At 38.6% G+C, this 41,233-nt stretch carries 27 protein-coding genes (1 of these 27 only partly in view); 23 read left to right on the forward strand and 4 right to left on the reverse strand.

What is annotated here, in order from left to right; all coding sequences use genetic code 11:
• The 13 genes from glyA to XM47_RS10730 all read left to right on the forward strand — a co-directional run.
• On the forward strand, positions 1–970 hold the 3' portion of the coding sequence (gene glyA, locus XM47_RS10670) for a serine hydroxymethyltransferase (RefSeq protein ID WP_048692348.1). The gene continues 293 nt to the left of window position 1, outside the view; 970 of the gene's 1,263 nt are visible here — the last part of the coding sequence; its start codon lies off the left edge, out of view; it ends in the stop codon at positions 968–970.
• 66 nt (positions 971–1,036) lie between these two features.
• On the forward strand, positions 1,037–1,492 hold the full coding sequence (gene nrdR / locus XM47_RS10675) for a transcriptional regulator NrdR (protein WP_048692350.1): 456 nt from the start codon (positions 1,037–1,039) through the stop codon (positions 1,490–1,492).
• A 90-nt stretch (positions 1,493–1,582) separates the two neighbouring features.
• Positions 1,583–2,713 carry a bifunctional diaminohydroxyphosphoribosylaminopyrimidine deaminase/5-amino-6-(5-phosphoribosylamino)uracil reductase RibD gene (gene ribD, locus XM47_RS10680; RefSeq protein ID WP_048692352.1) on the forward strand — a complete coding sequence of 377 codons (1,131 nt, stop codon included), beginning with the start codon at positions 1,583–1,585 and terminating at the stop codon, positions 2,711–2,713.
• 74 nt (positions 2,714–2,787) lie between these two features.
• A complete protein-coding gene (locus XM47_RS10685) occupies positions 2,788–3,435 on the forward strand; it encodes a riboflavin synthase (RefSeq protein WP_048692353.1) in 648 nt (215 codons plus the stop codon).
• A gap of 63 nt (positions 3,436–3,498) precedes the next feature.
• Positions 3,499–4,611, forward strand: a complete 1,113-nt coding sequence (gene ribBA, locus XM47_RS10690; RefSeq protein WP_048692355.1) for a bifunctional 3,4-dihydroxy-2-butanone-4-phosphate synthase/GTP cyclohydrolase II — start codon at positions 3,499–3,501, stop codon at positions 4,609–4,611.
• A 98-nt stretch (positions 4,612–4,709) separates the two neighbouring features.
• Positions 4,710–5,174, forward strand: a complete 465-nt coding sequence (gene ribH / locus XM47_RS10695) for a 6,7-dimethyl-8-ribityllumazine synthase (RefSeq protein WP_048692357.1) — start codon at positions 4,710–4,712, stop codon at positions 5,172–5,174.
• Between the two features lie 9 nt (positions 5,175–5,183).
• Positions 5,184–5,603, forward strand: a complete 420-nt coding sequence (nusB, locus tag XM47_RS10700; RefSeq protein ID WP_048692359.1) for a transcription antitermination factor NusB — start codon at positions 5,184–5,186, stop codon at positions 5,601–5,603.
• Between the two features lie 32 nt (positions 5,604–5,635).
• Positions 5,636–6,604: a thiamine-phosphate kinase gene (gene thiL, locus XM47_RS10705; protein WP_048692408.1), complete on the forward strand. Its 969-nt coding sequence runs from the start codon at positions 5,636–5,638 to the stop codon at positions 6,602–6,604.
• Positions 6,588–7,100, forward strand: a complete 513-nt coding sequence (locus XM47_RS10710; RefSeq protein ID WP_048692361.1) for a phosphatidylglycerophosphatase A family protein — start codon at positions 6,588–6,590, stop codon at positions 7,098–7,100. The genes thiL and XM47_RS10710 overlap by 17 nt, the downstream gene beginning before the upstream one ends.
• A 9-nt stretch (positions 7,101–7,109) precedes the next feature.
• Positions 7,110–7,958 carry an isopenicillin N synthase family dioxygenase gene (locus XM47_RS10715; protein WP_048692363.1) on the forward strand — a complete coding sequence of 283 codons (849 nt, stop codon included), beginning with the start codon at positions 7,110–7,112 and terminating at the stop codon, positions 7,956–7,958.
• Positions 7,959–8,087: 129 nt separating this feature from the next.
• Positions 8,088–9,155: a hypothetical protein gene (locus XM47_RS10720; protein ID WP_048692365.1), complete on the forward strand. Its 1,068-nt coding sequence runs from the start codon at positions 8,088–8,090 to the stop codon at positions 9,153–9,155.
• Between the two features lie 2 nt (positions 9,156–9,157).
• A complete protein-coding gene (locus tag XM47_RS10725; RefSeq protein ID WP_048692367.1) occupies positions 9,158–9,733 on the forward strand; it encodes an LPP20 family lipoprotein in 576 nt (191 codons plus the stop codon).
• A gap of 88 nt (positions 9,734–9,821) precedes the next feature.
• Positions 9,822–11,300 carry a transglycosylase SLT domain-containing protein gene (locus tag XM47_RS10730; protein WP_048692369.1) on the forward strand — a complete coding sequence of 493 codons (1,479 nt, stop codon included), beginning with the start codon at positions 9,822–9,824 and terminating at the stop codon, positions 11,298–11,300.
• Between the two features lie 25 nt (positions 11,301–11,325).
• On the opposite strand, the gene XM47_RS10735 is transcribed toward XM47_RS10730, so the two are convergent.
• Complete coding sequence (locus XM47_RS10735; RefSeq protein ID WP_048692370.1) at positions 11,326–12,336, reverse strand: GGDEF domain-containing protein; 1,011 nt, start codon at positions 12,334–12,336, stop codon at positions 11,326–11,328.
• A 255-nt stretch (positions 12,337–12,591) separates the two neighbouring features.
• On the opposite strand from XM47_RS10735, the gene XM47_RS10740 reads away from it, so the two are divergent.
• The 3 genes from XM47_RS10740 to XM47_RS10750 are packed head-to-tail and all read left to right on the forward strand — an operon-like array spanning position 12,592 to position 15,838.
• Positions 12,592–13,515: a tetratricopeptide repeat protein gene (locus XM47_RS10740; protein ID WP_048692373.1), complete on the forward strand. Its 924-nt coding sequence runs from the start codon at positions 12,592–12,594 to the stop codon at positions 13,513–13,515.
• 30 nt (positions 13,516–13,545) lie between these two features.
• Positions 13,546–14,784, forward strand: a complete 1,239-nt coding sequence (locus tag XM47_RS10745; RefSeq protein WP_048692374.1) for a hypothetical protein — start codon at positions 13,546–13,548, stop codon at positions 14,782–14,784.
• A gap of 16 nt (positions 14,785–14,800) precedes the next feature.
• On the forward strand, positions 14,801–15,838 hold the full coding sequence (locus XM47_RS10750; RefSeq protein WP_048692376.1) for an LPP20 family lipoprotein: 1,038 nt from the start codon (positions 14,801–14,803) through the stop codon (positions 15,836–15,838).
• A gap of 67 nt (positions 15,839–15,905) precedes the next feature.
• Here XM47_RS10750 and XM47_RS10755 read toward each other — a convergent pair whose 3' ends face one another.
• Complete coding sequence (locus XM47_RS10755; RefSeq protein WP_048692378.1) at positions 15,906–17,909, reverse strand: multiheme c-type cytochrome; 2,004 nt, start codon at positions 17,907–17,909, stop codon at positions 15,906–15,908.
• A complete protein-coding gene (locus tag XM47_RS10760; RefSeq protein ID WP_172656524.1) occupies positions 17,906–21,358 on the reverse strand; it encodes an FG-GAP repeat domain-containing protein in 3,453 nt (1,150 codons plus the stop codon). The genes XM47_RS10755 and XM47_RS10760 overlap by 4 nt, the downstream gene beginning before the upstream one ends.
• Before the next feature lie 556 nt (positions 21,359–21,914).
• Here XM47_RS10760 and XM47_RS18720 point away from each other — a divergent pair.
• The 7 genes from XM47_RS18720 to XM47_RS10795 are packed head-to-tail and all read left to right on the forward strand — an operon-like array spanning position 21,915 to position 40,404.
• Positions 21,915–27,032, forward strand: coding sequence for a carboxypeptidase regulatory-like domain-containing protein (locus tag XM47_RS18720; RefSeq protein WP_053084546.1), 5,118 nt, complete (start codon positions 21,915–21,917; stop codon positions 27,030–27,032).
• 10 nt (positions 27,033–27,042) lie between these two features.
• The gene (locus XM47_RS10770; RefSeq protein WP_245623453.1) at positions 27,043–27,660 is read left to right on the forward strand and encodes a PTS sugar transporter subunit IIA; all 618 of its coding nucleotides are present in this window, start codon (positions 27,043–27,045) and stop codon (positions 27,658–27,660) included.
• The gene (locus tag XM47_RS10775) at positions 27,653–28,213 is read left to right on the forward strand and encodes a hypothetical protein (protein ID WP_048692381.1); all 561 of its coding nucleotides are present in this window, start codon (positions 27,653–27,655) and stop codon (positions 28,211–28,213) included. The genes XM47_RS10770 and XM47_RS10775 overlap by 8 nt, the downstream gene beginning before the upstream one ends.
• 2 nt (positions 28,214–28,215) lie before the next feature.
• Complete coding sequence (locus XM47_RS10780; RefSeq protein ID WP_048692383.1) at positions 28,216–28,683, forward strand: hypothetical protein; 468 nt, start codon at positions 28,216–28,218, stop codon at positions 28,681–28,683.
• Between the two features lie 17 nt (positions 28,684–28,700).
• Positions 28,701–39,032, forward strand: a complete 10,332-nt coding sequence (locus XM47_RS10785) for an Ig-like domain-containing protein (RefSeq protein ID WP_048692384.1) — start codon at positions 28,701–28,703, stop codon at positions 39,030–39,032.
• 58 nt (positions 39,033–39,090) lie between these two features.
• On the forward strand, positions 39,091–39,525 hold the full coding sequence (locus XM47_RS10790) for a hypothetical protein (protein WP_048692386.1): 435 nt from the start codon (positions 39,091–39,093) through the stop codon (positions 39,523–39,525).
• A gap of 15 nt (positions 39,526–39,540) precedes the next feature.
• Positions 39,541–40,404, forward strand: coding sequence for a thioredoxin fold domain-containing protein (locus tag XM47_RS10795; protein ID WP_216595983.1), 864 nt, complete (start codon positions 39,541–39,543; stop codon positions 40,402–40,404).
• A gap of 246 nt (positions 40,405–40,650) precedes the next feature.
• Here the strand turns inward: XM47_RS10795 and XM47_RS10800 are convergent, their stop codons facing one another.
• The gene (locus XM47_RS10800) at positions 40,651–41,016 is read right to left on the reverse strand and encodes a hypothetical protein (RefSeq protein ID WP_149865497.1); all 366 of its coding nucleotides are present in this window, start codon (positions 41,014–41,016) and stop codon (positions 40,651–40,653) included.
• Between the last annotated feature and the right edge of the window lie 217 nt (positions 41,017–41,233).

Consider the following 41,233-nt stretch of genomic DNA (forward strand, 5'->3'; position numbering starts at 1 on the left):
TTCGCAAGCGAATGCGGCTGTTTATATGGCTTTAGTTAAGCCTGGCGATACTATTTTAGGTATGAGCTTAGCGCATGGCGGTCATTTAACGCATGGTGCTTCTGTATCTTTCTCTGGTCGTATTTATAATGCGATTCAATATGGTTTAAACCCTGAAACAGGTGAAATCGATTACGCAGAAGTAGAGCGTTTAGCACAAGAACACAAACCAAAAATGATAGTAGCAGGTTTCTCTGCATACTCTCGTGTTGTTGATTGGAACAAATTCCGTGAAATCGCAGACAGCATAGGTGCATACTTATTCGTTGATATGGCTCACATTGCTGGTTTAGTTGCAGCAGGTGTTTACCCTAGCCCAGTTGGTATTGCTGATGTAGTTACTTCTACAACACACAAAACGCTTGGTGGTCCTCGTGGCGGTATCATTCTTGCGAATGACAATGAAGAATTAAATAAAAAATTAAACTTTGCAGTTTTCCCTGAAAGCCAAGGTGGTCCTTTAATGCACGTAATCGCTGCCAAAGCGGTTTGTTTTAAAGAAGCATTATCAGACGAATATAAAGCATATCAAACTCAAGTTGTTAAAAATGCTCAAGCTATGGCTAAGGTATTTATTGAGCGTGGTATTAATATCGTTTCTGGTGGTACTGATGATCACTTATTCTTAGTTGATTTAATTGGTAAAGAATATTCAGGTAAAGATGCTGATGCCGCTTTAGGTGAAGCAAATATCACTGTAAATAAAAACTCTGTACCTAACGATCCACGTTCTCCTTTCGTTACTTCTGGTTTACGCATAGGTTCACCTTCAATCACTCGTCGTGGTTTCAAAGAAGCTGAATCAGCAGAATTAGCAGCTTGGATTTGTGACGTATTAGATGGCTTAGAAGCAGGTGATGCAACTAAAGCAATCGCAGAGACGAAACAAAAAGTTTTAACTATCTGTAAATCTTTACCTGTTTACGCTTAAAGTTTAGATTTAATTATTTGTAAATAAGGCCGCTTTTGCGGCCTTATTTTTATTTTTGGTTTAATTATGTATTGCCCATTCTGTTTAGCTCAAGATACTAAAGTAATTGATAGCCGTTTAGTTGCAGAAGGTCACCAAGTTCGACGTCGTCGCCAGTGTAATGAGTGCACCGAAAGGTTCACTACGTTTGAAACTGCAGAATTAGTCATGCCGAGAGTGATAAAGTCAGACGACAGTCGAGAACCTTACAATGAGAATAAGCTAAGGTTAGGCTTGATGCGAGCCTTAGAAAAGCGGCCTGTCAGTACGGAACAAATTGAAACCATAATTAGCCAGTTGGAATCTGCTTTGCGTGCTACAGGCGAACGAGAAATCCAAAGTAAATTGATCGGAAATATACTGATGGATAAGTTAAAGGATGTTGATCAAGTTGCTTATGTTCGTTTTGCTTCTGTATATCGTTCTTTTCAAGATATCAAAGAGTTCGGTGAAGCGATTGCAGGGCTAGATGAGCGTAAATAACAAATTAATAACTTGCGGATAAATCCCTCAACTTAGGAAACTCAACTAGTATTGAATACTAACAATTCAAATTTTGGATCGGCCAAGGCTATGACAGTTCTTAATCAAGACGATTTTTTCTATATGACTTTAGCTATTCGTGAAGCTGAAAAAGGTCGTTATACAACGTCTCCAAACCCTAATGTGGGTTGTGTTATCGTTAAAGATAACCAAGTAATAGGAAAAGGCTTTCATATACAAGCGGGTGGACCACACGCTGAGGTACATGCATTGGTTGCCGCAGGTGAAAATGCGCAAGGAGCCACTGCGTATGTCACGCTTGAACCATGTAGCCATACTGGTAAAACGCCACCTTGTGCTGAAGCTTTAATTAAAGCTCAAGTTGCTAAAGTAGTGGTTGGTATGACAGACCCAAACCCGCAAGTGAGTGGCCGAGGCATTGAAAAGTTGCGTAATGCAGGTATTCAAGTTCATCAAGATTGTTTAACTCAAGAATGTGAGAAGCTAAACGCTGGATTTATTAAGCGAATGGTCAACAAGCTTCCTTATGTGCAACTAAAACTTGGTTCAAGTTTAGATGGTAGAACGGCTATGAGTAGTGGTGAAAGTCAGTGGATCACGTCTGCAAAAGCTCGCCAAGATGTGCAAGATTATCGTGCACAAGCATGTGCTGTGATTACAGGTGTCGGTACAGTCATGGCTGATAATCCAAGTTTAAACGTTCGCCAAGCTGAATTTAAACCCAATCATTATCCTTGCGAAAAATTAAGACAGCCAGTAAAAGTTGTTATAGATAATCAACATCAAATTACGCCTGAATATAAATTAATTAACCAAGCAGAAACGGTATATTTGGTTTCTAATAAACATAGAAACGATGCTGAAAATATAAATTGGCCTGTTAACGTTAAATTTTTAACCTTAAGCCAAGCTGGTGAGCATGTTTGTTTAACTGAACTATTAACTCAGTTAGCTTTACTTGAAATTAATCAAGTATGGGTGGAGGCGGGCGCTAAATTAGCGGGTGCTTTTATTGCTCAAGGTTTAGTTGATGAGTTGATTATTTACCAAGCGCCCAAATTATTAGGTGAGAATACCAAAGGGTTAATTGAGGTTACCGATTTAACTAAACTAAATCAGGCGATAGAATGGCGTTACCAAGAAGTCCGTCAGGTCGGTGATGATCTAAAATTGGTTCTGTTTCCTAAATTAAGCAGTTGATAAATACACAAATTAAGATCAATTTAAAATTGATGTATTAATCGATTCATTCTTAAATGAATAAAGAGAAAAATATGTTTACTGGAATTATTGAAGCGGTTGGCAATATACAAAAAATCAATCCAAAATCAGGCGATTTTGAGTTAGTTGTCGACGTTAATTCACTTGATATGAGTGATGTGAAATTAGGTGATAGTATCGCAGTTAATGGCGTTTGCTTAACGGTAACACAGTTTAGTAAAACAAGTTTTAATGCAGACGTATCAGCTGAAACGATTAGATGTACAAAATTAGCTGATTTAACTTCAGGTAGTAAAGTGAACCTCGAAAAAGCTTGTCGACCAGACAGCAGGCTAGGTGGGCATATTGTCAGTGGTCACGTAGATGCAGTTGGCCGAGTTGAATCCGTATTAGCTAATGCCAATGCAACAGATTACTGGATAAGTGCACCAGATGAAATTAGTCACTATATTGCGGAAAAAGGCTCTATTACAGTAGATGGTATTAGTTTGACTGTGAATCAAGTTGAACAGAATCAATTTAGACTGACGATTATTCCTCATACAACAGAACAAACTAATATTCTAGACTGGGTTGTGGGTGCAAAAGTAAATTTAGAAGTCGATGTAATAGCTCGATACTTAGAAAGATTAATGACAGCAAAACCAAAATCTGAAGGCGTAACTATGGAGTTACTTGCTAAGAGCGGATTTTTAAAATAGTAACCCTCAAGCTTGATGAGGTATTTATTATATTAACCTGTTTATTTTTACAAGGCAGATAGCATGAAATTAAATACTGCAGCAGAAATCATCGAAGATATCAAATTAGGCAAAATGGTAATTTTGATGGATGATGAAGATCGTGAAAACGAAGGCGATCTTATCATTGCAGCCGAACATTGTACGCCTGAAATGATTAACTTTATGGCAACACATGGCAGAGGATTAATCTGTTTAACCTTAACTCGTGAACGTTGTCAGCAACTTGATTTACCTTTAATGGTAGATAGAAATGAAGCCGCATTTGGTACTAATTTCACCTTATCAATCGAGGCTGCAACTGGTGTTACTACAGGTATTTCCGCAGCAGATAGATCTAGAACGGTTAGAGCAGCTGTTGCACGTGACGCTAAACCAAGTGATATTGTTCAACCAGGTCATATTTTCCCTATTATGGCGAAAGATGGTGGCGTACTTAATCGAGCAGGGCATACAGAAGCCGGGTGTGATTTAGCAAGATTAGCGGGTTTAGAGCCAGCCGGTGTTATCGTTGAAATATTAAACGAAGACGGCACGATGGCTCGTCGACCTGAACTAGAAAAGTTTGCACAAAAGCATCAAATTAAAATTGGTACTATTGCTGATTTAATCGAATATAGAAATGCTAACGAAACCACAATTGAAAAGATTGGCCAGTGCAAATTACCGACAGAGTTTGGTGAATTTGATTTGTTCACATTTCGCGATACGATCGATGGTCAAGTTCATTTAGCGCTTAAAAATGTTGAGATCAAAGCTGATGAGCCGACTTTAGTTAGAGTACATGTGACAAATGTGTTTGGCGATTTATTAAGATCGAGCCGAGAAGAGTCTCGTTCATGGTCGCTGACGAGTTCATTAAAACGAATTGGTGATGATGGTGGTGTGTTGGTTTTACTGGGCAAAACTGAAAGCCCAGAAGAATTACTTGCGAAAGTGAATTTTTACCAGCAACAAGATGAAGGTAAAAGCCCAAGAGCGACTAACAATTGGCGTGGTACATCGAGAACAGTTGGTGTCGGCTCTCAGATATTATCTGCATTAAATGTCAGCAAAATGCGACTGTTAAGCTCGCAGAAAAAGTATCATTCACTAGCCGGTTTCGGTTTAGAAGTGGTTGATTACGTAGACGAGTAAAAATATTCGCTAAATATTGGTTTTTTTTTAATTAACATTCACTGATTGCGTGAATTTTTGATAGAATTCGCGCAATTTTGAAAAAGTAGGGTTTTATAATGCAAGTTATCGAAGGCGCATTTCCAGCAAAAGGCAAAAAATTTGCTATCGTTGTTTCTCGTTTTAATAGTTTTATCGTTGAATCTTTAGTTGAAGGCGCAATTGATACGTTAAAACGCCATGGTCAAGTTGAAGATGCTGATATTACTATCGTTCGTTGTCCAGGTGCTTATGAATTACCTTTAGTTGCGAAAAAAGTAGTTGAAACAAATAAATATGATGCATTAATTGCATTAGGTGCGGTTATTCGTGGCGGCACGCCTCACTTTGATTTTGTTGCAAATGAATGTAACAAAGGCTTAGCGCAAGTTTCTTTAGATTCAGGTATTCCAGTTGCATTTGGTGTACTGACTACAGATTCAATTGAACAAACAATTGAACGTGCAGGCACAAAAATGGGCAATAAAGGTGGTGAAGCTGCTTTAAGTGCGTTAGAAATGGTTAACGTATTATCTCAGCTGTAGGAGTTTAGATTGAAACCTTCACACCGTAGACGCTCGCGTGAACTGGCTGCCCAATCAGTTTATGCTTGGCAAATGTCTAATAATCATATTAGCAACATTGTTGATAACACGTTAGAAGAAAATAGCTCTTCAACTTTTGATGTTAATTTTTATCGAGAGTTAGTATTAGGCACGGCAAAAAATGCTTCTAGTTTAGATGAAGCTTATAAAGAATTCCTTGACCGTCCAATTGACGATTTAGGCTTTGTTGAAAAAGCTGTACTAAGAGTTGCTGTTTTTGAATTAACACACTGTTTAGAAGTACCATATCGAGTCGTGATTAATGAAGCAATCGAGATAGCTAAAACGTTTGCTGCAGATGACAGTCATAAATTCGTAAATGGTGTACTAGATAAAGCTGTAAAAATTATTCGACCTCACGGTAAATAAACGGCTACATTTATTTGGGCGACTTTGTCACTATGGCTGAATTTGATTTTATCAATAAGTACTTCCATCGTGGCAAAACGCCTGATCAAGTTATGCTTGATAAAGGCGATGACTGCGCCTTAATTGCACCTTCAATTGGCTGCGCACTAGCAGTCACTACAGATACTCTAGTTTGTGGCACACATTTCCTGCCAGACATTCATCCTCATGCATTAGCCTATCGGGCTTTAGCGACTAATATTAGCGATCTCGCTGCAATGGGCGCGTTACCTAAGTGGTTTAGTCTTGCTATTTGCTTACCAAAAGATTTAACAGATACCGAATCTTGGTTAGATAAATTTAGCCAGGGATTATTTCAACTGGCAGATAAACACAATATATATTTGATTGGCGGAGATACGACTTCTGGCCCACTTAGCATAACCATAACAGCGATGGGAGAGGTTGAGCCAACTAAAGCGTTAACTCGTTCAGCTGCGCAAGTGGGAGATCGAATATTTGCATCAGGCAACTTAGGCGGTGCAGCGGGTGCTTTAGATTTTTTGTTAGCTAAATCAACACCGATAAATTCAGATATTGAAACAAGTCTGTTGCAATATTTTAATTATCCCGAGCCGCAAGTGGAACTTGGCCTGTTATTGGCTGGTAAAGCGAATGCTGCAATCGATATTTCAGATGGCTTATTAGCTGATTTGAGCCATATTCTTAAAGCTTCAAACGTAGCCGCTTCTGTTGATTTAGATCTATTGCCCATAGATGATAATTTAATTAAACAATTTGGTTTAAAAAAAGCTCAAATGCTTGCGGCTACAGGCGGTGATGATTATCAATTGTGTTTTACAGTACCAGATGAACAGGTGAGTTTAGTGAAAAAACTATCCTCTCAAGCAAGGATTCAAATTAAGGAAATTGGCATAGTTAAGCAGGGAAGGGGGTTAGAAATTTTCTCTGAAGGCGAGGCTGTCAATATAGATCAAAAAGGTTATCAACATTTTGCGTAAGTTAGAGATTAGACCAGAACTTAAAACCATATCTTGGTTAAACCCTATCCATTTTTTATCTTTAGGCTTTGGTTCAGGCTTAGCACCTATAGCTCCAGGTACATTTGGTACTATAGCTGCTATACCTGTTTATTTAGCTATGCAGCTGTTACCACCTTCGTTTTATATTAGCTTGACGCTCATTTTTATGTTCGCTGGTTTTTGGTTTTGCGGCTACACTGCAAAGGCACTTAATACACATGATCACCCCGCAATTGTTTGGGATGAAGTGGTTGGTTTATTAATTACTTTATCTATTTTTCCATTTTCTTGGATAACCCTATTGCTGGGTTTTTTGCTTTTTAGACTGTTTGACATAATAAAACCATGGCCGATAAGTTGGCTAGATAAACACGTACATGGCGGCGTAGGAATTATGCTAGATGATGTACTCGCCGGTTTAATGGCTTGGGGTTGTTTATGGCTGATTTCGAGTTATCTAGTACCTTTAAGTTAAGGAGAACTTATGACTGAGTTAGTTGCTATTGATTATAGGGCACCAAATGCAGCTCAGCTTTTTACCGAGTCTTTAAAAAATACAGGCTTCGGCGTGCTACGTAATCATCCTTTGTCACAAGAACGGGTTTTAAATCTTTACCAAAGCTGGCAAGTATTTTTTAATCAAAGCGAACAAGCTAAAAATAGCTTTAGCTATAAATCGATTAAACAAGATGGCTTTTTTTCAAGAAATAAAGCAGAAAGCGCGAAAGGCTCATCTCATAGAGATATTAAAGAATATTATCATTATTACCCATGGGGGCAATGCCCTACAGAACTCCAAGGCATCACCCAAGCTTACTATCAGGCGGCAAACTCTCTTGCGGCAGAGTTGCTGGCTTGGGTTGAAGAGTTTACACCGCTAGAAATATCCCATAGTTACACTCAATCTTTATCTAGTATGATAGAAAACTGTGAGAATACTTTACTTCGTATTTTACACTATCCTCCGTTACTTGAAGATGAAGAACCAGAAGCTATTAGAGCTGCGGCGCATGAAGATATTAATCTATTGACGATTTTACCCGCAGCGAATGAACCAGGCTTACAAGTAAAAACTCTAGAAGGTGACTGGTTAGATGTACCGAGTGATTTTGGCTATTTAATTGTAAATATAGGCGACATGTTACAAGAAGCGTCAGCTGGCTACTTTCCATCAACTACTCATAGAGTGATTAATCCGAAAAATAAATTAGAAAATAAATCTAGAATTTCTATGCCGCTATTCTTACATGCAAAGCCTGATGTCGTGTTATCCGAGCGTTATACTGCACATGAATACTTGATGCAAAGACTAAAAGAATTAGGTGTTTTGTAAAATTATCATTGAACTTGAAATCAAGTTAGTTTACTAATGTCATTAAGTTTAAATGCTATTTAGTTTACACTCGTTTATTCCACGCTTGTTTCGTTCAGATTAGCATCACTATAAATATAAGGAAGTAGTTTGCGATTAATACAGTTAGGGATAGTTTTACTCAGTTTATTCTCATCAATCATACATGCAAATGAGCAAGTTCCCTGTTGGTTAAATAAACCTATTAATGATCATTTAATCGGATTTATCGGGGTCTCGAGTCCTTATGCTGCCAAAGCAGATCTACCACTAACTTCTAGTCGTAAAAAAGCACTGTCAAAAATGGCTGCATATTTCGATTGGACGTTAATAGAATCAGATTTCGAAAATTTGAAGCAAAATACTAAGGCGCTATCTAATGGAGCTGAGATCATTTTTGCCAAAGGTTTTCAAAATCAAAATGGATTTTTTAGTTATGTTACCTTCCAAGACAATCGCCATAGAACACAACAAAAGTCACTGAACAAACTTTGTAAATTGTCAGTTTGTCAATTTGAAAAATGCCAACCTGATTGGTTATGCAAAAGTAATGCAAGTGCCGTTTTCGGCGCAAGTAACCTCACTAGTATCCCTTCAAGGCAGTATTTAAAAACGGCTGAAAATGCGCGAGAAATAATGTCTTACTTAGATCAAGCTTATGTTGACGAATATATATACAAAGTAAATACTACAGGTTTAAAGCAAAATGTTGATTTTAGACTCCGTAACTGGAATGTTGATAAGCTGGGCACTTCAAATTCCAAATTACTTAATACGAATGTGTGTCATAGTCGTCACTTTTTGTTTTCTCGGTTTACCCATGACAACTTATCTGTAGTACCATTAAAAACGTTCGATACTTGGTTCGTTAATCCACATTTACCAAGTCGCCAAGGTGCAGTTGGTAGTTTTGTTGGTTATACTGCAGATGGTAAATTTAGTAGCTCGATTAAGTTTGCAATAAAAGATGCGTTAATTGAACTTGCTAAAGTAAAAGAAATTGAGATTGAAAGTGAATATTTAATTGAGAGTGGTACAGGCATTTTCACGCTTTCAAAGACGAAAGAAATAACTTCGACTTCGGTTAGTGCAAAGTTGATGGATATTAAGATTAAAGAAAAAGACAACAAACTAGTTGTTTACACTTGGTTATTAGAAAACCCACAGCAAGGAAATTAAATATGAATATGAAAAAATTAGTATTAACAGCTGGTATCGCAACATTATTATCAGCGTGTGGCTCAACTCAACAGTCAGCTGAATCTACTGGCGTGAATATCCCGGATTGGGTATTGAACCCAGTCGTGGAAGATGGGATAGCCGCTGCGGATTGTGTTAAATTTTCAGGCAATATGTCAATCGATCAAAAAATGGCAGCTGCAAATAGCCGTTTAGCACTTGCGCAACAAATTGAAACTCGAGTTGAAGGTTTAGATAAAACTTATGCGAGTAGAGTAGATGCTAACGATGAACTAACGACAGGAACTAACTTTAGCTCTGTATCAAAGCAGATTACCAAGCAAAAACTGAATGGTAGCCGTATCATTAAATCTGGCGTTGTTGATATTGCTGGTAAAAATCACTTTTGTGTCATGATGTCTATGAGCCCAGAGACAACTAAAGATTTATTTGCTTCAATTGTTCAAGCGTCTAAAAAGACAGTTAACCCTCAAGATGAAAAATTCCTTTACCAAGAGTTTAAAGCCCACAAAGCTGAACTTGATTTAGAAAAAGAAATTGCTCGTCTAACGAACTAAAATAAAAAACGGCAAATTTATTTGCCGTTTTTTTTATTTACATTTCAATTCGCCTGTTCACTTTCATGATTTAATAGGGACTAAGACAATGAAAGGTAAAATAGTCTGTTTACCCATACTATTATCATTACTACCCTTGGCATCGGCACAAAGCCAATCTTTTGCAGAATTTAAAGCAGAAATGGATGCTTTAAAGGCTGAATCACACACCACAAATATAAAAGCTTTTGATAATTGGCAGCAACAAAGGTTAGCTGAATATCAAAATTTTAGACAAGAACACTTTCGCCAGTTAGACAATATGAGAAATGAATTATTGGATAGCTGGGGAGAAGCTGAAATTTCAGACAGTAGAAAATATGTTGAATATGATGACAATGAAACTATTCGCTCAGTGGTTGATTTTGAAAATAACGAAATACGAATTAGTGTATTGCACGAAAAAACAAGCTCAAATGAAAAAGACAAAATAGCTAAGGCTATTTTAGCTCTAAAGCAAAAATTTGAGGCTCAAACTGGCAGCAAGCTAAACTCTCTAGAACAGCTTGTAGGCAATAAAATCACTCAAAATCAAGTTTCTAGTTTAGTTGAAAATGCTGAAGTGAAGGATGATTCCACGCTTATTGAACAACCTATTATTGATATATACCGCCAAGAAATTGTAAAAATTGATCAACAATCTAAAGCGCAAAAAAACCAAGTCGACAAAATCTTAGCCAAACCTTTAGTCAGTGCGCCTGAATCAGAGGACTCTATTGAAGAAGTATCAAAATTAGCTACTGAACACGCCAAAATAGATCAGGAAAAAGCAGACAGAATAAAAGCGCTTAAGAAGAAACTAGTGCGACTTAAGTTAGAGCGAGAAGGGCGTAAACAAGCATATTTAGCAAATAAACAAGCTGAAAAAAACGCTACGAATCAAGTTGAGCAAACAGTTTCTAAACAAGATGATATTGCTGAAGTAACGCCTTCCAAAAAAATAACTACCTATAAAATAAAACTACCTAAACAATCCGAGATTAAGTTAGCTAGACCTTATATTGCCCATGTTGTTGTGCAATCTAGACGTTGGGATTTAGAACCTTCACTTTTATTAGCTATTATGCATACGGAAAGTTATTTTAACCCAAAAGCGAAGTCTCATATTCCAGCATATGGTTTAATGCAGATAGTGCCAAGCACTGCAAGCGTAGATGTAAATCGCTTTTTGTATGAGCAAGATTCAGCTATGTCTGCAGCGGCATTACTAACACCGGCTAAGAATATTGAAACAGGCGTCGCCTACATGCACATTTTAAATTCGCGATATTTAAAATTAATAAAAGATCCTAAAAGCCGAAAGTTTTGTATGATTGCCGCATATAACACTGGGGCAGGTAATGTTGCCAAGACATTTAATCCAGATGGAAGTAGGAATATCAGGAAAGCAGCAAAAATTATAAATCGCTTAACGCCTGGTCAAGTCTATGAAGCTTTGTTGTCTAATTTACCTTACGATGAAACTAAAGACTACATTAGACGAGTGACTAAAAGAGAAGATATTTATCTAGCCGTTAATCAACTTTAACAGCCAGATAAATTAGGCGATTCAATTATTGAGCGTATTGTACTTGGTTTCTACCTAAGTTTTTAGCCACGTACAATGCGTCATCAGCTCTAGACAATATATCAGTAAAGTCTTCACCCTCTAAATATTGTGCGACGCCAAATGACGCGGTTATCTTAGGTAGTTTGAGTTTGTTTTTTGCGCTAACCAGCTTCATTGCTGAAATTTGCTCTCTGATTTTCTCAGCAACTGATAATAAAGCCTCTTTATCCTGTTCAGGTAATAAGATAACAAATTCTTCGCCACCGTATCTAACGGCTTTAGCATAATCAGGTTTAACTTTATTTATTTGCTCTGCCACTTTAGTAATGACAATATCACCAATTAAATGACCGAAGCTATCATTAATTCTTTTAAAGTGATCAACATCAACAACAATGGCAGCTAAAGATGACTTATCACTAAACTGCTTGAGGTAATCTTCCAACCCTCTACGATTCAGCAAACCTGTAAGTGGATCTGTAATCGCTTGGATTTCCATATTCTCAATTTTCGTTTGTAATGCTTTAGTTTCTTGCTGTGACTGTTCTAATTTTTTCCTAAGTTCGGTTTGCTGGATCTTGACTGTATTGGAAGCATTTAATAAAGACTGAATTACATTTAGACTATGTTTAATATCATCTTGATAGACAAGGTCAGACATGCCCTTGGTTAACTGTTGCATGAATAGCTCAACTGAACCGTCACTTGTTTTTATTTGTCTTTGTAAGTCGACTACGATTTTATCTATGTCAGGTATTAGACTCGATTCAGAAGCTGATTTACTTTGTAAAAATTGAACTTGCCATTGTTCTAAGCAGTAATCGTCAATCGGCTTGTCATTTTCTTTAAAATCTAAGTAGGCTGCTCTTAACTCTATATTCACATTCTTAGCAATTTCATAAGCAACGGCATAATTAATTGGTGACATAGACAAGGCCCAACTGGCAAGTAACTCTTGGGCTTTTTCACTATATTTTTTAATTTGTTCAGCTGTATCTTTAATTTTTAATTTCATTTTTAATATAATAAATTGAAACAGAGTAGGAATTCACGATAAGTGAATATTTATAGTGCCATTACAACTAATTTACATGACAGGAAACACGCTGAATTATACCACAGCGCTTGTCCCAATTGATATTTCTATCTAAGTTAGTTTTATTCGGATGAAAAAAACTTTAGTAAATAGTTGTTTTTTGATGTATAAAAATTGATAACAAGCTAATATTTATTTTGCTGCAGGAATTATTTTTAAAAAAAAGGAGTTGAGATGAATCGAATATGTAAACTTGTACTAATCCTATCTGCTGGAGTTAGCTTTTTAACGAGTTGTGCTAATAGTACTAAAATTATTATTCCGACTTATTCAGCGCCTCGAGAAATGAATACTATTTCACAAATTGGTAATGGGGGGGAATCTGCTAAAGGTAGCTTTTTGGCACTAGCAATTAACCCAGAGGTTATTGGTGATACTAGTGCGATAAATGATCAGTTAGACAAATTATTAATCAGCCATATTAAACAGGGTTTAACCGAAACAAATTTCATTACTATATATCCTATTTTTGATGATGCATATGCTCAGTTAAATATGCAAATTTTAAGGTATGATTATAAAAAATCTGAAAATGATATTAGTGCAGATATACAAGTCTCATATACTTTAATTAAAGGAGTTACCGAGCATTTAACTAAATCTTATCATGCTCAAATATCCCGTCACTCAGCGCAGCCCCATTTATTACCATCAAAAAGTTCAGTTTTATCTAGACTTACCCAAGATGTCGCGAATAAATTTATTTCAGATATAACGCCTTTAAGATCTAACCAATTGAGAGAATTTAAATCTCTGCCTAGCGATATATCATACGTTTTAACTTATGCCAAACAAGGTAACTATCAGTCGGCTATTTCCGATTTAGAAGCTTACATGGGCGAAAAAAATTCTGAATTTTACTACAATTTAGCCGTTTTATATGAAGCTATGGGTTGTAAAACTTCGGATGTGAGTAGTTTCGCAAAAGCCAGTGTTTTGTATCGCAAAGCAATGCAAACTGGTGGACATCAAGATCCAGTTATCACAAAAACAAAAGCTAAGTTTGATAACTTTTTTAGGTTGTTTAATAGTACTGAGCAACAGAAAAATGCGAATAAAGCATTAACGCAAGAATTAGAACAAATGTTTGGAATTTAATTAACCACTTTAAACTAAGGCAGGGATGTTATGAAACTTACTATTAAATCTACTTTACTCTTATTTACTGTTTTTCTAAACGGTTGTGCTTCTATGGTTGATGTGGGATTAAGCCAAGCGGAAGTACCCACGTTAGAAAATAATATTAACCGTACAATAATTGGCTTAACTCTGGTAAAAACGGGCAATGCAATCGAGAATATGCCTATATCTGCTGATGCTGAATGGCCTAAAGCCTTGGATGCTGAAATTTCTGAGCAAAATAGAGCTTTAGTTGATGCTTATCTAGATTCTGACCCATTTGTTTCGACCAACGGCTATTCGATAACCTTACAAGAAAATACGCTAGGGGGTTATGCTTTTGCTTCTCCCGCTAAATCGCCTTTGATGTATCAAACTATCAACAAATTAGCAGTTCTTTATGGTAATGATGTAAATAATTGGCCACAAATATTCGAACTAGATAATGATTTTTCAAATTACAATAAATTTAAAATGGGGCAGGTTAAAAAGGTTCAAGCGCTTAATAGCAATATTTATTTAGATTTATCAACCGCTGTCATTAATTTAATGCCAGTTAATTTTCAAAAAGATTTGTCTACATTAAAATATGACATGACCAAGTCTAATAATGAATTGGCTTTGCTCAAAGCAAATGAAAGTGAAATAGAACAAAAATTAAAAGACAAAGTTGATGCCGAAGGCAACACACTGGCGGATTCGGTATTAGCTGACTTAAAATCTAAAATGGCTATCTTAGAAGTAGAAATTTCAGAAATTGATACCATAGCAACAGAGCGTGAAGATTTGTATCTGGCCAAGTTAGATGAAGCTGTTGAAGTATTAAAAGCTGACATCAAGTTGAGTGAAGAACAGATTGGACTCGCTAAAAATATTAAATTAGCCACCAAAGCAATCAAACACTCAGCTTATCAAGCTGGTGGAGCATTCACTTTAGCACTGACAAATATAGGTACTAAAGGTTGTTATCAAAACTTGCCAAAAGAATTAGGTACACTTGTTCAAACTAAATTAATTATCCCTGCAGAAAAGCAAGGTTTACTCGACGAGAGAATGAAACGATTATCTTTAAATGCAGTTTATGCAGTGCCAGCAATTGGAATTGGAAGCTACTATGCAGTTAAACAAGTTTTGCTGGCTAATAAATATCAAGAAGTTGCAGACGTCATTCTCGACGCAGATGAAGCGCAAAAGGCTTTAGAGGCAGAGCAAGTCGCAAATTCAGAATTAGCTAACAAAGCTAATTAAAATAAGAGAAGAAGTAATGTTATATAGAAATATAAAAATAACTAGTTTAGCTGCAATTTTTATAATCTCCGGTTGTTCTTCAACTGGAGGCTCTAGTTTATCAACATCAAATTTGACTAATCAGACGTTCAACGAAAGTAAATTTTTAACTCAAGTACCGAGTGATAATGCCAATTATTATTATGCAACGGGTGTTGGTGAAACAGTTGAAATAGCTAAAAATAAAGCCTTATCCGATATTGCTTCCAGAATATCTGTCTCAATTGCAGGTAGTTTAACGAGCGAGTCTAGCTTAACAGCGCTCAATGATCAGTTTTCATCTAGTGAGAAAACGGTTAGTACAGTTAAAGCGGTTGCTAAAGAAATAGATTTTACAGGTGTTTCTATTGTTAAAAAGCAGCAGCACAACTTTAATCAATATGTTTTAGTTGAAGTTGATAGAAATGTATTAGCTCAAGGACAAATTAATAAGTGGCAAACCACGGATAGCCAAATAAAGCATGAAATGAGCATATTTGATAAGTCTGCATTATTTTATGGCCTAAAAATGTCTAATCAAATATTAGGCATGATAGATAAGGCACGAGCTGAAATAAGCATGGTTAGCTTGATGCTACCTTCTTACTCTACGACTGAAGACATGCAGCGTTACTTAAGTTATCAAACTAAATTAAGAGAAATTAAGAATAAAGCAGTTTTTCACATTAGTGCCGATCAAAACTCTATGGCTTTGAGTAAATTAATCAAAAGCTACTTGAGTAGTGAAAATATTAAAATTTCTGATGTGAGTGGCAATGTCAATTTAGAGCTTATTACACAAGCAAAACAAAGAAGCTTTAAAACAACTAATGAAAAACTAAAAAATATGATTATGGCTGATAGAACAACCACCATTAGGGTTAAAAACGATAGCGGTGTTGTTATTTCAAACAATCTAATTAAAACAAAAGCGACATCGAACGCGAGTCTTAAAGATGCAATTGAGCAGACCAAAGCTTATCAGTATCTGATAGATAAATCGGGTGTATTAAGTTTTTTAAGCGGTAAAAATTAACCTGATTCTCGAATGCTATATAAGGCCACAAGATATTGTGGTCTTTCATTCCAGCCTTTAAATATTCTCAATCCAAATTATCAATTGTCTCTAATTTATCTCTTAACGGCACAGCTAAATGGGTTCTTGATAATTCCATAATGGGTAATGCTTGATACTGTTCTTTCAACGCCCATTTTGCATAGCGAGTATTCAGTTTGCGGTATTTGATTTGGGCACTGATTGAAATTGGGCTTTTTGCCCAATACGGAATTTTAAATTGGTAATCAATCACATCTGATTCACCTGCGCGAATCACGTTTACTGAAGCTTTACCAACCATGTTGAATAAATCGTGTCGCCAAACAAATTCCCCTTTTCTATCAATCGGTAAAGAGCGGTATTGATAAGTATCTGGCTCTAAATAATCTTGGTCGTCAACATAACCTGAATTAAAAATACTTTCGCCTTCGGCATCCAGCACTTGTACTGCAATCCAAGCTTGATTGATATCAATTGTGCCAGCTGGGAAATTGTGGCCAACTCCTATATTGGCAGCAACTATTTTGATGTTAGCTGTTTCACCTTTGTAATAATAATAGGGCTGAATTGCTGAGCTGCGTAATTGCTCATTTAATGGCATTTTATTAATGGTTGCGTCTTTTCTATGCGGCGGTTCAATACTGATTCTAACTTTGTTTGACTGCATAAATTGAGCGATTTTTTGTTGGCCGTCATGATCTTGGTTGAGTGTGGTGAGCATACTATTGGCGGCAAAAAACTCGTGGCTGCGAATGTAACCTCCAGGTGATGCCGACGGATCATTACTTTTAACTAAGGGCATATGGCAATCTTGGCAGCGTTGTTTGTTGGTGTGGCTAAATTTAGGATCGTTGTTACCAGAATAAGGGCTATCTAACCATGCTGCATATTCGTCTTGCATTTTTATCCAAGCCCAGCCGTTGAGCTCTTTATCAATAAACTGGCTATGGCAAACCGAGCAATATTCAGCGGTTGATAATAAATCAGGGGCCATATCTTGTTTATGTTGGGCTGGATTAAATTGCATCGCTAATCGGTTTAGTTTTTGTAATATTGGACTATCTGCGGTTTCAAAAATGTAAGCTTGATTCACTTGGAATTGGTAACTGGCAACTCCTTTATTATGCACGATTTTATTAATACCATGGCAAGATTGGCAGTTTACACCTTCTAAGTTAGCTGTACTGCCCTCTATACCTGCGTGTTTGCCGCCTTCTGATAATTGTCCCGTTAATAAAGCAATAGGTGCATGACAGCCTTCGCAATATCGGGTCGCGGCTATACCTTTATTATTGGCTAACAAACTGACATTGGTAACATAAGTTTTGTCCGATGCTGCTTGTCTATGGGCTGAGCGATACCACTGTTTGGCGATGTCTATATGGCAGTTGGCACACTTATCTGTTGTGGCTAACGCTTTTTCATCGATAAATATATTGTTAAGCGTTTCTGTTTGGCTCGGACGAAACGGATGCGGGCCGTAATTGTACTGGTAATTTTCTACAATCGGCTTAGTGTTATAAGCTTGCTGAGTTTGCTCTTCGGTAATCCATAAACCAAGGGTAAAAAGCGTAGCCGATAAAAAAACTAGGCTGATTGTTTTGGCTAAATACTGGCTGGTTTGAAAGGCTTTTTTAGTCGAATTTTTGTGGCTAAAAAAATGTAAAAATAAATGTAATATAATGGCTAAAATAATGCTGACAGCGCTGTAAAAATGTAGTGAATAAGTGGTTTGATTGTCTTGGCGTTGACCAAAATAAATGAGCTCTAATCCTGAGTAAACCAAGCCGAAAATCACCACTAAACTGACAACTCCAGAGATAAAAACCAATAACCGGCGAACTCCGATAATTCTTTTAATATGCATAAAGCTATAAGGCACAATCAACAGCGCCCATAAACAGCCAAAAGCCAAATGTAATAAGCTAGTCATCTGGCTTACCATACCTTGGCTGAATAAATAACTACAAAAACCAGTTATTGCTAAGGCGCAAAATAACGCGATTAGCCAAGCCAAAAGGTACGCTTCTAATCGAGTCGCTTTATTCATTGCACACCCCTTTGTAATTGATAGCTTTTTAGTTTTTCCCGGGTATCTTCAGTAATGTTTTTATCGACTAATATTTTATTAATATCCATGGCGGAGGCTAACCAAGCATAGTCGCCAACTGTGATTAAATTGGTTAATACTTCACTGTTACCTGAGCTTATTTGTTGTAACAACCAACTGGCACTAAATTTATCTGATTTATACTGCTGCAATGCCCATTGTTGTTTTATATCTGAGGTAATTTTGGGCGACGCCATGAATAGGGCTGATAACCGCTGAAAGGCGAGTGTTTGTTTTATACGCTGTGGTAAATGGGACAAGGCTAATAAATTTTGTGCTTGGCTCTCGGCGAGTAACTTAAACCCCGTACTCAATTGATTTGCTTGGTTTTTGCTTACTAAGTTAGAAACTGCAACCAGATGGCATAAAGACAACACATTATCTGGGCTTGCTGGTTTATGTTTAACAACCGCTTTTGCCTGATCAAAGCAGTGAACTAAAAAGTTGTGTAGTTGTGTCGCTGACAAGGTTAAATGATTTAATGCTTGCTCGTTTGCTAATAATTCAACTTGTTGCTGACTGCTTAATAACGCAAACCAAGAGATGAAATTTTGCAGTTGCGCTGCGATTAATTTTGACGGTGAAATGGTTAATAACTCAGCTTGCCAGTTTTGTATGACTAAAAGATATTGTTGTGACGTTAAATTGAGCTCAAGAATATGTAGCAATGTCGCTTTTTTGTGTTTTTGATTAATCAGGTGTGGTTTGGCTAAAGCCAAACCTAATGCTGCTATTTTTAATTCTGCCGAAGGCGGGTTAACGATTAATTGATATAAAGAATCAATAGATAAGTCGTGATGATGCGCTGCGGTTAAATAACGGATTTGCTGTTGCTCGTTTGACATGTCAGCAAAGGACAACTGAAATGTTGCTAGCCAATGGGTGAGCAAAAAATTAACTTGTTGTTGCTCTAACACAATATTGTCTCTGGCTTGATGAAACAAAGCTAATGATAAAAATACCCAGTTGTTTTTTTGTTGGGTTAGCTCATTTATTTGTTCTGATACGTCGACATTCAGCCGAGTCAGCGCAATGATAGCTTGTTGTATTTCGTCAATCTCATCACTGTTGGCTAATCGTTGGGTTAATAGTGGAATGGCTTCGGTTTGTCTGATTTTGCCTAATGCATTGAGTAAATGTGATCGGCTTGGTTTAGGCACTTGAGTAAACGCATCAATAATAACACTTGAAGCATTATGGTGTTCAGCTTCGGCCAATGCATTTGCGGCACAGCTTACAATTTGGTGGTCATTATTTTGAATTTGTTTAAATAACAAAGGTAAGGCTTTACTTTTACTGCGAACAACAGCTTCTTCTTGACTAAACCAATGCGCAAAAATATCAGCTGTTACACAAAAAGTATTCCTGTCACTCGATTTAAGAAAAGCTAATAAATAACCAGTACTTTGTTCTAGTTCTAACTGCTTAATCGCATTCGCCGCGGCGAGTTTTAAATCTGTACCCGCAGTTTTAAGCCAATATAAATAAAGTGGTAATAATGTTGGTTGACTGGTTGAATTGACTAGATTCACTAGTTCAGTTTGATTGGTGGTTAAACTCGCTTGTTTCAATTGTTCCAACTGGTTGTAGTGAATTGGCTTGTCAGCATTTCGGCGTAAGAAATTGGCTAAATCTAATATGGCTGGTGGTGAGTCTATTGCTGCGTTACTGACACTAGTTGACGCTTTAAAAGACTCCGCTTTGGAATTCGTGACTAGCCACTGATTGTTCTGCCATTGGTAAAATTGGTTTGCAGCTAAAGTTTCTGTGTAGCTTATTTTTGATAGTTTTTTTCTATTATTATTCTTGGCTATTTCTGTCTTAGTCACTTCGGTGGTAATGGTTATTTGGGACTGATTGGCTAAACCCAAATGTACTCTGGGATCGTGTTGACCATACAAAGCTTGACGTGATAGCTGGCTGTTATTTATGTTTTTGCCATTAACTTTGAGCGACGATATTTGGCTATTATCAGCCATGCTTAAGCTAATCCAGTGGTTTGTTGAAGGACTGGCTTGTCTGAGTTGGCTTGGCTGATCTAGTAAAACGGGGGGCTGGGGATCTAACTTGCGAGAATAGGTCGATGTAGTGTTTAGTAATAATCGCGGAAAGTTATTGTTATTGGTAATTAATAAATCTTGCAAGCCATCGTTGTTTACATCGAGCCGAATCACTGAGCGGCTGGAATCGGTATAACTGGGTAAACAATCTATTGCTTTGTATTGCCAAGCTTGCGAGCTGCTTTGGCTTAATTGCATACATAAATTATTTGCCCCTAAACCCATTTGCTTGGTAAATGGATCTGGCAATAAACTGCCCGAAGTCACAACCAGTTCGCTATAACCATTATTGGTTAAATCTGCAAAGTTATGTCCCCAGCGACTTTGATAAATATTGTTATATTGATTGAGGTTTAGCGCCCAACTTAAATCTTTTTTACTTGCTTGGTTTAACTCGAGTGCTAAATTAGCTTTACCACTGTTACGGCTAATAAACAGTATCTCATATGGATCATTTAGTTGTTGGTTGACGCTAGCGTAATGACTATCGTTTACCACTACAGGTAAAAAGTTAGTTGGGAGTGGTTTAAAATTTAATGCCTGGTTAATAAACCCACGAATGGCTTGATCAGCACTATTAAACTCTAATAAATCAGGCCAACCATCTTGATTTAAATCGAGCCAAATTGCAGCTAAAGTGCGTTCACTAATTTTATCTAAGCCAAGTTGTTGGCTAATGTCTTCAAATTGCCAGTTTCCTTGATTCAATAATACTTGATTGCTGATACCATCATAAGCTTGAGGTTGAAACTCTCTGTGGTGTTGCTCACTAAAACCTGCTGATTCTTCTAAATTTTTTTGGTTTTTTTGATATTTAAGATAATGGCTGAGGTGGATATCGGGTAAACCATCTAAATTGATATCAGCAACACTGATATGTGAAGTCCAATTCGCCGACGTCAAGTTAGAAAAGGATTCAATCAGCTTGAATTTAAAATCGCCTAAGTTTTGATACAACAGATCTTGCTGTTGGGTAGCAATGATTATGTCTGGTAAACCGTCCAAATTAAAATCGGCAACCGCACAGGCATGGCTGACTAACTGATTGTTAATGGTTTGTTCTTGGGCAACAAAATAACCTTGCTGGTTGCGATAAATTTGAATGCTGTTGTGTTTGTTCCACCAAACATTTTTACCATAATAGCGAGTTTGACCTGCGCCAGTGACAAATACTAAGTCAATCCAGTTGTCTTGATCAAAGTCAGCAGCGCAGGCGCCAGCAGCTAAAGAATCAATTAAATCGCTAATTTTTCCTGTATGTTGGATATGACTATGTGTCAGACCGCTGGTCAAAGTGATATCGACAAAACTTGGTGCTATCAGTTCCACAGTCTGAACTGATTTTTTTGGAACTTTGTAAAGGTAGCTTGCCGAATTATTATGCCACTCAGTCAGTATAAGTAAAATTAGACAAACCAAAGTAATACTCGCTAAAGTCCTTAGAATTAATCTATAACTCTGTTTCACAAGGATTAATGCCATCGCAGCCAACCATTTGCTTGATTAAAATAAGCGCCCCAATTTACCAGTAAGTTTTGTTTAAAAAATATACATTCGCAAGTTGAATTGAACTTATCACTTGGCTATAACTTTAGCTAATAAACTTTAGTTGTTTGAACTGATTTTCTTGTGAGCGTTTTCATTTTTACTTTACATTCTCAATTTTGATCAATTCGTTCTAACACTAAATTAATCTGGAATATGATTCTTCAGGTGAAGTCATTTACCTTTGTTAAAATTGTTTGCATGAAGTTGGTAATGTTGTGGCATTAAAATAAAACAATAAAACTCTTCTGCCGAGTTTTATTGTTTTATTCAGCTGAACAATACATGTTTCAACACATTGTAAGGTTGCTTGCAGCCATAACTAATGTTGGAGTGCGTGATGTTGTGCGGAAAAAACTATCAACGCTGGCTTCAAGGGTGTTTACTTGTAACCACTCTGCTGTTACCCGCCTGTAGTAAAAATGACAATGACCCTGAAAGTTCCACCAATCAATCACCTAGCGTCTCGATAACGGGTAATGCACAAGTTACCGAAGGTGACTCGTTAACCTTGCAAGCAAACGCGCTCGATACGGATGGCACAATTAGCAGTTATCAATGGTCACTGCAAAGTGGCAGCGGGGTTACTTTAGGGGCTAACACGGCTAGCTCATTAATCATAAATACGGAAGATATTACTGCTGATACGGATGTCATCGTCTCGGTAACAGTTACCGATAATAATGGCGCTACAGCAAGTGATAGTCACTCATTTACCGTTAAACGCATTACCAGTTCTTTAACGTTAATGGGCATGGTAACCGACCAACCGCTACCAAACGCGTTAGTTAAAATTACCATAGGCACTGATACGTTTGAGGTGCAAACGGGTAGCGATGGTAGCTATTCTATTTTATTAGAAGTTGATCAAGCCAATGTTAACAAGCTGGTTAAACTGGTTGCTGAAGGTAATCCAACTACGCATCCAGGTGTTGTATTCGTTTCGCAATTACCTGCATTTAATACACTAAGCACTCAAGCGGGTGAAGATGGCATTTTAACTGAAGAAGAAAATTTCTCTATTAATATCACCAATGTGACCACGGCAGAAGCAGCTTTATTACAACGTGCAAATCAAGGGGAAGACGTAACAACAGAAACTCAGTTAAACCAATTACTCAGCCAACAAAATGTAACCGATAAACTCAAATTATCAGCGTTAATCAAATTAGTGGTTGATGACGCTAATTATGATTTACCCAATGGGGTAGCAGATACATTAGTCTTGGTGGTGGATTCGGTGAATCAGCAAAACTTTGAAGCTTTTGTAAATAGCCAAGATGCGAACTTATTAACCGCGACAATCGAAGTGATAGTGCAAGACGAAAACTTGGTGAAAATTGGCGGTGAAAATCAAGATTTTGATAATGATGGTGTATTAGATGTGGTCGATGCTTTTCCGTTTGATCCAAACGAATCGGTTGATACCGATATGGACGGTAAAGGTAATAATGCTGATACCGACGATGATAACGACCAAGTCGCCGATGTAGATGATGCTTTTCCACTTGATCCAAACGAATCTATTGACACCGATATGGACGGTACAGGGAATAACGCTGATACAGACGATGATAACGACCAAGTCGCCGATGTAGACGATGCTTTTCCACTTGATCCAAACGAATCAGTTGATACCGATATGGATGGCACAGGTAATAATGCCGATACTGACGATGATAACGACCAAGTCGCTGATGTTGATGACGCCTTTCCGCTAGATGCAAATGAATCGGTTGATACCGATATGGATGGTACAGGTAATAATGCAGATACTGATGATGATAATGACCAAATTGCCGATGTAGTCGATGCTTTTCCTCTAGATCCAAACGAATCGGTTGATACCGATATGGACGGTACAGGAAATAACGCCGATACCGACGATGATAACGACCAAGTCGCCGATGTAGATGATGCTTTTCCGCTTGATCCAAACGAATCAATTGATACTGACATGGATGGTACAGGTAATAACGCCGATACCGACGATGATAACGACCAAGTTGCTGATGTAGACGATGCTTTTCCACTTGATCCAAACGAATCGGTTGATACCGATATGGATGGTACAGGTAATAATGCAGATACTGATGATGATAATGACCAAGTCGCCGATGTAGATGATGCTTTTCCACTAGATCCAAACGAATCGGTTGATACCGATATGGACGGTACAGGAAATAACGCCGATACTGACGATGATAATGACCAAGTTGCTGATGTAGACGATGCTTTTCCACTAGATCCAAACGAATCAATTGATACTGACATGGACGGTACAGGAAATAACGCCGATACTGACGATGATAATGACCAAATTGCTGATGTTAATGATGCTTATCCATTGATTTCGATTGGTGATTTAGTCGATACAGATAAAGACGGTATTCCAGACGATTGTGATCAAGCTTGTATCGATTTAGGCATGATGGCGGATGAAGACGATGACGGTAATGGTATTCCTGATGTTGATGAAGTCGACCAAGTTGCGGTGCAAATCTTAACCCCAGAGTCGTTAATTACTGTTGGTACATCACCGATTACTGTTGCTGGTAGTGTGTCATCAGATGCAACTATTAGTCTAAATGGCGTTAACATTACTAACGACAATGGTAATTTTAGTGGCGAAGTCGCCCTAAAAGAAGGTTCAAATACCATTGAAGCGCGTGCGGTTCGAGGTACTCAAATTCAAACCGATACAATTTCAGTTTCACTGGATAAAACCCCGCCTTACTTAACCATAGATTCACATCAAGATCAGCAAACCGTTTACACCAGCAGCATTACGGTGACAGGGTTAGTAAATGACATAGTGCGTGGCACAATTGAAGAAAGCCAAGCGAATGTAACAGTAAATGGTACAGCGGCCAGCATTCAAAATCGAAGTTATTCGGCTACTAATATCAGCTTACAAGAGGGTACGAACACCATTACGGTTAGTGGTGCTGATCAGGTTGGAAATACCAGCAGTGTTGAAATTGATTTGGTTTATCAAGTCTTGCTAGGTAAACGCATTGAACTGGAAAGTGGCGATGGTCAAGACGCGATTATTAACAATACCTTGAATGACCCTCTGGTTGTTCAAGTGTTAGACGACAACAACGAACCTGTGCAAGATGCCGCTGTGGTATTTAGGGTTGCTCAAGGCTCTGGTGCAGTTGCCGTTGGTACAGAAAATCAAGGCCGTGCTGTAGTGGTCGATAGTGACGAAAATGGTATGGCATCAACCCAATTTAAACTAGGTGCAAGAACAGGAGTGAACAACCATAAAGTTACCGCAGCTGTGGTGGGTTATACAGGTAATGTAACTTTTAGCGCATCGGCAAATGGTCAAATTGGTAACAAACTTAGTGTTAATTCGGGCAATAATCAACGCGGTGCCGTGGGGAATATATTACCAGAAGCGTTAGTGGTTGTAGTAACTGATTCTGGCGCCAATGTGGTTTCAAACGCGCGAGTGAAATTTGTCGTGACGAAAGGTAATGGTGTGTTTTCGACAAATAGCACCACCACAGTTGAAAAACTCACTGATTCTGATGGTCGCGCTTCTGTTGCGTATAAATTAGGTACGCTCACAGGCATTGATGCCCAGCGTATTACCGCCACTTTAATTGATGCGCCAGAAGGGCAGGTTATAACCGCAGGCTTCAGCGCAACTGCGTTTGTGCCAGCTGATCCTGGTCAGACCACAATTACAGGCGTGGTATTAGATAACCAAGAAACACCCATTCCAAACGTAACGATTCGCGTTGAAGATAGCACTCGTGAAGCGGTGACGAATGAAAATGGTCGTTTTGTCATTACCCAAGCGCCCGTTGGTCCTGTGCATTTAATTGCAGATGGATCAACCACCACTGTTGAAGGTGAATTTCCATCATTGGGTTACAATTTAGTCACTGTTGCGGGGGTCGCTAATCCATTATCTGCGCCTATTTATATGGTGAAACTCGATACTGAAAATGCGGTTTATGCAGGTAATGAGGATGTGAGTTTAACTCTAGATGAATTCCCTGGTTTTAAATTAGACATTAAAAAAGACTCGGTGACTTTCCCTGATGGTAGCCGTCAAGGGTTAATTTCGGTTACACCGGTTAACGCTGGTACTGTGCCTATGGCACCGCCAAACGGTATGCAACCTCAATTTATTGTCACCATTCAACCAACAGGCACTAAATTTGATCCGCCAGCTAAACTCACTTTACCGAACGTTGATGCCCATCAAGCGGGCGCTCAAGTCGAAATGTACTCGTTCGACCATGATTTAGAAGAATTTGTTGCAGTTGGTTTAGGTACTGTCAGTGAAGATGGCACAGTGGTGGTTTCTAATCCAGGGGTTGGGGTAATAAAAGCGGGTTGGCATTGTGGCTCGCAACCAGGTGGTCAATCTTGTGCGCATAACTGCCCAATTTGTCAGGATTGCGATGGTGAATGTAACTGCGTGCCTGCTGAAGGTGATCCTAGATTGGCGGGGATGGATCAAGAAGGCGATTGTAAAAAACCAGAATGCCAGGAAGGTTCACTAGCAAGGGTAAATGATGATGCTGATGTACCAGAGGATGAAGAGACTGGCGATTGTAAATCACCGGCATGTGAAAATGGCACTGTGACCGAAGTAGTTGATAATTCAGACGAAAGTTTATGCACTACTTGCGGCGAAAATGGCCCAGAACCTAAACCAGACGGCCATGTGCCACCTGAAGATAAATGTATTGTTTGTGAAGACGGTAAAGAAACTAAAAAACCAGATAACGAAATTAGCAGCACTTCCATTACCTTTAACGGCGTTAAAAACTTTATTGCTGATGTGAATAAGGTGCTCGACTTTTTAGGCGCTGACCGAAAAATTCCAGAAATCGCGTTATCACTGAGTAACAGCGTTAAAGAAGTATGTTGTACCCAACTTAATGGCGAAATGACCCGTGAAGAAAAAGACGAGGGTACGGTTATTTTCCCTCGTTGGAGTTATGCATGGACACCAACTATCCCACCTTGGTCTGGCGACTACACATTTGAAGTGTTAGGCCGCTCAATTGGTATTGCTTACGGTGTTCGGTTTGAAGTCGGGTTTGATGGAAAATTTAGCATTAACCGTACTAAACGTGAATGCCAAGGTGATAACTGTTGGGGTGGTGAAGTCAAAGGCGACTTAGGTGTTGGTGGTGGTCCATTTGGTAGCGTGCCAAATCCAGGTTCGTCGCCAACCGAATGTGGTCCACCTAATGATAAACGACCATGTGACATCATTAGAATTGAAGGTAAAATCAAAACTGGTATTAATATTCAAGCTGGAGTGAATTGTGAAAAAGTCACAGGTGGTATTGGCCACAACGGGGTTTCTGCTGAAGCAACCATAATCGTGGCTGAAGGCTCATGGGTTGAAACAGGCGGCAGTACAAGTATTCAATTGGTTAATTCTGGCAGCATTGCCACCATAGATATTCCGTTACCAAATTAAGGAGCAAAGAGTGACTCTAAAAAGTAAGCACGCTTGGTTGAATGTGATTTGTTTAATCTTATTCAGTTTCTCATTATCTGCTCAGCAAACTTTTTGGGCGATGCCAACCTTTGACGTTGGTGAAGCTAAAGAGGGGGTGATTAGTGTTGAGCAGGTTTTTCATTATGAATTATTTCAGCCAAAACAAGGGTATGAAAAAGTGCGTTTGGTACAACGTAAATATGCTTCGTTATCTTCTGCTGAAGAAGCCTTTGTTGCTCGAATGTCAGCAATTGCGTCCCTTGATTATCAGTGGTGGTTAGATACTTGGGAAGTCGACTCGAAACAATTAGCGCTGAATTATTATGCCAACAAAGGGTTAGACCAAACTTACTGGTTAGATACTTGGCAGAAACAATTCGTCGGTCGAAAAATCACCTATAAACAAAAAATCGTGTTACCTGAACATACCATCATTATTTATAACGTTGCTGCGCCAAACGGCAAACCTGGTCCGATTGATTTACCTGTGGTGTTTGAACAGGCAAAACAAGAATGGTTGGTTAGTTTAGATTTACGTCGCGCACCATTATTACGCTATAGCCCATGGATAAAAGGCTTGGATAAAAAGGAGATAGTGTATGAGTAAATTTATGCGTAACAGGGTTCGCCTGTTTATAACCTTATTAGTTAGCTTTCCTTTGGTGGTGTCGGCTGCTACTAGTCGTTTTGAAGAGCAAGGCGAACGCTCATTTACCCTAGTTGAACATTATAAATATCATCGTATGCAATACAAAGACGCTTTGATTAAACAATTTTATGAGCAAAGACGAGATGCAAATGAAGGTGCAGATCGTCAATTAATCCAATTTATTTCGGCGTTACGCAAAGATAATTTTGATTGGTGGTTAAGTAATTGGAACCAAAATACTCAAGTAGATTGGCAGCAGAAAACAGAGCTTAAAAAAGCCCGTCGAGTTTATAACTACTGGCGTGCAACCGTAACTAAACAATCGTCTGTGCGACTTAAAGATTACATTTTAATTGGACAATACGTGTTGGTTGGGGTGCAGATTGATAACGAATATCACTTGCTACCATTTGAATTAGAAAACGGATATTGGCGAATTGATCAGGCGTATATGAATGCGGTGTTTTTCCAAAAATTGAAACAGCGATTAGATGCTGAGTTGGCTAATTAAGTATGGCAAAAATTTTATATCAATCAGACGATAAATTGGTCATTTCCGCCTTTCCAAAATGTATCGCATTGGTGGTTGCGGCTTTTTTAGTGGCGTTTTGGCTAGCCGCCGCAACCAAAGAAGAAAGTTTAAAACTAGCCGATTATTTAATTTTTAATGGCGTTTGTTTAGTGGTGTTGGCAATACAAAGAAGCCGCAAAGTGATTTTTGACAAGCGTAGTCATTCGGTTGTGATTCATAACCGATTTTTATGGATGAAATCGGAAGATTGGTTTGCATTAAAAGATGTTAGCCAAGTGGAAATGGTTTATGGCAAGGGGGGCAGGTATGCCAAGGGTGGTGCAGTTTACTTGCATGTGAAAGATAAACAAAAGGCGATTGTCGATTCTGATATTTGTTTTGGTAATGTTCAGCGTAATATCAGAATTAAAAACGAAATTGCAGAGTGGTTGAAGTTGAATGTAACCTAAAACTATGGTGTCAGCTAATGAAAAACTTTATCCAGACTGGACGAATACTGCTAGCAACCTGCTTTTTAAGCGGTGCTTTGGCATCTTCAGCTAAAGCTGAAGAGCTGGATGAAAACTGTGTGGTCAATATTTTAAATAGAACCATACAGGTAGCAGAAAATGGTGGCTGGTCACTGCCAAATGTTCCTTCAAATCAAGGTGCGGTGAGAGCGCGTGCAACTTGTGAGGGTGAAGATGGAGCGACTTCATCTGGGCAGTCGGGGTATTTTAATTTACTTACGAATGGCATTACTCGAGTTGGTGAAATTCAGTTTGTTGAACAAGAGCCTGTGCCTGTTCGCATTAGTTTTTTAACCACAATTCAAATCAACTTAACCGCGTTAGGCCAAACTTATCAACTGGATGTAACCGCCGAATATCCCAATGGCATGATAGATAATGTAACCCCTTCTACTTCAGGTATTAATTACACCAGTTCTAACGCAGCGATTGCGAATGTTAACGCCAACGGTTTAATTTCTGCGGTGGGAAGTGGTAATGCATTAATTACCGCTAGTAAAGATGGCCAAGTTGCGACTCGTTTAGTTCGAGTGAGTTTTACTGGCGACCAAGATGGAGATGGTTTGCCTGATGATTATGAAACCGCGAATGGTTTAGATCCAAATGACCCAGCCGATGCATTTGAAGATAGAGATAACGACGGTTTAAGTGCGTTAGATGAATACCTTTCTGGTACTGACTTAAATTCAGCCGATACCGACGGCGATGGTATTCAAGATGGTGAAGAAATTCAGTCTGGTCAGGATGGTTTTATTACCAATGCATTACTTGCCGATTCCGACGGTGATGGTTTATCTGATTTTATTGAAGTTACTTTAGGTTCTTCGCCAAATGATAGTGCTGATGCCGATTATGAAAATGCGGTGAGCGCAATTAGTGTTTCACCTGCCAGCGTAGTGATGACGTTTAATGGCATCGACAGTGAAGTCAGCACTCAATTGACCGTAACCGCAACCTTAATTGATAACACCACATTAGATGTTACTGCAAAATCAAACGGTACTAATTATCAATCAAGTGATTTAGCCACTGTTAGCTTTGGTTTAACTGACGGCCAAATATTTGGTAGCGCAGAAGGTAATGCGATAGTAACTGTGAGTTTATTTGAATTATCAGCCGAAGTACCTGTAACCGTTGAGAGTTTCCAACCAGCGGGTATTTCGTCATTATCCTTTAGTGGTACCGCTTACGATAATGATGTACAGGGAAACTATGTATATATCGCTGCAGGTGGCTCTGGTTTACATATAGTGGATACCAGCGATAAGCAAAATCCAGAGGTAATTACAACGTTAGCAACCAGTGGCACAGCGCGTGATGTTAAAGTGGTTGGCGCTTATGCGTTTGTTGCTGTTGCTAATAATGGTTTAGATATTATTAATGTTAGTGATGTAAACCAACCCAGCTTAGTTAGCAATATAGTCACGAATGGCACAGCGGTAGACCTAGCTGCGCAGAATAACCATATCTTTGTTGCTAATGATAATGGCGGCTTTGAGATTATTAATGTTGAAGATGTGAGCGCGCCATTCAGCGTCGCTAAATTTGATAATTTAGGCCGTATTATTAGTGTTGATGTTTCAAACGATAGAGCGGTTGTCGCTAATAGTTCAGCTGTGATTGTATTAGATATTAGTGACTTAACCTCACCCATGCGGTTAGGCAGTATTAATATTGGTAATATTCGTGCTGTGGTGATGGACGGCGATTATGCTTATGTTGCTTGTTATACCTGTGGTTACAAAGTAATTAATATCAGTGATCCAATGCGACCAACCATTGTTGGTGGCGATACTCGCTTTTATCCATCAGATGTTGAGTTAACTAATGGTTTTGCTTTTTTTAGCGATATTTTATTTGTTAATGCCGTGCCTTTCGTTAATATCGTAGATCCTGAAAATTCAATTTTCCAAGGCATTATTGATATTCGCCAGTTTGGTGATCGCGATGCGAATTCGTTATCAATTGATGCGGGTTTTGTTTATTCAACCGCGAGCAATCGGTTATACATTTCACAATATCGAATTTTAAACGATAACCAAGGCGTACCACCAAGCGTTTCAATACTGTCACCACCTGACGGTGATGTTGTGGTAGAAGGCAGCCGCATTTTAGTTCGAGCAGAAGCCAGTGATGATATTGCTGTTGCCACTGTGCAAGTTAGAGTAAATGGCACCATAGTCGCGTCAGATACTACTCGCCCTTACGAAGTCCCCATTACTGTTCCCGCTGGTATTACTAGCATGAATATTTTGGTTGAAGGCATAGATTTTGGTAACAACATTGGTGATGATATTGCGTTATTAACGGTTGAACCGGATGAAGATAATGATGGCTTAGGCGATAACGAAGAAGTTTTCACTTTTAATACAGATCCTGAAGATCCAGATACAGATAAAGATGGTTTATTAGATGGCATTGAAGTTGAACTAGGCACTGATCCACTTGATACCGATTCAGATGATGATGGTTTGTCAGATGGTGATGAAGTCAGCGCGGGTACAGATCCACTTAACCCAGATGTTACCCCGCCAGAGGTAAGTTCGGTTTCACCTGCCGATGCCTCAACAGAAATTTGTGAAAATACCAATATTAGCGTGGTATTTAATGAAGCGATATTACGTAAATCTTTAATCAATGAAAGCATTAAATTAATTGCAGAAGACACCAGTGTTTTAGTTGGTGCGCAAAGCTTGGTGACCAATAATACTGAGCTAGTATTTAACCCAACCGAGATATTAGCGGATAACTCGAGTTACACAGTTGAAGTCAGTGGGGTACGTGATGAAGCGGGTAATCCACTCGCTGCCACTTTTACGTCAACATTCACGACAGGTAATTGTGTGGATGAAGATAGACCGAGTTTAATTGATATCAGTCCTGTTAATGGTTCGAGCAATATTCCTGTCAATGCGGTAATTACCGCTATTTTAAGCGAACCAATAGATCCTGTTTCGGTTACCGAAGAAAGCATGTATGTAGTTGACCAATCTAGCGGTCAACGCATTGGAGGCATTTTAGATATTGCTGAAAATAACTCTGCAATTTCGTTTATCCCAAATGTGCCTCTATTAGTTGGTCGTCGACATTACGTTTACCTAACCAGTGCGATTAAAGATACCTTTAACAACCCGTTTATTGGTACATCACGTTGGTTTGATACCTCATTTGATACCGATGGTGCAGGGCCGCAAGTGGTATCGACTTCTATGCTTGATGAAGCGACTAACATTCCAGTGAATGCATTGCCTGCTGTACGGTTTAGTGAAGCAATTAATGCTCTATATTTAACTGATATTCAATTATTAGATTCGGTTGGTGCAAGCGTGGCTGTGAGTCGTTCATTAAGTAACGACAGACGGCGCGTGGTGTTATCGCCAGTACAAACACTTACTGCGAATGAAAGTTATACCTTATGGATTGATGGCGTTCAGGATCTCAGTGGTAATTTATTAGCCAACCCTGTTGAAGTTAATTTCACAACAGGCGAAGAAGCTGACACCAGTACAGGTTCGTCAATTCGTTGGAGCATTCCAAATAATGCTAAAAATGTTGCACGTAATCCTTTATTAACGGTCGACTTATCTGAAGCAATTGATCCAACCACAATTAACAGCAGTAGTTTTTACTTGCACGACAGTTCGGCTAATCGTTCAATTGCGGGACAAAGCGTGTTATCGCAAGATGGCACAAGACTGACCTTTATTCCAAATGAACCACTACGCGAAGATCATTTATTCTATTTTTATGTTGGTTATAGCCCGTACTTAACTGATTTATCAGGTAATTTGGTTGCGCAAAATAATTATCATTATTTTTATACGGGTCGAGACCTTGATAACGAAACTATTAGTGTTTCCGCCAGTAATTTAGGTTTAGGTAACGACCAAGTGCCAATTAATACTCGCTTGATTATATATATGGACCAAATTATTAGTGATAGTTGTCCGCTTGCCGATGCGGTGAGCTTAATGACAGGTGAAACTGAAATTGAGATGACAGCTAGTTTAGCCAATGATCGCCGCACTATCACAATTAACCCAACTGAAAATTTAACGGGTTTAACTGAGTATAATTTAGCGATTAATGGTTTATGTGATTATGCAGGCAATGCTTCTGAAAGTTATCAACTTAGCTTTACCACATTAGATACCACAGATGTAGATAACTCAGGACCGAGCTTAGTTGAAATAACGCCAACTCATACCAGTACAGATGTGGGTGTAACCACTCAAGTGGTATTAACTTACGATGAAATTGTCGATGTGCGTTCCGCACCACCAATTAAAGGCGCAGGCATTACTGTACCTGGTAGTTATCAGGTTGTTGGTAATACCATTACCTTTACCCCTGATATTTTACTACCAGGCAGTACACGTTTTACAACTGAACTTTATTACAATGTACCTGATTTAGTCGGTAATACTCGTTATGGTGGCACTCGTTATTTTGATACTCAAAGTGTTGAAGATACAGATTCACCTAGTGTATTAGCGATTTCACCTGCGGATACTTCAACTGATATTCATCCAGCGCAAACTGTGGTAGTGAGCTTTAATGAACCAGTTGATTTAAGCACGCTCAACAGTGATAACTTAGCCTTATTCCACAACGGTAGCGTGTTAAATAGCAACATTACTCGCTCAGCTGATGGTCGTCAGGTCAGTTTATCTGCATCGTTACCGCATAACGCAATTATTTCGGTGGTGATGACTCATGGCATACAAGATTTAGCAGGCAATGCAATTACCCCATTGGTGAGTTCATTTACCACAGGAGTGGCTGATAGTGATACCACTCGTCCTCGTATTATTGCCCAAGTGCCAGTTAATGGTTCAAATGGTTGGACCGATATTAATGAAATTTATTTCTACACCAGTGAAGCGATAGATGAAAGCAGTTTGGCAGGAACATTTAACTTGGCTGAAAATGGGGTATTAGCGCAAGTTGAGATTGATCTGTTAGGTGATGGTCGCATCATTCGAGTGACCAAAGATACCCCATTTGTTGATGATGGCTTAATTCAAGTTTACTGGAGCAGTGAGGTTACTGATTTATCGGATAATCCACTCAATAACTACAATGGCTATTTTAATACTTCAAATAGTAATGATGGTTTAGGTATTCGTCCTAGAGTGGAAACTTTCTTCCCAACAGCTAATAGCAGTGGTACACCACTCAATGCAATTTTACTGACTCGCTTTAGCGAAGAAATGGATCTTGCTAGCTTCACCGAAGAAAGTGTCATTCTGTACAATGTCACTGATAATTGGAGCGTAATGGCAAGAACCATTACCTTAGATGAAACAGGCCGAATTGCGCAGGTTGTTGCAGACGAAGGTTTGGTGGTTGATAACCAATATTACCTCTGGTTCTCAACTGCACTACTGGATACAGATGGCGATAATTTACAAGGTAACTCGGCAACTTATTTTTATACCGATCCAGATTCGGTTGCTGATGATACTCAACCAACGGTTGAAATAATGAGTCCACCTGATGGTGAACTCAATGTTGGCACAAATGCTTGGTTTGCAACACGATTTAACGAGCAAATTAATCCAATTACGTTTGCGGTAGATAACGCGATTAATATCCAGTTTGCCGAAGATAATCGCACTGTACGTTACAATATGTTACAGCCGCTTGCTGCAGAAACTGAAGTGACACTGAATAGCCCAGCAATGACAGACCTTGCAGGCAATGCAACTGTTGGCAGCCAAGTTCAGTTTATGACAGCCAAGGGTCCTGATTTTAATCAACCTGATGTGCTTGATGTATCAGTGTTTAATAATCAACAAAATATTGCACTGAACAGTGTATTTGAATGGACCTTTAATGAGCCGATTGATCCAATTAGTGTGACTAGCTCAGGTGTGTATATTTACGACAATGTTGCAAGGGTTACCATTGCGAGCAGCTATGAATTAACTGCTGATGGTAAACGTCTGATTTTAATGCCAGACCAACCACTGTTAACGGGTCGCCAATATTATATTTACGCTTATTACATGCGCGATTTAGCGGGTAATAATTTAGGTAATCATTATCGTTATTTCACAACTGGGTTTGAAACGGATGTAACGGGTCCAGCTGTGCTAAATGCCAGCATTATTGATAACCAAACAGGCTTGCCAACTAATGTTCGTTTAAATGTGCGATTCAATGAAATGTTGAACCCGCTCGACTTATCAGGTATTAAATTAACTGATTCTGCTGGTGAAGTTGTGCCGAGCCAAATTAGTTTAAATCGTAGTCGTCAATTAGTGACTGTGATTCCGAAACAGTTATTAACACCAATGCAGGATTATTTACTAACGGTTGAAGGGGTATCTGATTTAAGTAATAACGAACAAGTTGAAAGTTTGATGCTTAACTTTACTACTGGCGAAACGGTTGATTTATCAAAATCTGGCGTCGTGCGTTGGAGCATTCCAAATAACACTAAAGGCGTATCTCTTAATCCAAACCTTGAAGTACACTTTGGCGAACCGATTGATAAAGCAACGATTGATGCGAGCACCTTCTATTTGCATGACAATAACGCAAATATAAGAGTGGCTGGTGATTGGAACTTATCAGACGATGGTAAAACCTTAAGATTTATTCCAGATGCAAATTTAAGAGCAAACCACTTACATTATTTATATGTTGGTTATAGTCCTTACTTAACTGATTATGCGGGTAATCTCATTGCTCAAAATAATTACCACTATTTCTATACGGGCGAAAGTGCTGATGAAACCGCGCCAGCAGTTGATCAAATTAGTGTGGTGGAAGGTGATCTAGATGTTCCTGTTAATGGTCGGGTGGTGATTAGATTATCCGAAGCTATTAGCGATACCTGCGTGATTGCACCTGCGTTTAGCTTAACTAGCTCAGGTGAAGCAGTGGCGATTAACGTGAATATGGAAAATGATAGAAGAACCTTGACAATTACAGGCCAACAAAACTTATCACCATCGACTGAATATCAATTAGTGGTAAATGGTTTATGCGATTATTCTGGTAATGAGTTGAGCCAAACTTTAGTTAACTTTACCACTTTAGCTTCTACTGAAGTTGACAGCACAGGGCCTAATTTATCGACAATTTCGCCTACTCATCAGGCAACTGAAGTTGCAGTTGATCTTGATGAAATAGTGATGACCTTTGATGAATCGGTTGATGCTCGCAGTAAACCGCCAATTACAGGTGGTGGTATTACTGTACCAGGTCAATACACAGTCATTGATAATATTATTAGTTTTACCCCTGCAATTAATTTAGCTGGCAATACACGTTACAGTATAGAGTTGTATTACAACGTACCGGATTTGGCGGGCAATGTGCGTTATTTAGGTACACGCTATTTTAATACTCAAGAAGCGGCCGATTCGGTTGCACCTACAGTGACTGCAATTTCACCTGCGGCTGATAGCCTTGATGTTAATCCTTCACACAGTGTGGTATTAACCTTTAGCGAACCAATGCAAGCCAATACCATTACCAATAAAAACATAGCGTTATACGCGAATGGTAGTGTGATTTCACCGAATCTGTTCCGTTCAGCTGATGGCCGTAATGTCACCGTTTCAGCTTCATTACCACATTCAAGCTTAGTCAGTTTAATTGTGACTGAAAATGTGCAGGATTTAGCTGGTAATGCTATTTCACCTTATATCAACTCATTTACCACAGGTACAATTAGCGATGATAATTCGCGACCAAGTATAGTGTCACAGATACCAACCAATGGTAGTTCTAACTGGATTGATTTATCTGAGATTATTTTATATGCCTCTGAGCCACTTGACCTCGCTAGTCTTTCGGAGGCGATAAAAGTAACTGATGATGGTGTTGTAATTGCGGTTGATGTGGCATTAGTTGGCGATGGTCGCACTATTCGTGTTACCCCTGAAGAGGGCAATTTCCCAGATTCAAGCCGTATTAGCTTACACCTAGATACTTCTGTGGTGGATAACTCAGGTAATGCATTACAAACCTATAATAGCTATGTAAATACTAGTGTGGCAACTGATGGCGTTGGTGCTCAACCAACCGCAGTTGCTTATCATCCAGTTAATGGTACTTCAGGTGTACCATTAAATGCGGTGTTAACTGCGCAGTTTACTGAGCCGTTAGACAGCAGCACATTTAATGCAGAGACCATCATTTTATATAATGTGACTGATAATTGGTCGATTCTTTCTAGCTCGGCAGAGTTAGATGCCAGCGGTACGATTATTCGAGTTACCCCAGATGCTGAGCTAGTGGCTGAAAATCAATATTACATTTGGTATTCAAATGCGATTAAAGATACGGATGGTGACAACTTACGCACTAATTATGCTACCTACTTTAATACAGGTGTTGATGCTGTGGTTGATGATAGGCAACCTATGATTACAGCAATTAATCCGCCTGATCAAGAAACTGGCGTTGGTATTAATGCCTTGTTCTCAGTACGCTTTGATGAACCAATGAATCCACTAACATTTGATTATGCTGATGGTGAAAATACCAGTGTGCAATTTAGTGAAAATAATCAAGTTGTAATTTATCGTAAATTATCACCACTGGCAGCTGAAACTGAACATACTGAAAACTTTGCTGGCATGTTAGATATGGCTGAAAATCAGGTGGTGGCTGATTCAACTACCTTTACCACTCTAAATGGTCCTGACTTTGTTAGACCACAATTATTAGATGTGGCTTACAGTAATAATCAGCAAAATGTGGCGTTGAATCCTGTGATTGAGTGGATATTTAACGAACCAATTGACCCTGTTAGTGTGACCAGCTCTGGGGTTTACATGTATAACAATACCACGCGTGAAACAATCGCTTCTAGTTCGCAATTATCGGCGGATGGCAAACGCTTAACCACAGTGCCAGATGAAGCATTAGATATGGCCAGCCAATATTATGTTTACGCTTATTACATGCGCGATTTAAGCGGTAATACACTAGGCAACCATTATCGTTACTTCACCACAGGTAGCGTAGCCGATGAAGTCGCACCAACAGTATCAAGCACTAGTGTGACAGATGGTGAAACGGGTATTCCTGTTAACCTAAGATTTAACGTTCGCTTTAGTGAACCATTAAATCCGTTAGTGGATAACGGTGTGAGTTTGAAAACGGCACAGGGAGTGGAGGTGCCAGTCAATTTATCACTATCACGTGGCCGTATGTTATTAACCATAGTGCCAAAACAATTGTTGGCTGCTGATACCGATTATCGTTTAACCATAACTGGGCTGGAAGATATTAGTGGTCATGCTATGGCGGAAGACTTAGTGATTAATTTCACCACCAGTGATACTGCTGATTTTTATACCAGTGGTGTCGCACATTGGAGCATTCCTAATAACAATACTCAAGGCGTGGCGTTGAATCCGCTATTGCAGATCCACTTTGCTGAGCGGGTGGATAAAACTACCATTGATGGTAATACTTTCTACTTATATGACAATACGGATAGGGTGACTGTGCCGAGTAGTTGGGATTTAACCTCGGACGGATTAACCCTAACTTTAACACCTGATGCGTTATTAACCGCAGAACATACCTATTATTTTTATGTGGGTTACAGCCCGTATTTGACCGATTTAGCGGGTAACCATATTGCACAAAATAACTATAAGTATTTTGTCACTGGCAATGTTACCGAAGCCGATGAAACCGCACCTAGTGTAAGCCGCAGTAATATTTCAACGGGTGAAGCCGATATGCCAGTTAATGGTCAAGTAGTGCTTGAAATGAGCGAACCGCTAAGTGGTGTATGTATTTTGGCCAATGGCGTTGAGCTAACCAGTTCGGGGGTGGATGTACCAAGCTCAATTAGTTTAAATAACCCACGTAATATTTTAACGGTTAAAGCAACATCGGGTTTTGCAACCGAAACTAGTTATTCATTAGCGTTAACCGATGTGTGTGATTATGCAGGTAATCAGTTAACTGATTACACGGTTAGTTTCACCACTTATGCAAATACTGGTAACGATACCAGTGGCCCAGCACTACAAACTATTACACCTGAACATAATAGTACAGGCGTAGATGTCACCAGTAATCTTGTATTAGTTTATGACGAAACTTTAGATTTACGTGCCGCACCTGTATTGAAAAATGGCTCAACAACTATTGCCGTTAGTTACACAGTAGATGGTAACCAAATTACCATTAATCCAACGGATGATTTAGATGCCGCCACTCAATACACACTTGAACTATACTATAACGTACCTGATCTCGTGGGTAATACCCGCTATGGCGGTACTCGAACATTTACCACGGCAGAGTGATGATTAGTTTAGATTTATTAGGTTAGGTTTATTAAGTTAGATTGAAAGGACAACTAAGATGAAACAACTCAAATCAATGTTAGTAGTTGTAATAAGCGCTTGTGTTGCTGTTTTGTTGTATCAGCTTTGGCCAGAACAGCAAGCAGCAGTGCAATTACCTGGCTTAATCAAAACGAAAGCGGTTGAAACTCAGCAGCCAACTTCGGTTGCTAAAACAATGAATAATACTGCTAGCGAAAAAACGCCTGCGGAAATATTAGATCAGGCTAATACATTGGATACAGCCGAAGCGTTAGCAACACAAATACAAATGGTCGCAGATAAACAAACTGAGATTGAAAATTTAATGGCAGATTTAAATGACAACCTCAGAGATAAAACCAAAAAACAGGAAATTGAACAACAAATTAGCCAAAAGCTAACGGAATATAATGAGCTGGTATTGCCTATTGCATTGCAGAAAATGCAACACAATAATTCACAGGCTCAGTAACCATTTATAATGGCTATGAATTTTAATATCGGCCATTTTCTTAAACTCACTTTGGTTGGTTTATTTATGTTTTGCTTGAGCAAAACTTTTGCTGTGCCATCGCAAACACTAACGGTTAAGCCGATTCCAGATTCGATTGAGCAACAAGCATTTTTACTCAATGGCTGGCGTGCTGACCGCCCCAATTTACTTATATTTAAAGATCCATTTTGTCCTTACTGTATAAAAGCAATTCCCAGACTAGATAAGTTAGTTGGGTACAATATTTACCTATTTTGGGCACCAATTTTAGGCAATGCGAGTAAACAAAGAACCTATGAGTTTTTTCATTGCGAGCGACCTGTCAGCGAAGCCATTTTGACTTCAGTCGCTCAGCGTAAAAAACCAGAATGTGACGGTGAGTTACAGCAAGATTTAGTTAACCAAAATAATTACTATGTCAGCATGTATCAAATTAACTCAGTGCCGAGTTTTTACTTACAAGGGCAACCAGTATCACTGGCGCGATTATTAAAGTACCAACAAAGTAAATCAGTTAGTGTAATGGGGGTTAAACCCGATTGGCAGCGGTTTGTAAAACTACAACAACTACCTGCATGGCAAGCGCAAAGCTTATTATTATTAGTTGCCAAACAAGACGTTAAACAAGCGGGGGAGTTAGTTGCTAAATACCAACCAGAATATTTAGTTACCGAAATAGAAGTACTACAACAACACCCAGAATTGCTGGGCTGCAAAGATAATACAGGGAAATGCTTTAATCAAAAAATCAAAAGCTACCAACAACAAAAAGAACTATTTATGTTGATGTTTGGCGACAAATTAAATTTTAAACAAAGTTTAGTGTTTGAGCATACGGGTAATTTTTTCAGTTTGTAGTTAATCAAATACCTCTGTTTATATTTTCAACTCCAAAAATTAAAATTGTGGTATGTTTTTCGCTGACATACTGAAAATCGCTAAAACGCGAAATGAATTTAATAAACGAGCACAAAAGTTAAATTCCAATACATGGTTAAAAACTACCAATTGGGGTGATTGAGTACGTTGAGCTCAGAGATGGATGGAAAAAAGTGCATTACCTAAACGGATAATCTGTTAGATGAAACGCCCTCGGCTACTCGATTATGTTTCAATTTTCTCTTTTTCAAACAAGCGAAATAAATATACAAAAGTTATAATCCCAGCTAAATATAAATAGCCATTATTGGAAATATCAATTTCATTTAAAGTTTCAACATGTAGATTTCTAGACTTGTTAAACAAGTAGAATACCCAAGCTAAAATGGCTCCTAAAACGATAAATACCATATATCTAGGAATTGAACGTTCTGCGTATTCATATTTAATCTCCTTTTTTGTCATTAATATAAGAGGAGATAAAAAGAAAACAAGCTGAATAAGTTGGCTGTTAGTTTCAGGAAAGTTATAACAATAAAGACACGCGCTTAAATTAATAACAAACCATAAATGCAATTTAAATTTACTCATAACCATCCATGAAACATAATGCTCGCCTAACCGGCGAAAAACAACCTGCATGACACGCCAACCCCAACCTGCATGACAACCTGCATGACAGGCATTGTTAAAAAATATAAATTACAATTACTTACGACTCATGTCTATTTATTTTTCATCTGTAATTTGACAAATCAACAATCCACTCCAAACTTAACTGTGTAAATAACCACGCATGACTATAAAC

The sequence above is a fragment of the Catenovulum maritimum genome (assembly GCF_001050375.1).
GTDB lineage: Bacteria > Pseudomonadota > Gammaproteobacteria > Enterobacterales > Alteromonadaceae > Catenovulum > Catenovulum maritimum.

Excerpts from the sequence above, each read along its gene's own strand:
- nrdR (WP_048692350.1), top strand. The coding sequence starts at position 1,037 with ATGTATTGCCCATTCTGTTTAGCTCAAGATACTAAAGTAATTGATAGC.
- ribD (WP_048692352.1), top strand. The coding sequence starts at position 1,583 with ATGACAGTTCTTAATCAAGACGATTTTTTCTATATGACTTTAGCTATT.
- XM47_RS10685 (WP_048692353.1), top strand. The coding sequence starts at position 2,788 with ATGTTTACTGGAATTATTGAAGCGGTTGGCAATATACAAAAAATCAAT.
- ribBA (WP_048692355.1), top strand. The coding sequence starts at position 3,499 with ATGAAATTAAATACTGCAGCAGAAATCATCGAAGATATCAAATTAGGC.
- ribH (WP_048692357.1), top strand. The coding sequence starts at position 4,710 with ATGCAAGTTATCGAAGGCGCATTTCCAGCAAAAGGCAAAAAATTTGCT.
- thiL (WP_048692408.1), top strand. The coding sequence starts at position 5,636 with ATGGCTGAATTTGATTTTATCAATAAGTACTTCCATCGTGGCAAAACG.
- XM47_RS10715 (WP_048692363.1), top strand. The coding sequence starts at position 7,110 with ATGACTGAGTTAGTTGCTATTGATTATAGGGCACCAAATGCAGCTCAG.
- XM47_RS10725 (WP_048692367.1), top strand. The coding sequence starts at position 9,158 with ATGAATATGAAAAAATTAGTATTAACAGCTGGTATCGCAACATTATTA.
- XM47_RS10730 (WP_048692369.1), top strand. The coding sequence starts at position 9,822 with ATGAAAGGTAAAATAGTCTGTTTACCCATACTATTATCATTACTACCC.
- XM47_RS10735 (WP_048692370.1), bottom strand. The coding sequence starts at position 12,336 with ATGAAATTAAAAATTAAAGATACAGCTGAACAAATTAAAAAATATAGT.
- XM47_RS10740 (WP_048692373.1), top strand. The coding sequence starts at position 12,592 with ATGAATCGAATATGTAAACTTGTACTAATCCTATCTGCTGGAGTTAGC.
- XM47_RS10745 (WP_048692374.1), top strand. The coding sequence starts at position 13,546 with ATGAAACTTACTATTAAATCTACTTTACTCTTATTTACTGTTTTTCTA.
- XM47_RS10750 (WP_048692376.1), top strand. The coding sequence starts at position 14,801 with ATGTTATATAGAAATATAAAAATAACTAGTTTAGCTGCAATTTTTATA.
- XM47_RS10755 (WP_048692378.1), bottom strand. The coding sequence starts at position 17,909 with ATGAATAAAGCGACTCGATTAGAAGCGTACCTTTTGGCTTGGCTAATC.
- XM47_RS18720 (WP_053084546.1), top strand. The coding sequence starts at position 21,915 with ATGTTGTGCGGAAAAAACTATCAACGCTGGCTTCAAGGGTGTTTACTT.
- XM47_RS10775 (WP_048692381.1), top strand. The coding sequence starts at position 27,653 with ATGAGTAAATTTATGCGTAACAGGGTTCGCCTGTTTATAACCTTATTA.
- XM47_RS10780 (WP_048692383.1), top strand. The coding sequence starts at position 28,216 with ATGGCAAAAATTTTATATCAATCAGACGATAAATTGGTCATTTCCGCC.
- XM47_RS10785 (WP_048692384.1), top strand. The coding sequence starts at position 28,701 with ATGAAAAACTTTATCCAGACTGGACGAATACTGCTAGCAACCTGCTTT.
- XM47_RS10790 (WP_048692386.1), top strand. The coding sequence starts at position 39,091 with ATGAAACAACTCAAATCAATGTTAGTAGTTGTAATAAGCGCTTGTGTT.
- XM47_RS10795 (WP_216595983.1), top strand. The coding sequence starts at position 39,541 with ATGAATTTTAATATCGGCCATTTTCTTAAACTCACTTTGGTTGGTTTA.
- XM47_RS10800 (WP_149865497.1), bottom strand. The coding sequence starts at position 41,016 with ATGAGTAAATTTAAATTGCATTTATGGTTTGTTATTAATTTAAGCGCG.